We start from the raw sequence: 57,379 nt of genomic DNA on the forward strand, positions 1-57,379 counted from the left end.
GGGGACCGCGTGGCGGTACAGATCACCAAATCCCATCATGCGTTGGCGGTCTATGCGGCCTGCGTGCAGGCTGGCCTTGTCTTTCTGCCGCTCAACCCTGCCTATACGCCGGATGAGGTCGCGTATTTCGTCGACAACAGCGGCGCCGCCCTTTTGGTGTGCGAAGATGCGACCCTTGCAGTCCTTTCGCCTATTGCCCGGCAGGCGGGCACGCGGGTGCAGACGCTCAATGCCGATGGCACCGGTTCTTTGGGCCAACGGGCCGCTGCGCAGACAGACCGTTTTGCGACCGTGTCCCGGGAGGAGGGCGATCTGGCCGCGATGCTCTATACGTCGGGCACCACGGGACGGTCCAAAGGCGCGATGCTGAGCCAGAGGAACCTTTTGTCCAATGCGCAGGTGCTGGCGGAGTGTTGGCGGTTCACCGATGCGGATGTGCTGCTGCATGCGCTGCCGATCTTTCACACGCACGGGCTCTTCGTGGCGACCAATATCGCTCTCTTGACCGGGGGGGCGATGGTCCTGCTGCCAAAGCTCGACATCGACCGGATAATCGACTGGCTGCCGCGGTCGACCGCGATGATGGGGGTGCCCACATTCTATACACGGCTTTTGGCCGATGCGCGGTTTACCAGCGATCTGGTGGGGCACATGCGCCTCTTTATCTCGGGCTCCGCGCCCCTGCTGGCCGAGACGCACAAGCAGTTCGAGGCGCGCACGGGTCACCGCATCCTCGAACGCTACGGGATGACCGAAACCAATATGAACACCTCCAACCCTTATGACGGCGAGCGCCGCGCGGGCACTGTTGGGTTCCCGCTGCCGCGGGTCGAGCTCAAGGTCTGTGACCCGCATACCGGGGCGCTCTGCGGCCCTGGCGAGATCGGTGTGATCGAGGTGCGGGGCGACAACGTCTTTCAGGGCTATTGGCAGATGCCCGAGAAGACGGCGGCCGAGCTGCGCGCCGACGGGTTCTTCATCACTGGCGATCTGGGGTTCGTCGATGCGGATGGCTATGTCACCATCGTGGGGCGCAACAAGGATCTGATCATCTCGGGCGGGTACAACATCTATCCCAAGGAGGTGGAGCTGATCCTCGATGATCAACCCGGCGTGCTGGAAAGCGCGGTGATCGGCGTGCCGCATCCCGATTTTGGCGAAACGCCCGTTGCGGTTCTGGTCGCGGATGGCGATCTGGACGAGGCGGCGGTGGCCGCAGCCGTCAAGCACAGCCTTGCCGGATTCAAATGCCCGCGCGCCTATGTCGTGGTCGAGGCCTTGCCGCGCAACACCATGGGCAAGGTGCAAAAGAACGTCCTGCGCGACCGGTGCAAGGACAGGTTCGCCTGACGGGATCCTACAGTTCGGCGCGCTTTTCCGCAGCCAGCGCCTTGGCTTTGTCGAAGGCGTCCTTGCGGCGGGCGATCTCGTCGGCGCTCAGCGTGTCGGGGTTCGCGTAATCCTCACGCCAGTTCGCCGGACCGGGCCAGATAAGCGGCGAGCGATGGGTGGTGCGGGCCGCGTTCGCGTGCTCCAGCAGATCCAGCGCAAGGTGCAGCGTCTGATCCTGCGAGGCCCTGTCATTCGGGATCCCAGCGGCGTTGCCCAAGGGGAAATCGCTGAAATGATACCGAGGCACGCCGACCCGCTCCACGATATCCAGCGCGCAGCCGATTATCACGGTGGGTATGCCCGCCGCCTCGACCGTGCGGGCGGCCAGCGCGCAGGACTGATGGCAGACTGGGCAATTGGGCACCAGGATCACCGCGTCCACGCCAGCCGCGCGCAACCGGGTCACCAGATCTGGGCAATCCACATCTGTTGTCTGGCGTTGGGATCGGTTCGTCGGCAGGCCAAAGACCAAAGGCGCGGCCTCCCCAATCCGCCCCTCAGCCGCGGCGCGATGTAACGCGGCCAGCGGCAGGTAGCTGCCCGGATCCTCGCCGGTGGTGTGGTCCCGGTCGATCGCGACATGGGCGATGCGCAGATCCGGCACCGGGTCGGCGGGCAGGGCATAAACCTCATAGAATTTCGCCCGCGCATTGTAAGGCGCGCCGGGACCCTGATCTCCCTGACCTGGCAGGTAAGGGGCGGCGGTCGTGACAACCGTGACCCGGGCCTTCGCCAGCCGGGGCGCGGGCGCAAAGGGCACCTCATCGAACCGCGCCCACTCATAGGGCGCGCCGTAACCCAGCGCCCGGTAATAGGCCCGGGTCCGCGCGATGTAGCGGATCGGCGCCATTACCCCTTTGGCGGATCGACCGGCCCGCCCGCCTTGACCCAGTCGGTAAAGCCTTCGCGCAGATGTGCGGCCTCAAATCCCATATCGTTCAGCGCGGCAGTGGCCAGCGCCGACCGCCAGCCCGACGCGCAATGCAGCACATAGCGCTTGCCTGCCTGCCCGAATACATCGCGGTAATAGGGGCTGTCGGGATCGACCCAGAATTCCAGCATGCCGCGCGGCGCGTGGATCGCGCCGGGGATCGCACCGGTCTTTTGACGCTCGCGAATGTCGCGGATGTCTACGATGACGGTTTCGGGGTCTGCCACAGCCGCGATCAGATCGGCGGTTTCGACCTCCTCGATCCGTGCGCGCGCTTGTGCGACCAGGTCCGCCGCTGTCACTGTGAGCTTTGTCATGGATGATCTCTCCTTTCCGACTAGCTGGCCGCAGACCTCGGTCAAGTCAAGTCATGGTCGGACCGGCCGGGGCCGGTTTGCCAATCGAGATAAAGGTTCCGGCACAAACAGCGGGTCAGCCCAGGCTCACCCTTGGCTGCACCCCTTTTTGACAGGCCCGAGGGGTCTTCCCGGCGCATCGCCATTCCAGGAATCAGCGTCGATGACGGGGTTGGGGGACAGACGGGCCGACAGCCTGTTATCGCCCTGAGCCGCATGGATTGCGCGGCTTGAAACCCCGCTGGCGACCTGATTGTGCTAACCGAGTTCCGCGTCGGTGGTGAAAATGCGCAGGGAGAGCAAGAGCTTATCGAACCCTCGCATATCGCGCGCCTGGGATCGGGTCCGCTAGCCTCGCTCCGATGAGATCAACGGGCGTGCCGAGGGGCGCCGGGCAAATGGCCAAAGATCAGCCGGCGAAAGCGGATGACGTTTCCGTTAGGCTGAAGCGGCCAGCGTCGCGACGACCGTTTCGGGCGTGCGATACAAAAGAAGCTGGCCTGTCTCTTCCTCAACGATCAGCCTGGCGCGTTGCCCCAGCCGGGCGGCGAACTCCTCCACCGAGGCGATGCTGACGACCGGATCGTGGCGCCCGTGGATCAAGGTGACGGGAACCTGGGATTGATCGACCCGCTCAGACCAGTCGCGGACGACCTGATAGGAGTCGATCTCGAACGCCCGATGACCCTGCGCGATAGAGAACTGATATCCAGCAGCGATGATCCGCGCCGTCTCTCCGTCGGAGAGGATCTCAAGATCGGTCGGCGAGGTCTCATAGAGTGAGCGCATGAAATTCTCCTCTCCGCCGAAATCAAGCTGCCTGATCCCGGCACGCAACAGGAACGGCAGGAGTTTGGGCGTGTATTTTGCGGTATAGGCCACCAGCCGCTGGCGGGGCGACATTGTGGCAAACTGTTCGATCGAGCGGATTGGAACGCCGCCCGACACGCTGGTGATGGAGCGCACGCGCGCGCCCAGATGCGCGGCCGCTGCAAAGGCATAGACAGCGCCTGCCATATGGCCGACCAGCCCGACGGCTTCCAACCCGAGATGGTCGAGCAGGTCTTCGACATCACGCGCCACGAGGTTGGGTGCGTCTTTGACCTCGCCCTTGACGCCAGCGGCGCTGCCGAAAAACGGGCGTTCGGGGGCATGGAGGCAAACGTCGTATTCATGCAGCAGATCGACCGTCGCATCGTTCAGATCGCAGCCATCAAGCATGCCGTGGAACATTATGAACGGCCGTCCCTTTGGCGGGCCGAACCGGTGAAAGGGCACGAGCCTGTCGTCTCGTTGCCGAAACCGGAAGGTTTGTCCGCGCCGCACATGGCTTTGCGGATCTCTCAGCGATCCTGCGGCTTCGTTCAGCGACATCAACAGCCGGATCAGATCGGTCTGGGAGCTGACCCCGGTTTTTGACAGCAGCGTTTTGATCTGTGTGCGGACGGTGCTGACGGCGCTGGATCGCCGCTTTGCGATTTCGGCCACGTTGGCGCCTTCGATCAGGCATTGGGCGATCTGCACCTCGGCTGTGGAGAGACCAAAGGACGCCGACAGCATGGTGCCCACGGCCTCGTGCCAGCTTGCGATAACCTGGTTGAGGATGATCAGCGCTTCGCCGTCGCCATTCTCGACCCGCTGGGTCAGCATGAAAAGCGTCTTGTCGGCAGGTGGAGAGTGAATGCGCAGAACCGTCTGACCGCAGGTTGGGTCGGTTTCGGTCTCCAATCGGGCGATCAGCTTGGTCAATTCCTCGCGGGAGCGGTCCCAGAATGGCAGTTCATCGATCCGGCTGAGGCGGCGCAGGTCGAAATACCGGCTGGCGGCGCCGTTATACCAGACAATCTGACCGGATCTGTCGACCAGAACCGATGCGCCGGCCGATCCGTGCCCGGTGCCCGACCTTTCGCCGGATGGATCTGAGCGGCCCAGCTCTTCAAGCAGACGGAAGCCCATATCGAAATGCCGCGAGAGAGTGTCGAGCGGGACTGTTTCCTCCAGCTCGACCTCCTTTTTCAGGGCTGTGAGATCGTCCAGCGCCTTTTCGACATAGTCAGCCCATTTCTCCATAAAGTCGTCATAGGCATGGGGGCTGATCGCGACTTTGTAGATTCGCTCGATCAGTTCCGCTTCAATCCGGGCTCTGTCCGGGTCGGGTGTTGGCACCTGATCATGCATGATCATATACCTTGCAGCCTGTGTTGAACCCACGTGTCGGATACACCAAATGGGGTATCCTGGAGAGAAAGGTCCGGTTTTTTGGTCGCGTGGATTCGATGGCTTTACCCAATATGTCTCCGCTCGGTCTTTGAAGATTTTTGAAAAAGTGTTTATATTTGGATAATTATAGGCCAATCGCGGATCGGGCCTTGGTAAAATTTCTGTGTAACGCGGATATGACCCGGGCGAGGGGAAACATCACGCCGCCATTGATCGCGCAATCAGCCGGTCTTAGCCTCGCAAAGCAGCCAGCGTTAATGCCGTGAGTGGCCAAAGGTTGTAACCGTATTGGACCAAAGCATTTTTTAAGACAACCATCAGGAGGCGGGTCTATTTTGGCCCGCCACTTGCCTGATGTAGGATGACCTGCGAGGATCGCGCGCCGATGCCGATGCGGCGATCGCGCGTGAAAAAAGACCCGTGGGAACCGGTCTAGAAATCCAAACCGCGCTGCGCTTTGATCCCGGCGGCATAGGGGTGTTTGACCTCGGTCATCTCGGTCACCAGATCGGCATAGTCACAGAGCTCTGGCTTGGCATCCCGACCGGTCAGGATCACGCTGGTCCGTTCCGAGCGCGCCTTGAGACCGTCCAGCACCGCTTGGATATCCAGATATGCATAGCGCAACGCGATATTGATCTCATCCAGAACGACCAGATCGAACGCGCCGCTCTCCATCATCTCGCGCGCCTTGGCAAAGGCGGCCTCGGCCGCGGCGATATCGCGATCCTTGTCTTGGGTGTCCCAGGTAAAGCCTTCGCCCATGGTGTGCCATGTGATTTGCCCCAGCTTGTCGAAGAACTGGCGTTCTCCGGTGATCCAGTTGCCCTTGATGAACTGCACCACGCCTACGGTTTTCTTCCATCCCAGCGCACGTATGATCACCCCAAAGGCAGAAGACGATTTGCCCTTGCCATTACCGGTATGAACCAGCACCAGACCCCGCCCTGGGTCGCTTGCCTCGGCCACTTTCTTGCGGTGTTTGGCCTGCACCTTCTTCATTTCGGCTTTGTGGGTTTCGGCGTCTGACATGAGATCCTCCGGCGCTGTCTGAGCGGACCCTATAGCCTTGCCGCTTGGGGTAAAGGCCTAACCGCTTTTGGGATCGGAGACCGAGCGCGCCTTGCTGCGATCCATGCCCAGCTGCCGCTCGCGCCAGATAACCACGGCACCGCCCGCGATAACCAGGGCAGCCCCGGCCAGCATTACCAATGTCGGCAATTCGTCGAACCAGACATAGCCGATCAGCACCGCAAACAGCATCGAGGAATAGTCATAGGGCGCCAACATCGAGGCACTGCCGAACCGGTAAGATGAGGTAATGAGGATCTGTGCAATGCCGCCGATAAAGCCCGCCCCGACAAGAACCATGATCGTTCCGATATCCGGCATCACCCAGCCAAAGGGCGCGGTCAACAGCGACAGCCCGGCCGCAGTGAGCGAAAAGTAAAAGACAATTGCGGCGGTATGTTCCGTCTCGACCATTCGGCGCACATGAATTTGCACCATGGATCGCATCAATGTCGCCATGAGGACCAGAATGGCCCCCAATGTCGCCCCGTCCTGAAGCGTGCCTGTCCCCGAAAGCCGTGGCCAAAGCATGATCAGGACGCCGATCAAGCCCAGCAATACGGCCGAGACGCGGATCATGCGGATGCGTTCGCCCAGCAGGATCGCGGCCAGGATCACGGTAAAGATCGGCGTGGCAAAGCCGATCGCCGTCACTTCTGGCAGCGGCAACAGGCCAAGGCCGGTAAAGGTCAGCCCCATGGCCATTGTCCCCAACATCCCCCGCAGCACATGGTACCCGGGTTTGCGGGTGATCAACCCCTGGCGCAGCTCCTGCCGCGCGATCAGCCAGGCCAGAATGATGGGAATGGCAAAGAACGACCGAAAGAACACCGCCTGCCCGGGCGGCACCGCATCAGAGGTGGATTTGACCATACCTGCCATGACGATGAACAAAAACACCGCGGCCAGCTTCAGGCTGATCGCGAGCCCCGGTCGATGCGATGTTAAGTTTTTTGCCATGCGACAGCCATGCGCTTTTCACACGCCAAAGGCAAGGCTGCGGCATGCAAAGCCCGTATGCGACAGCGGATCAGCTGAGGTCTGCCAGGGTCGCTATGCGGTCAAGTCTGTCATAGCTGCGCGCGATGTGATCCGCGATCTGCCGTGGATCCTCTTCATGCGCGAGATGCCCCAGATCGTTCAGTCGCAGCACCGAGGCATCCGGCAGCCGCCGTGCGGCGCGTTCCGATACACTCGGCGGCACCGCCTCATCGCGGTCAGCGGCCATGAAAAGACACGGGGTCGAGATCTGCGGAAGATCGCGCAGCAGATCGGTCAGCGACCATTGCGCCATCATCAACAGCGTGGCGTCCACATGACCCGGATCGCCCACCAGCCTGCGGTAGTAGGCAAGCCCCTCTGGCGACAGCCGCGTGCCGGTGCTTTCGATTAGGCTGCGCACCCGGTCCGGGCTGTGGGCGCTGCGCGAGAAAAACGTGGCTGCCCCCGGCGTCAGCGCCAAAAGCTTGGCCATCGCCGGAAAGAGAATGCCCGCCACCCCCTCGAAATTGCCAAGGGCTGGGTTGATGCCGATCATTTGCCGAACGGATGGCAGGTGTTGCGCAAGCCGCAGCGCCACGGCACCCCCGGCGGAATGGCCGATCACCAATTCGGGGTGCCAGCGTTCCTGAGCTGCCAGACGGACGATATCCTGGGCCATTGGATCAAGGCCCGAGCGGTGGCGCGCGCCAAGCTGGGTCAGCCCTTGCCCCGGAAGATCGATCGCGACGACGCGAAACTGTTCGGCCAAGAGCGGTATCACATCGCGGAACGAATGGCTCGACCCGCCCGCGCCATGGATCAAAAGGATCGTGGGGCCGCTGCCGGTCTCCTGCACATGCCAGCGGTGCGGCTTGCAAAAGACCTGACGCGACAGCTCCTTGTTAAGCCAGTCGGAAGGGGGCGGCCAGCGCATCGATTCACACCGCGCTCAAAGCGTCGGAGACAGCCTCGCTCACCCGCTGGGCATCGGCGCGCGGCAGCGGCAGATAGGGCGCGTCCAGCACAGAGGCGAGCCCTTGCAGGGCCGGTTGCGGACGGTTCGAAGTGTCGATCATCAGCCCCTGGATGTTCTGCGCGCGTATGCTGTTGGCAAGCGTTTCGCTGTCGGCATTGGCGCGGGGCCGGTCGGCACTGCCATCCAGCGCGATGTTGGCCCGGCCATCGGTCATCACGACGACCGTAGGGGTCAGCCCCTTGGTTTTCGAGATCGCGGCCAGTTCGGCGGCCTGTTTCAGCCCGGCGGCCAGCGGCGTGCCGCCCCCTCCGGGCAGGGCGGCAAGGCGGCGCTTGGTCTGTACCAGGCTGCGCGTGGGGGGCAGCAGAACCTCGGCGCTCGTACCCCTGAACGCCACCAGGGCCACGTGATCACGGCGGGCATAGGCCTGGGCCAACAGGATCTCGACCGCGCCCTTGGCCTCGTTCAACCGGCTGATGGCCGAACTGCCCGAGGCATCGACGGTAAAGATCAACAGCCGGTCGGATTTTTCCTCGAACCGGCGCATCCGCAGGTCCGAGGCGCGGATGATCAGCCCCGGCGCATCCGGTTGCGTCTTGCGGCGCAGCGGCTGCCAGGGGGCGGCGGCGCGCAGGGTGGCCACCAGATCGATCCGCGCGCGTCCGTCCAGACGGCCAGGGCGCGGTGGCAGCGGGCGGCCCCTCCGGTTGCCCTTGCGCTTTTCGCCAGCGCCGGAACCGGTGGCGTTGCGGTTCTTCGCCTTTGCCTTGAGCCGGTCCAGCAGATCGGCGGGCAACAGCGCTTTGACCGCCTCGATCAGCATCTCGCCGCTGGGCAGGTTGTCGGATTGTTCCGTGTCGGCTCTCTGGTCCTCCGCCGGTGAGGGGTCGGGTGCGTCGGGTTCGGTCTCCTGTGGCGCTTCTGGGATCAGCGTCGCGCGGCTGGGATAGACGAGTGCCGCTGCGGCGCTGATATCCTCTGCCGAGATCCCTCTCCGCCCCTGCACGGCGGCATGCGCGCGCGCGCAGCGCAGCGCCAGCAAAGGCGCGCGCAGGCTGTCGATGCCGAACCGCGCCGCCAACACCGTCAACGCGGTCAAGGCGTCGTCTGGGACGTGGATATGCCTGGCCGTCTTCGGGCCGGGCAGGGCGGGTGCCTTCAGATCGGCAAGGCTCACCCCATCCAGGTCGATGTGAAAGGCCAACCGTTCCGGCAGGGCGGGCGCCACCTGCTCATCGGGCTCCGCGCCTTCGTCCAGCAGGATCAGGCAGGATCCGGGATCGCCATCCATATGCTGGGCCAGCCGCGCGGCCAGCCCGGATTCGGCCCGTTCGGCCATGCTCAGCACGATCACCTGTCGGTCGGCAAGAAGACCCCGGCTGCGCATCACGCGGCCCGACGACAGGGTCGCGGCGATGTCCACGCCGCCAAAGAGCTGATCGTCGCCAATCGTGGGGTGGATGCGCCGGATCGGCAGGCCGATTCGGTCCAGAGCGGCGACCAGCGCATCGCGCGCCGGACCTGGACGGGCCCGGATCACCATGCCGCCCAGACCCGCAGGATCGACGGCCAGACAAGCCAGCGCCAGATGCGCGCGGACCCAGATGTCGCGCCCTTCGCTCACCCCAGCACGCTGCCCACGATCCGCGCGACGCGGGCGCCGGACCCGGCCTCGTCGAGCGGATCGCGGCGCAAACGGTGCGAGAGCGCCAGCGGCGCCACATCGCGCAGATGTTTGCGTGTCACCCGGCCATGGCCGCGATAGGCCGCCAGCGCGCGGGCGGCGCGCAGCAATGTCAGCTCGCCGCGCAGCCCGTCCGATCCCAGCGCGATGCACAGTTCCGCGCAATCGCGCAGGATCTTGTCGGAGGCTTTGACCGTGCGCACCAGATCCCGCGCGGCGAGAATGCGGTTGCGCGTGCGCTCCTCCTCTCCCTGCCAGCGGGTCAAGAAGGCCATGCGGTCGGCGTCGAACGCATCCCGGCGGCGGATCACCTCTACCCGGTCGCCGATATCGTTGGGCGAGGCAACCTCGACCGAGAGGCCGAAGCGATCCAGAAGCTGCGGGCGCAGCTCGCCCTCCTCGGGGTTGCCCGAGCCGACCAGAACGAACCGCGCCGGATGGCGAATCGAAAGCCCCTCCCGTTCCACCACGTTCTCGCCCGACTGCGCGACATCGAGCAGCAGATCGACGATGTGATCCTCCAGCAGGTTCACCTCGTCGATGTAAAGATATCCGCGATTGGCCCGCGCCAGCAGGCCAGGCTCAAATGCCTTTTCGCCGCGTGTCAGCGCCCGTTCGATATCGAGCGCGCCGACCACGCGATCCTCTGTCGCGCCCAGCGGCAGATCCACCACCGGGGTCGGACGCTCGACAATGTCGGGTTTGGCAATCTCGGCCCAGTCCGGACAGGCCTCCAGGCTGGCGGAGTTCACCGGGCAGCCTTCGACCTGGGTGATCGGCGGCAAGAGGGCGGCCAGCGCCCGAACTGCGGTGGATTTGCCAGTGCCGCGATCGCCAAAGACCAGAACGCCGCCGATACCTGGGTCGATCGCGGTCAGGATCATCGCCTGTTTCATCGGATTTTGGCCGACAATGGCCGAGAAGGGGAAGGGATATGTCATGTCGTGGCTTCCAGGTCTAGGGGAGGCAGCTTGGCGAGGGGGCTAACCCCGCCCCAGCTGCCCATGTCGCCGGTGACGGCGAACCTTGCGTAAAGCTCTTCGCGGAACCAACCGCCCTCGCGGACGGCGGCGATGGCGCGCTGATGCGGCCCGCCCGGCGCGCGGGCGAAATGTGCCATCGCATCGGCATCGGGCCAGATCGAAAACGTAACCTGATGCAAAAGCGGCACCTCGCCGATGCCGATCTTGAAGATCACATTGGCATCCGCGCCGATCACGGAGGAGATATCGGGCACCTGTTTCCAGAATTTCGCCGCGACCGCAGGTTTCACTGTCGCCCGGGTCAGCGCGGCCAACGGTCCGGGTTCAGCCCCCTGCGAGACCTCGAAGGGCGCTTCCCCGGCCCAGTGCCCCCGGGCGGACGTCGGGGTCAGGAACACGGTCCAGTCCTCAGAGGCGCGGCTGCGATAGCGGGTCCAGATGCGCGAGTGCGCGACCTGTCGGCGCGCGGTGGCCTCATCCCTCCAGGTGGAGAGGATTGCATAAACGGCTGTGTTGGGCACGGGTGTGAACCCCTCACCCGTTCCGGACCCGCAGAGCTTCCAGAACCCGATTCCGTCGACCTTGGGCAGGGCGAATCGCGCCGCACCCATCATGCCCAGCGCCCAAAGGCGCGCCAAAGGCGTGCGGAACCTGAAAAAGCTGAGTGATACGGCTTGCATGGCTTCGATCTTGGTGGCTTCCAAGGTGTGTCAATCAAAGTTTACACAATTTCACTTGCAAGGAAAGGGGGAATGGCAGCATTGTAAACCCAGATAGACATATAGCGTGGACAGTTCATGACTCGCGTTGACAAGATCAAGACACATGTACCGGTGGTAGGCATACACCGCCCGAAACCGGCCAAACCCCATGCGGTGGTGATCGGCGCAGGGCTTGGTGGTTTGGCCGGAGCCATGCGGCTTGGGGCCAAGGGCTACCGCGTGACGGTGGTCGACCGTCTCGATGTGCCCGGCGGGCGTGGATCGTCGATGACGCAGGATGGACACCGGTTCGATCTGGGCCCCACGATTGTGACCGTGCCGCAGGTGTTCAAGGAGTTGTGGGCGGCCTGCGGGCGCGATTTCGAAGCGGATGTCGATCTGCGCCCGATGGATCCGTTTTACGAGATCCGCTGGCCCGATGGATCGACCTTTACCGCGTGCCAGGAGACCGGCCGGATGCGGGCCGAGGTGGCCCGGCTCAGCCCCGGCGATCTGGCGGGGTATGATCGGTTCCTGCGCGACGCGGAGACGCGGTATTGGTTCGGGTTCGAGGATCTGGGCCGCCGGTCGATGCATGAGCTGTGGGAGCTGATCAAGGTCTTGCCGACCTTTGCGCGGTTGCGCGCAGACAGGTCCGTCTATGCCCATGCCGCGCGGCGGGTCAAGGATGAACGGCTGCGCATGGCGCTCAGCTTTCATCCGCTGTTCATCGGCGGCGATCCGTTCCGCGTGACCTCCATGTATGCGCTGGTCAGCCATCTGGAAAAAGAGTTCGGCGTGCACTACGCCATGGGCGGTGTCGCCGCGATGGCCCGAGCCATGGCCGATGTGATTGCCGATCAGGGCAGCACGCTGCGGCTGGAGACCGAGGTCGACGAGATCCTGATCCGCGATCACCGCGCCGTCGGCATACGGCTGGTGGGCGGAGAGGAGATCGCAGCCGATATCGTGGTGTCGAACGCGGATGCGGGCCACACCTATGACCGGCTGCTCAGGCGTCGGACGAAATGGCGCTGGACGACCGACAGCCTGAAACGCAAACGGTGGTCGATGGGGCTGTTCGTGTGGTATTTCGGGACCAAGGGGACCCGCAACAAATGGGCCGATGTCGGCCACCACACGATCCTGAACGGACCGCGCTACAAGGGGCTGGTCAACGACATCTTCATCAAGGGCAAACTGGCCGAGGATATGAGCCTCTATGTCCACCGGCCCAGCGTCACCGACCCTTCGGTCGCACCTGAAGGGGATGATACGTTCTATGTCCTGAGCCCCGTGCCCCATATCGGCCATGACGATCCCGTCGATTGGGCCGAGATGGGTGAGACCTATCGCGCGCGGGTCCAAGCGGTGCTTGAAGAGCAGATGATGCCGGGTCTGGGCGATCATCTGAAAACATCGCTGGTCTTCACGCCCGAGACGTTCCGCGATCGCTATCTCAGCCCCCATGGCGCCGGGTTTTCGATCGAGCCGCGCATCCTGCAAAGCGCCTGGTTCCGCCCGCATAACGTGAGCGAGGAATTCAAGGGCCTCTATCTGGTGGGTGCGGGCACGCATCCCGGTGCCGGCCTGCCCGGTGTGGTGTCCAGCGCCGAGGTGCTGGCGCAACTGGTGCCCGATCCCGCGACGGTGACAACGTGATCGCGCCCGCCGATATGGAGGCCTGCCGCGAGGCGATCCGTCATGGATCGCTGTCGTTTTATGCCGCCTCCAAGCTTTTGCCGTCTTCGGTACGTGATCCCGCACTGGCGCTTTATGCGTTTTGCCGCCTGGCCGATGATGCGGTCGATCTGCAAAGCGCCAAGGCCGATGCGGTGCTGCGTCTGCGCGACCGGCTGGATCTGGTCTATGCCGGGCGGCCCCGAGACGCGGCTGCGGATCGTGCCTTTGCCGCTGTTGTGGAAGAGTTTCAAATGCCGCGCGCGTTGCCTGATGCGCTCCTCGAAGGGTTGGCCTGGGACGCAAGCTGGCGACAGTATCGAACGATGTCGGATCTGCACGCCTATTCGGCGCGGGTCGCCTCCGCCGTTGGCGTTATGATGGCGGTTCTGATGCGGGTCCGTGATCCGAACGCGCTGGCGCGCGCGTGCGATCTGGGTGTTGCGATGCAGCTGACCAATATCGCGCGTGATATCGGCGAGGATGCGCGTGAAGGGCGGCTCTATCTTCCGCTCGACTGGTTCGCCCAGGCTGGGCTGAACCCCAAGGCCTTTCTCGCAGACCCGCGCCCGACCAAGGCGATCCGAGGGATGGTCCGCCGGTTGGTGATGGAAGCGAACAGGCTCTACTTTCGGTCCGAGGCGGGGATCGGTGCGCTACCCCATTCCGCACGGCCCGGCATCTTTGGCGCGCGCTTTATCTATGCCGGGATCGGCCAGCGGCTGACCGCGATGGATTATGACAGCATCAGCGCGCGGGCCCGTACCGGCAAGCTTCAAAAGATCGGCTGGTTGGGCGTCTCGATGCTGCGATCTGGTGTGACCATGGTCATGCCGCGATCGGCGGTCATCTACGCGCCACCCCTGCCGGAGGTCGCCTTTCTCGTGGATGCCGCAGCCGAGACGCCCGTTCGGGCGCCCGCGCGCAGTGACGCGCTTGTCGATGTGCTGTCGCTCCTTGAGCAACGCCGACGTGCCGAAAGAGAGGGTTTGATTGGCGGGTCCGCTAGACTAGGCTAGGCCCCATGTTCTGGCTGATCTTCGGTATCTTTCTCACGGCCTGCCTCGGCGCGGGCGCCACGGGAGGTCTGTTTCCTCCGGGCCGGTGGTATCGCGATTTGCGCAAGCCCTCCTGGACGCCGCCCGACTGGGTGTTTCCGCTGACCTGGATGATCCTTTACGTGTGCATGGCACTGGCCGCGGCCAGGGTGGCTATGCTGCCGGGCAACGGCGTGGCGATGGCGCTCTGGGCGATGCAGATCGCGTTCAACGCGCTTTGGACGCCAGTCTTTTTCGGTCTCAAGAGGATCCGCATGGGGATGGCGGTGATCGGGGCCTTGTGGCTCGCGGTTTTGGGGACTCTGATCGCTTTGTGGCAGGTCGACACGGTCGCGGGGCTGCTCTTTGTCCCATACCTTGTCTGGGTCACGATCGCATCGGCGCTGAACGCAGCCGTCTGGCGCCTGAACCCGGGCGAGGCACGTGCTGCCTGAGGGCATGTGATCCAATTGAGACGCCTGCGGCGTCACCAATATTCAATTTTCGCCTCCGGCGGTCGTATTGGACTGCAAGAAGAAGAGCCAGGTCCACCCCGCAAACCGAAAGCTTCACGTTCCGGTCGCGGGGCTTCTCCTCGCACGGTCATCGGCTCGACAGCCTGTACCGCAGGGCAAGTTTGACCCGATCAGAGTTAACCCCGAGTTAAAGACAGGCGCGGTCCTGCTGTTTCTTCTCGCCAAAAATACGCAAAACAACCGTTGCCCCGGAGGAGCGCATCAACCCTCCTGGAACTGCCAATTGCGTCGCCGAGGCACGCGCAAGGCTAACATAGGCTTGATCAGGGGGTTGCGGAATCGACGCAGGTCAAGCGCTTCGTGAACGCCGACGGTTTCCACACCGTCCAGCTGCGTTCTGATTGCCGAGCGTGTATAAAAAGGCGCGTCCAGCATGGTTTTGACCTGGCGCGGGCGATATCCCGGATCGGCACGCGTTTCGCGCGACACGGCCCACAGGCTGCGCGCGAGGCGGGTTTTGGGCGGCATCGCCACCTCCCGCGCGCGCCCATCGGCGTCGAAAGAATACCCTGCCGCAAGTACACTGCCATCCATCCGCTCGGCATCGTAAAAGCAGGTCGCCCCCTCTGGCGTCGGGAACCGCCCCCAGGTCCAGTAGGTAAAATCCTGTTCCAGCGCGCGGGTTCCGAAATTGGCGTCGAAATACCCGTGACCGACCCATGTCCAGCCCGGTCTGTCGATCTCGACCTCGATCCGCGCGACCGGGGCGAACGGCCGCCAGATGTGGCTGCGCGCGGGATCCAGCGCCAGTTCGACATTTGTGATCGCGGAGGGGATAACGCGGATCTGTCCCCGGACCCGGCTGATCAGGGGCGGTGACGAAATCTCGTCAATGTCGATAGCCAGGTGGTCGCCCTCCCAGCGCATCATCGAGGGCCCCACCTCCAAACGGGCGGCTGTCTGGCGCAGAGCTGATCGGCCCCGGTCGGTCATGGTAAAGCGCCCACCTGGGCCATAGGTCGCCACATTGATGCAGACATGGTCCTGCGGCACTTTGCGGCCCGACCAGCGATACCAGGGCGAAAACACCGATCCGATAAAGCCGATCACCGAAACGGCGCGTTCCCCATCATCGCTTATTCCGTCGACATACCACCAAGCATAGCCGTTGGGTCCGACCTCGACATTGAAGTTAGGTCGCTCAAGATCGCCGCGACCGCGTGCCGGGCCGAAAGCGTCGCCATCGGCACCCCCGCCCCCGGATGGGCGCCGCCGCCCACCAGATACAGGCCCCGAACCGGCGTGCACGCCGTCGGTCTGTGAAAGGCCGCCATCATGCCGTGCGGGCTTTGTCCGTAAAGCGCTCCTTTGGTCTCGGGAAAGAGCCTGTCGAACATCCTCGGGGTCGTGATCGTGCTCGGATCTGGTGTGGGGGTGAAGATCAGATTGAAGCGCTTTGCCCTGTGAATGATCGTCTCGTGCCATAGGGGCAACTCCCTGTCTGAGGCGTCGGCCGGGTCGGCCGGGGCGTTGGTGATGATTTCAAACCGTTCCAGCGGGGGAGGCGCCTGACCTTGCCCGCGGTCTTCGGCGCAGATATAAAGCGACGGCTGGCGCGGAACGCGGCCCGCGTGCAGATCGGCGAACTCCGCTGCTGGATCACCGTCGAAAAAGACGTTGTGATGGGCCAGCTCGACACCACACGGCACGGCCGCAAAGCTGTAGACGCGTGCCGAAAAGGATCTTTCCCCGCGCAGGCTCTGGCGGGCGACGGATGTGCAGCCTGCACCCAGCGCGCCTGAGGCCAAGGCCCGGGGGTCGCCATTGAACACAACCGCATCTGCCGAAAGATGCGCACCATCCGCTAGGCCGACGCCGCGCGCTCGGCCGCCCTTTACGTCGATATGATCGACATGGGCACCCAGCCTGATGTCCACGCCCAGTGCCGCGGCAAGTTCCGCCATTGCACCGGCCAGCTTATGCATCCCGCCCTTGACCACCCACACCCCCGACGCTTCGGCCTGCCAGATCAGTGCCAGAACCGCCGGAGAGCGGTAAGGCGAGCCACCAACATAGGTGGCGTATCGGCCAAAAAGCTGCGCCAGTCGCGGATCGCTGAACTGCCGCCCTAGCATCCCGGCGAGGCTCGACAGGGGTGCCATCGGGCCGATGACCTTTGGATTTGACAGCACATGACGGATCAGCGCGCCAAGCTTTGGGTCGGGCGCGCGCATCATCGGCGCATCGAATGTGTCGAACAGCTCGGCGGTGCGCTTGGAAAAGCTCCAGAATTCCGCGGCGGCGCGTGGTCCGGCAAAGGCACGGATGGCCTCGGCGCTTTGGTCGGTATCTGCATAGAGGTCGAGCTGCGATCCATCGGGCCAGAAATGTCGCGCCAGCAGCGATTGTGGGATGAGCGTGACATGATCGTCCAGCCGCGCACCGGCATAGCGGAACAGATCGTCAAAAACGTGCCGCATGGTCAGAACGGTCGGCCCTGCATCCACGGGCCCCGCGGCGCTGGGCAAGGTGCGGATCTTGCCGCCTGCGTGTTTGTGCCGTTCCAGCAATGTCACCTCGAACCCGTGCGCGGCAAGGCGGATCGCACTGGCCAACCCTCCGACCCCTGCGCCGATCACCGCCACCCTTGGCCGGACGGAAGTGGAAGCTTTGAATTGGGGGCGAGAAAAGGTCACGCGTGGCACTCCGTATCAATGCATGATTGTTGACTCGTCGTGCGTGAGTGTCCAGTATGATTTACACTTATATGTCGCGAATGACTGACATTGAGGCCAAAAAAGGACTGAGACCATGCCGATGAAGACACGGATCGAGGCCGCGATCACGCAGGCCGTTCAAGCAGGCCAATCGCACCGCGCTCCGCTTCAGCTGGCTCAGGCGCTGCACTATGCGACCTTTCCAGGTGGCGCGCGCATACGGCCCACGATCTGTATGTCGGTTGCGCTGGCCTGCGGCGATGACCGGCCATACCTGGCGGATGCGGCGGCCGCAGCGCTGGAATTGATGCATTGCGCCAGTCTGGTTCATGACGATCTGCCCTGCTTTGACGATGCCGATTTCCGGCGTGGGAAACCGTCGGTTCACCGCGCCTTTTCCGAACCTTTGGCGGTCTTGACCGGGGACAGCCTGATCATCATGGCCTTTGAGCAGATTGCCAAGGCCGCTGTCGATGATCCGGGCCGAGGCATGCAGTTGCTGCTGACCCTGTCCAAACGATCCGGCATGCCCTTCGGCATCTGCGCGGGCCAGGGGTGGGAGAGTGAGGCAAAGATCGACCTTTCAGCCTATCACCAGGCCAAGACCGGCGCCTTGTTCATTGCCGCGACACAGATGGGTGCCCTGGCCGCCGGTCAGGAGGCCGAGCCCTGGTTCGAACTGGGTGCTCGGATCGGTGAGGCGTTTCAGGTCGCCGACGATCTGCGCGACGCGCTTTACGACGAGGAAACATTGGGCAAACCGGCCGGTCAGGACAATCTTCACGGGCGGCCCAACGCGGTGACGCAGCTGGGGGTGCAGGGCGCCGTTTCCCGGCTTAAGGATATTCTGGGAGGGGCCATCGCCTCCATCCCGTCCTGCCCGGGAGAAGCGCAGTTGGCCCAGATGGTGCGCGCCTATGCCGAGCGCCTGACGCCCGTGATGCCTGCCCGACACCCCCACTGACATGGAGGCCGAGGCGACAGGCTGGCGCGGCGGATGGCTGAACCGGCTGGTCGCGCGCCCGGGCTTTCAGCGCTGGGCCAGTACGTTCCCACTCACCCGGGGGCGCGCGCGGCGCGATGGCGCGGCGCTTTTCGACGTGGTGCAGGGCTTTGTCAAAAGCCAGGTCTTGATGGCCCTGGTCGAGCTTGATGTCTTTCGTCGCCTGCGCGCGGGTCCGCAAACTGCCGAGCAGATGGGCCGCGCGCTGGATATCCCTGCCGATCGCATGCAGGTTCTGTTGCAGGCCGGCGCCGCTCTGGGATTGCTCAAGCGCAGACGTGGTGGTCGCTATGGTCTGGCACGACAGGGGGCCGCCCTGATGGGGGTGCCGGGGTTGGAGGCGATGATCCGCCATCATCGCGCCTTTTACCGCGATCTGGAGGATCCGGTGGCCTTGCTGCGCGGGCCTGAACGGACTGAATTGTCCGAGTTCTGGCCCTATGTCTTTGGCGCGCGCGGCGATGTGGCGCCGGATGTGGCGCGCACCTATTCCGATCTGATGGCCCAAAGCCAGCAGCTGGTCGCCCAGGATACGTTGCGGGCCATAGACCTGAAGTGCGTCACGCGGCTCTTGGATATCGGCGGCGGCACCGGCGCGTTTCTGGAGGCGGTGGGAGCTGCCAATCCAGGGCTCGATATGGTGCTTTTTGATTTGCCTCAGGTTGTGCCCGACGCCACCGATCGCTTTGCCCGCGCAGGGCTGGCCGATCGGGTCCGAATCGAGGCTGGATCGTTCCGCGAGGATTCCCTGCCCGAAGGGGCCGATGCAATCTCGTTGATCCGGGTTCTTTACGATCATGCGGATGACACGGTCGAGGCGCTCTTGAGCAAAGTGTTCGACGCTCTGCCCGGCGCCGGGCGGTTGATCATATCCGAGCCGATGGCGGGCGGCGCCAAGCCCGAGATCGCGGGCGATGTCTATTTCGCCTTTTATACCATGGCGATGCAGACCGGACGCGCCCGCTCGGCCAAGGACATCGCGGCGTTCTGTCGTGCAGTCGGCTTTGAGCAGATCCGCAGCCCTGCCCCCAGCCGCGCTTTTGTCACGCGCGTTCTGACCGCTGTCAAACCAAAGTGACAACTCCCCGCAGAAAGTGTCTAAAGTAATTGACACATCAAACTGTCAGGCTAAACTGACAGTGCGACAAAAAAGACCCAGCCGAGTCTCTCTCGGGCGAGGGTCCTAACCGGTACGATCAAAGGAGGCTGACATGCAGACACAGGCGGTGCTTCTGAAGGGCCCCCAGGATCTGGGCATTGATGTCCTGTCGCTAACCGATCCGGGTGAAAACGATCTGGTCGTCGACATTCACTATTCGGGCATCTCAACCGGAACGGAAAAGCTGTTCTGGTCCGGTCAGATGCCGCCTTTCCCCGGGATGGGATACCCCCTTGTTCCTGGCTATGAGGCCGCGGGCGAGGTGGTCGAAGCCGGTGCCCTGACCGGTTTCACACCCGGGGAACGGGTTTTTGTACCGGGTGCCAATTGCTATGACGGCGCGTTCGGCCTTTTTGGCGGTGCCGCCGCGCGGGTGGTGACCGATGCCGCCCGAGTGACGCGTATCGACACCGGTCTGGGGGCCGAAGGCGCGCTGCTTGCCCTGGCCGCGACCGCACGCCATGCCATGGCCGGGATGGACAAGGCCGTGCCCGATCTGATCGTGGGCCACGGTGTTCTGGGCCGCTTGCTGGCCCGGCTGACGATTGCAGCGGGTGCGCCCGCCCCCACCGTGTGGGAGATCAACCCTGATCGCCAGACCGGAGCCGAAGGGTACGAGGTGCTGACCCCCGATGACGATCCGCGCAGGGACTACCGCGCGATCTATGACGCGTCGGGCAATGGCGCGCTGCTCAACGATCTGGTGACGCGCATCGAAAAGGGCGGCGAGATCGTTCTGGCCGGGTTTTACACCCAGCCGCTGAGCTTTGCGTTTCCGCCCGCCTTCATGAAAGAGGCGCGGTTTCGCGTTGCCGCCGAATGGCAGCGCGAGGATCTGACGGCCACCCGCGCGCTGGTGGAAAGCGGCGCGCTCAGCCTCGGGGGGCTGATCACGCATCAGGCTCAGGCGAAGGATGCCGCGGGCGCCTATCGCACCGCGTTCGAGGATCCGGCCTGCCTGAAGATGATTCTGAATTGGGAGACATGCTCGTGAAAGACGAAGTGCCAAACCTCAAGGATTTCGACCAGCGTCTGCGCGACGAGGCCCATGAAGACCCCTCGCTAGAGGTCCCTCAGGGCGAGCCCACCAAGCACACTCAGATCATCGCGATCTACGGCAAGGGCGGGATCGGCAAATCCTTCACGCTGGCCAATCTCAGCCACATGATGGCCGAACAGGGCAAACGTGTGCTGCTGATCGGGTGCGATCCGAAATCGGACACAACCAGCCTGCTCTTTGGTGGCAAGGCGTGCCCGACGATCATCGAAACCTCGACCAAAAAGAAACTGGCTGGGGAAGAGGTCAAGATCGGCGATGTCTGCTTCAAGCGCGGCGGTGTCTTCGCGATGGAACTTGGCGGCCCCGAAGTGGGGCGCGGTTGTGGCGGTCGCGGGATCATCCACGGGTTCGAGTTGCTTGAGAAACTCGGCTTCCACGACTGGGATTTCGATTATGTGTTGCTCGATTTTCTGGGCGATGTGGTCTGCGGCGGGTTCGGTCTGCCGATTGCCCGCGACATGGCGCAAAAGGTGATCCTGGTTGGCTCGAACGATCTGCAATCGCTTTATGTGGCCAACAATGTCTGCTCGGCGGTGGAGTATTTCCGCAAGCTGGGCGGCAATGTCGGGGTCGCGGGTCTGGTGATCAACAAGGATGACGGCTCGGGCGAGGCGCAGGCCTTTGCCAAGGCGGTGGACATCCCGGTGCTTGCCTCGATCCCGCAGGACGACGATTTGCGCAAGAAATCGGCCAATTACCAGATCGTCGGCACCGGTGAAAGCCAGTGGGGCGCGCTGTTCGCGGCGCTGGGTGAAAACGTCGCGGTTGCGCCTCCGATGCGGCCAACGGCCCTGAACCAGGACGAATTGCTGGAGCTGTTCGACGGATCGGAAACCGGGGCCGGGATCGAACTGGTGCCTGCCACCGATGTCGATATGCGCGGCAAGAATGCCGAGCCCAAACCCTCTCTCGAAGTGATCTACGACGAGGCGTGATCCCATGACCGAAGAGATCAGATACGATACCGCCGCCGAAGCTGACGTGATCGAGGGCGCGCCGCGCGTGGAGGCCCCCGCCGGAGCCCCACCGGTGGACGGTCTTGGATGTCACTCCGGCTCGGAGATGGAAAAGGCCGCGCGGATGTCCGGCAACTCCGAGGTTCTGGATCAATACGCCAGGGATTACCCGCAAGGGCCGCATGACAAACCGCAATCCATGTGCCCTGCCTTTGGGTCGCTGCGTGTGGGTCTGCGGATGCGCCGGGTGGCCACGGTTCTGTCGGGGTCGGCCTGCTGTGTCTATGGGTTGACTTTCGTCAGCCATTTCTACGGCGCGCGCCGGTCGGTGGGCTATGTGCCCTTCAACTCCGAGACCTTGGTGACCGGCAAGCTGTTCGAAGACATCCGCGAAAGCGTGCATGACATGGCCGACCCGGATCGCTTTGACGCGATCGTCGTGACGAACCTGTGTGTCCCGACCGCGTCGGGCGTGCCGCTGCGGCTGTTGCCGAGTGAGATTAACGGTGTCCGGATCGTCGGGATCGACGTGCCCGGATTTGGAATCCCAACCCATGCCGAGGCCAAAGACGTTCTGGCCGGGGCCATGTTGAACTATGCCCGTGCCGAGGTTGAGGCAGGGCCCGTGGCAGCCCCCGTGGGTGGGAAATCCGACAGACCGACCGTCAGTCTTCTGGGAGAGATGTTCCCGGCCGACCCGATGATGATCGGTCAGATGTTGGCACCTCTGGGCCTGGCGGCTGGCCCCGTGGTGCCCTGTCGGGAATGGCGCGAGCTTTATGCAGCGCTCGATTGCGGCGCGGTGGCGGCGATCCATCCGTTCTATACCGCCGCCATTCGCGAGTTCGAGGCGGCCGGACGGCCCATCGTGGGCTCGGCCCCCGTGGGACATGACGGCACGGCGGCCTGGCTGGACGGGATCGGTGACGCGTTCGGCCTGCCCACGGGCAAGGTGGCCGAGGCGCAGAACATGTTCCTGCCCGCGATCAAGGGCGCGCTGTCGGGTGCGCGGATCGACGGCACCATCACGCTGAGCGGGTACGAGGGCAGCGAGCTTCTCGTTGCGCGTTTGCTGATCGAAAGCGGTGCGACCGTGCCTTATGTCGGCACCGCCTGTCCCAAGACGCCCTGGTCGGCAGCGGATGCCGAGTGGCTGGAGGCCAAGGGCGCCAAGGTGAAATTCCGCGCCTCGCTGGAGGATGACTGTTCGGCAATGGAAGGGGTCAATCCCGACCTCGCCATCGGCACGACCCCGGTTGTGCAAAAGGCCAAGGAACTGGGCATTCCGGGACTTTACTTCACCAACCTGATTTCCGCGCGTCCGCTGATGGGCCCTGCCGGTGCCGGATCGCTGGCGACTGTGGTCAATGCGGCGATCTCGAACAAAGGGCGCATGGACAAGATGAAGGCGTTCTTCGAGGGCGTTGGCGAGGGCGACACCGCCGGTGTCTGGGAGGGCGATCCGAACCTGCGGCCCGAATTCCGCGCGCAGAACCTCAAGAAGCTGGAGCGCGCCGAAAAGGCCCGTGTCGCGGCGAATGGCGGTGTGAAATGCTGATCCAGGACCACGACCGCGCGGGCGGCTATTGGGGTGCGGTTTACGCGTTTTGCGCCGTCAAGGGCCTGCAGGTTGTCATTGACGGCCCGGTGGGCTGCGAAAATCTACCAGTTACCAGCGTGTTGCATTATACCGACGCGCTTCCTCCGCACGAGCTTCCGATCGTAGTCACGGGACTAGGAGAAGAAGAGCTGGGTCGGGATGGGACCGAGGGCGCTATGAAGCGAGCTTGGGGTGTGCTCGACCCAGCTTTACCGTCTGTTGTGGTCACCGGCTCGATCTCCGAAATGATCGGCGGCGGTGTGACCCCGCAAGGCACCAACATCCAGCGGTTTTTGCCCCGCACCATCGACGAGGATCAGTGGGAAGCCGCCGACCGCGCGATGACCTGGATCTTTACCGAATTCGGGATGACCAAGGGCCGTATGCCGCCCGAGAAAAAGCGCGAGGACGGCGCCAAGCCCCGCGTCAATATCCTGGGTCCGATGTATGGCACGTTCAACATGCCCTCCGATCTGGCCGAGATCCGGCGCCTGGTCGAAGGGATCGGGGCCGAGATCAACATGGTGATGCCGCTGGGCGCCCATCTGGCCGAGATGCGCAATCTGGTGAACGCGGATGTGAACATCTGCATGTATCGCGAGTTTGGCCGGGGCCTGTGCGAGTTGCTGGGCAAACCCTATCTGCAAGCGCCCATCGGGATCGAATCCACCACGAAATTCCTGCGCATGCTGGGCGAGATGACCGGGCTGGACCCCGAACCGTTCATCCAGCGCGAAAAGCATTCGACCATCAAGCCGGTCTGGGATCTGTGGCGTTCGGTCACGCAGGATTTCTTTGCCACGGCGAGCTTTGCCATCGTCGCCAATGAGACCTACGCGCGCGGTATTCGTCTTTTCCTCGAAGAGGATATGGGCCTGCCCTGCGCCTTTGCAGTGGCCCGCTCTGCTGGCTCGAAGACCAACAATGAAGAGGTCCGCGCGCTGATGGGGCAGAAACGCCCGCTGATCGTGATGGGCTCGATCAACGAAAAGATGTATCTGGCTGAGCTCAAGGGCGGGCATGGACCTAGCCCAGCGTTCATTCCGGCCTCGTTCCCCGGCGCCGCGATCCGGCGTGCGACGGGCACGCCCTTTATGGGCTATGCCGGGGCGACCTATCTGATCCAGGAGGTGTGCAACGGCCTGTTTGACGCGCTCTTCCACATCCTGCCCCTGGGCACCGATCTTGACGCAGCCGAGGCCACGCCGACAAATCTGCGTCGCGATTTCCCCTGGGATGCCGACGCGCAGGAGATGCTGGACCGGATCGTCGCCCAGCACCCGATCCTGACCCGAATTTCCGCCGCCAAGACCCTGCGCGATGCCGCCGAGCAGGCCGCTCTGGATGCGGGCGCCGAACGTGTTGTCGTCGAGACGGTGCGCGCGCTCGACCCCGGTCTGGTCGCAGCGGACACAGCTTTCAAAGAGGGAGATCTGAAATGACAGATACGACCAATCACGCCCATGTCGAAACCCGCAGCCACAAGCCGCCGCGCACGGAGTTCATGGTGTATTTCGCCATTATCTTCGTCGCCACGCTGCCTTTGGCCTGCATCACCTGGGCGCTGGCCGCGATCAAAAGTGGCAGTCTGACCGAAAAAGGCCCCGTGGCCCGTGCCTGGAGCCAGGCGCGGATCATCACGCCGATGATTTTTTCTGCCTGACGGCGGACGCGTCCATTTTGGCGCGAAGAGTTCCCTGCCTGACCGGGCGGGGATGCAAGACTGACCATCCGGCAACGGATGGGCAGAGCCCGGACGGGTTGCAAGACCCTAAAGGACCCGGCCGCGGGGTGCGCGGCGTCAGCGTTGTTTTTCGAAAGGAAAGTTAATGGCTGATAATTCCGACCTGTCCTTTACAGGTCTCACCGACGAGCAGGCGCAAGAATTGCACTCCGTCTATATGAGCGGGCTCTGGCTGTTTTCGGCCGTGGCAATTGTCGCTCATTTGGCGGTGTTCATCTGGCGCCCGTGGTTCTGAGGAAGGATTGATATATGGCAAAGTTCTATAAGATCTGGCTCGTTTTCGATCCACGCCGTGTGTTTGTCGCACAAGGTGTTTTCCTCTTCCTGCTGGCGGCGATGATTCACCTCGTCCTGCTGAGCACGGATCACTTCAACTGGTTTGAACTGGCCGCCCAAAAGGCCGCCATGTGATCACGCCCCCTCCGGGGGGCGACCAGTGACGTGAACAACAAGCAACGTTGCGGGCGGTGGCGGCACACCGGCCAGACCGCCCGCAACCATCAAGACACGATTTGAAACGACGGCTATCGGACTGAACGGGACGGGCCGCCAAACGCGGAGAGACAGAAGATGGCGTTGCTCAGCTTCGAAAGAAAGTATCGCGTCCGCGGAGGGACGCTGATCGGCGGCGATCTGTTCGACTTCTGGGTAGGGCCATTTTATGTGGGCTTCTTCGGGGTCACGACAGCCTTTTTTAGCCTTTTGGGCACAGTGTTGATTTTCTGGGGGGCCTCGCAGCAAGGCACATTCAATCCTTGGCTGATCAATATCGCCCCCCCTGACCTGAGCTATGGTTTGGGGATGGCGCCATTGCTGGAGGGCGGTTTGTGGCAGATCATCACGATCTGTGCCACCGGCGCGTTTATCAGTTGGGCCCTGCGCGAGGTGGAAATCTGCCGCAAGCTGGGAATGGGCTATCACGTGCCCATCGGGTTCAGCTTTGCGATCCTGGCCTATGTCACGCTGGTGATCTTCCGCCCCTGGTTGATGGGTGCGTGGGGGCACGGTTTTCCATACGGGATTTTCAGCCATCTCGATTGGGTGTCGAACACCGGCTATGCCTATCTGCATTTCCATTATAACCCCGCGCACATGCTGGCGGTGACGCTGTTTTTTACCACCACACTGGCGCTGGCGCTGCATGGGGCGCTGATCCTGTCGGCGGCCAACCCTGAAAAGGGTGAAGAGATGAAGACGCCCGATCACGAGGACACGTTCTTTCGCGATCTGATCGGCTATTCGATCGGCACGCTGGGCATTCACCGTCTGGGATACCTGCTGGCGATCAACGCGGTGTTTTTCAGCGCGGTCTGCATCATCATTTCCGGCCCGGTCTGGACCGCAGGCTGGCCCGAATGGTGGAACTGGTGGCTTGAGCTGCCGATCTGGGGCGAAAACCCAATGCCGGTAGGAGGGATGTAATCATGGCCATCCGCGAATATCAGAACTTCTTCACCCAGGTGCAGGTTCAGGGCAATCCTGAATGGGGCATGGATGACAACGGCCAGATGACGCGTGAGCGGATCGGCAAGCCGGGATTCAGCGCGCTGGTCGGCTGGTTCGGCAACGCACAGCTGGGGCCGATCTATCTTGGTTGGACGGGCATGATCTCGCTCGCTACCGGTCTGATCTGGTTCAACATCGTGGGTATGAACATGCTGGCGCAGGTCGGCTGGTCGATCCCTGAGTTCATCCGCCAGCTTTTCTGGCTGGCGCTGGAGCCGCCCGCACCGGAATACGGTCTGTCGATGCCGCCGCTCGATGAGGGCGGATGGTACATCATCGCGAGCTTCTTCCTGCTGGTCTCGGTGATGACCTGGTGGCTCAGGACCTACCTCTTGGCGCAGGAACACAAGATGGGCAAACACGTCGCCTGGGCGTTTTTGTCGGCCATCTTCCTCTTTCTGGTACTGGGTCTTTTCCGCCCTGTTCTGATGGGATCGTGGTCCGAGGCCGTGCCTTACGGCATCTTCCCGCATCTGGATTGGACGACCGCGTTTTCGATCCGCTATGGCAACCTTTACTACAACCCCTTCCACTGCCTCTCGATTGTGTTCCTTTATGGCTCGGTGCTGCTGTTTTGTATGCATGGCGGCACGATCCTTGCGGTCACCCGGTTCGGTGGCGACCGCGAGCTGGAACAGATCGTGGATCGTGGCACGGCCACGGAACGCGCCGCCCTCTTCTGGCGCTGGACCATGGGCTTTAACGCCACGATGGAAGGCATTCACCGCTGGGCGATCTGGTTCGCGATGCTGACCCCGATAACGGGCGGGATCGGGATCCTGCTGACCGGCACCGTCGTCGACAACTGGTTCATCTGGGCGCAGGAGCACAACTTTGCCCCGATCTATGATGGCTCGTTCGGCTACGAGGATTACGGCTCCTACGAAGCCTTCATCGGACAGGAGGACTGATCATGCTGCCCAAGTGGTTCAACGACTGGAACAAGGACAACCCGACCGATATCTTCGGCCCGGCGATCCTGGTGGGTGCGCTTGGTGGAGCGGTCTTTGTGGCGATCCTGCTGGTGACATGGGGGCAACCCTATGCCACCGCCTCGATGCAGACCGGCCCGGCGGGTACCGGAATGTCGGTGCCGGAGTTCAAGGCGGCCCTTGCGGTACCGGACCCCACAATCGACGAGTACTACACCGAAGAGCCTTATGTGCCCGAAGGCGCAGAGCCCTTGGCCAAGGACATTTACGAGAATGTTCAGGTGTTGGGCGAACTGACCGAAGACAACTTTAACCGTGTGATGAACGCCATGACGCAATGGGTCAGCCCGGAACAGGGATGCGCCTATTGCCATGGTGACGGAGATCTGGAGACCTACGGGGCGGACGACCTATACACCAAAGTCGTCTCACGCCGGATGATCCAGATGACCCAGACCATCAACGAGCAATGGGACGCCCACGTCAATGCCAACAAAGAGGTCGGTGTAAACTGCTATACCTGCCACCGGGGCGAGAACGTGCCGTCGGATATCTGGTTCAAGATAGCACCGGTGAACGAGGCATCCGGCAACTGGGCGGCGGTCCAGAACCGCGCGACATTGATCAGCCAATCGACCTCGTTGCCGTCAGACGCGCTGGAGACCTATCTGCTCGATGCCAATCAGATCGTCGTGCATGATCTGGAAAGCCGGGTCGAAGGCGGTCCTGCGGGCGATGATGCCTTGCCCTCCATTCAGGATACCGAACGCACCTATGCGCTGATGAACTATTTCAGCAACTCGCTGGGCGTGAACTGCGTGTTTTGCCACAATTCTCGGGCGTTCTATGCCGCCGCGGGCGAAGTCACCCCGCAATGGGCCACCGCGTCGCTGGGGATCCTGATGGTACAGGAGCTCAACACCGACTACCTCGTGCCGCTCAGGGATACCTATCCTGCCGAACGGCTGGGCCCGGTCTATGCCGATGCGCCAAAGGTTGCATGCAAGACCTGCCACAAAGGCTATCAGCAGCCGCTGCAAGGCATGAACGCCATTGCGGATTGGCCGGAGCTCGCCTCCTCCGAGCCACCGGAATACGAGTAAGGGTCGGGCGATGACCCCTGTATCATCGCCTCCCTTTGCCAGGCGCGGACCCGCGGCTTCCTGGGTCCGGGCACGGGGTCTCAACGCCCCGGTTCCCTTCCTGTTGGCTACAGGAAACGGGCGTCGCGTGGGTGGGAGCGCTCCCAACCCACGCGGCGCCTTCGTTCTTTTATGGAAAGGTTCTTGATCCATGTCCCACACACGCACCCCGCTTCTGGATCGTGTCGCAGGCCCGCAAGACCTCAAACCCCTGACCGATAGGGAGCTGTCACAGTTGGCCGACGAACTGCGCCAGGAGGTGATCTCCTCGGTCTCGGAGACGGGCGGTCACCTGGGGTCGTCCCTTGGCGTGGTCGAGTTGAGCGTGGCTATCCACGCTGTGTTCAATGCTCCCGCCGACAAGCTGATCTGGGATGTGGGGCACCAGTGTTATCCGCACAAGATCCTGACCGGCCGCCGCCACCGGATGAGCACCCTGCGCCAGAAAGACGGGCTGAGCGGGTTCACCAAACGCGCCGAAAGCGAATACGATCCGTTTGGGGCCGCCCATAGCTCGACCTCGATTTCCGCGGCGCTGGGCTTTACCGTGGGGCGCGATATGGGGATGCCAACGGGCGATGCGATTGCGGTGATCGGCGACGGCTCGATCAGTGCAGGCATGGCCTATGAGGCGCTCAATAACGCAGGCGCCGAGGGGCGGCGCCTGTTCGTGATCCTGAACGACAACGAGATGTCGATTGCCCCGCCCGTGGGCGCGATGTCGGAATACCTGAGCCGGATTTCCCAGGTTGGGCCGATGCCCATTCTGGATGCGATGGCCAAGGATATGGAGAGATTCCTGCCCGAACCGATGCGGCTGGGTGCCCAACGCGCGCGCGAGATGGTGACCGGTATCGAAGGTCAGGGCACGTTCTTTGAAGAGCTTGGCTTTGACTATATCGGTCCGATTGACGGGCATGACATGGGCCAGCTTCTGAGTGTGCTGCGTGCGGCGCGCACGCGGGCGACCGGACCTGTCCTGATCCATTGTTGTACGGTCAAGGGCAAGGGATATGCGCATGCCGAGGGGTCGTCCGACAAGTATCACGGCGTGGCCAAGTTCGACGTGGCCAGCGGCGTGCAGGCGAAATCCAAGGCCAATGCACCCAGCTATACCACCGTGTTCGGCGAGGCGCTGACACAGGAGGCTGCCCGTGATCCGCGTGTCGTGGCAGTGACCGCTGCGATGCCGTCCGGCACCGGTGTGAACATCATGGCGGATCGGTTCCCGGCGCGGGTCTTTGATGTGGGCATCGCCGAGCAGCATGGTGTGACCTTTGCCGCCGGGATGGCGGCGGCTGGACTCAAGCCCTTCTGCGCGATCTACTCCACATTCCTGCAACGCGGATACGATCAGGTGGTGCACGATGTGGCTTTGCAAAAGTTGCCGGTGCGGTTCGCGATAGACCGGGCCGGTCTGGTGGGGGCGGATGGGGCCACTCATGCGGGCGCTTTCGATATCGGTTACATGGGCGCTTTGCCCGGCATGGTCGTGATGGCCGCCGCGGATGAGGCCGAGCTTGCCCATATGGTGGTCACGGCGGCCGAGTATGATGAGGGACCCATCGCGTTCCGCTATCCGCGGGGCAGTGGCACCGGTGTCGAGATGCCGGATCGGGGCGAGGTGATAGAGATCGGCAAGGGCCGGATCCTGCGCGAAGGGACCGATGTGGCGCTTTTGTGTTTCGGGACGCATCTGGCGGAATGCGAGATGGCCGCCGCGATGCTGGAAGCAGAGGGCATTTCGGTGACATTGGCGGATGCCCGGTTCGCCAAGCCGCTGGATATGGATCTGATTGCGTCGCTTGCCGCCAATCACGCGGCCCTGATTACCGTCGAGCAGGGCGCGATGGGCGGCTTTGGTGCCTTTGTGCTGCAAGCGATGGCGGCAAAGGGGTTGCTTGATGGGTCGCTCAAGCTGCGCACGATGTGCCTGCCGGATCGGTTCATTGATCAAGCCAGCCCGGCAGAGATGTATCAGGATGCGGGTCTGACCGCGATGGACATCATGTCGGAGGTGTCGCGGACCGTCAAACACGACACCACGCTGGTAGGGTTCCCTGGACGCGCCTGACAGGGCGCGTGCCCGACGGCGGGCCATGTGTGTGGTGTTCGTATTTTTGGCAAGAAGAAGCTCAGGCCGGGTGCGCCTGCATGAAGTCGCGCAGATAGAGGGCGACGGCATCCGGCGCGTCCCAGTGGATCGAATGGCCCGCATTTGGGATGATGTGATGCACCACTCTGGGGAGTGCGTCGAATGCCGCGAGGGCCGGGCCGGGCGGGATCAGCACATCGTTTTGAGCATAGAGCACCTGCGCCGGGCAGGCGAGATCGGCCAACTCGGTGGTTGGGGTGTCGTCGCGCAGAGCGTCAATCTGATGGGCCATGGCCTCTCTGCTTTGTGCGTGCGGATAGGCGAGGGCGGCCACAAGGGCGGTGCGGGCGTTGGTGGGTATCTCGAAAAACGCGGGGCCGAACACCCATGGATACAGCGCCTTGAGCCAGAGCGTCTCTCCATCCGGTGTGGCGCGGATCTGGCACAGACTATCGAAGACTGCCAGTGATCGGGGCAGTTTTTGGGGCGAGGATGCCATGATCGTGAGAGAAGCGATACGGCTCTGGGCCAGCGCTGCCAGTTCGATGGCGGCGCGTCCTCCCATCGAATGGCCCGCCACATGAAACCGATCATGGCCCAGGTGGTCCATCAATCCCAGCGCGTCATGGGCCATTTGGGCAAGGCTGACCGGGGCGTTCCAAGGCGTCGTGCGCCCCGTCGTGCGATTGTCGGGACGGATGAGGGTGTGATCCTTTGAAAAGGGATCGACCAGAGGGGTCCAACTGGCGCTGTCCGACAGCATTCCCGCGAGCAGGAGCAGCGGCGGGCCATTCCCGTCAACCTCGTAATGCAGCGTGATATCGTCGAGGGGAAGGTCAGGCATTCAGGGTGCTCCAGCAGGGCAAGATATCGCCCGCTGCGGGCTGTGCGTGATAGATTGCCCGCGCGATCGCCCGCGCCAGGCACAGAGCGGCGGCATGTCCGATCGCTGTCAGGGCGCGTTCAGAGCCCTGCAGCGGCCTGTCGGAGGTTGAAAGGGCAAAGACCAGATCGCCGTCGCTGGGGCTGTGTGCCGGCACACAGGCCCGCGCGATGCCGTCATGGGCGGCGGTTGCCATGCGCTGGCACTCGGCCTTGGTCAGCGTTGCATCTGTGGCGACGATGGCGATGGTCGTGTTGGCACGGCTCTGCGGGGCGCCGAGCATGGCGGCCATCTTTCGACTGTCGAGGTCGCGGCCCAGTCCGGAGGAGGGATCGGGTCCGATGCCGCCGAACTCCCCCTCGATTTCAAAGGGGGCGGCCCAGAAGTGGCGGTCCCCGGGGGTGGTCACGCTGCCGATGGGATTGGCGGCCACAAGCGCGCCGACGGTCGTGCCGTCGGGCAGCACCAGGGAGGCGGAGCCGAGGCCACCTTTGGTCATCGCCGTCAGCGCGCCGGTTCCGGCGCCTTCGCTGCCGATCGCGAATTCTGACGCGGCGGCCTGATATGCAGCGCGGCCGAGCGCGCGGTAGGGGTTATCGGTCCAGCCCTTCTCTCCGCCGTTGAGCAGGTCGAAGATGATCGCCCCGGGAACCAGAGGGATCGTGGCGCTGCCGATACGCAGGCCCTTGCCTTCGGCGCGCAGCGCATCGACGACGCCGGAGCAGGCATCAAGCCCGTAGGCCGATCCGCCAGACAGACAGAGCGCATCGACACCGGTGACGGTTTTGTCGGGCGCCAAAAGGTCGGTTTCCCGCGTGCCCGGTGCACCGCCCATCACATTGACCGAAGCGACGAAGGGCGCATCGGCTGTCAGGACAGTCGCGCCGGACTTCAGGGTATCGTCGCGGGCATTGCCCACCCGCAATGTAGGGATGTCGGTGATCAGGTTTCGGGGTCCGGGATGCATGGGGAACCTTTGGACTATATGGTACTTCAGGCAGGAAAGGCGCGCGGATCAGGGCTGGGCTTCGGTGTGCCGGTGACTGATGTTTGGCGCGGCCAGAGGATCGATCAGCGGGATGTGCCCCGCCGTTTCAGCACGCAGGCGACGCTTTATTGCGTTCGACATGACAAAGGGCTGTGCTGCGTGCACAGGTAGGGTGGCGGAGCCTGTAACCCCCTCCTCTATGGTTTCGTTCAAGACGAGGGAGACGTCATCTTCGGTCTGATAGGGGCGATCGGCAAGGCTGCCCTGAGACCGCGCCGCGATGATATTGTCATCGCGGAGCGCACTCGACACATTTCCATTTTCCAACGGCTGGAGTTTCCGCGCAAGGCTGAGTCCGCTCAAATGCAGCGCCCCCCGTCGACTTCCATCGCGGTGCCTGTGATCATCGAGGCCGCGTCTGAACACAGGAACGCCGCGGCGTTCCCCATATCCTGAGGCGTGGAAAAGCGGCCCAGCGGGATCGTGGAGAGGAACTTGGCCCGCATCTCGGGTGTATCCTCGCCCATGAACCTTTTGAGGAGCGGTGTTTCACCTGCCACGGGACAGATCGCGTTGACGCGGATGCCTTTGGGCGCCAGCTCAACCGCCATGGTCTTGGTCGCGGTGATCATCCAGCCTTTGGAGGCGTTGTACCAGTTGAGGTTGGGGCGGGGAGAGAGGCCGGCAGTGGACGCCACATTCAGGATCGCCCCTGACCCGCGCGATTTCATATGCGGGACCAAGGTACGGGCAGTCAGATAGACGGATTTGACATTGACGTTCAGCACGCGGTCGAAATCGGCCTCGCTCACATCCTCCAGCGGGGTGGGCATATGGGTAATGCCTGCGTTATTGACCAGGATATCGACATGACCGAAGGCACCCAGAGCAGCCTCCGCCATCGCGTTGACAGAGGCGCCGTCCGACACATCCACATGCTGAGCCATGGTCTGATCGCCCAGTTCCCGGGCCGTCTCTTTCGCTGCGTCTGCGTTGATGTCGGCGATCATCACGCGGGCACCGTGCTCTGCGAACACCCGGGCAATGCCCGCGCCGAAACCGGACGCGCCGCCGGTTACAATGGCTGTTTTTCCCTCAAGCTGCATGGACACCCCTCCGTTTGGCGCGACGATGCCGCGAAGCGCCGGGTCAGGCAAGGGGGGTCAGCCATCCAAAAGCGAATAGACCGCCTGAGGTGCAGTCAGACCCTTGAGCGGCTCAGAGCCCAGTTTGCGTGTTGCGGTCCCGAGGGCGTGCGCAAAGGGTTCGGAGAAAAGGATCTCCTGCCCATATTTGGCACACAGGCCTTCCAGACGCGCGGCAAGGTTCACCGCCGGGCCAAGCACGGTGAAATCCAGACGCGCTTCGGATCCGACATTGCCGTAGAGAACGTCGCCCACATGCATGGCGATCCCGAATGCAACGCCGAGTGGCGGGTCGGCACGGGCCGTGGCTTGTGCGGTCAGCGCAGCGCTTAGCGCATTGTCCGAGGCCTGCCCCATATCCTCGCCCGGGAAAATCGCCAGAAGCCCGTCGCCCATCAGCTTGAGGATTTCGCCATCGTGGCTGGCGATTGCATCGCCCAGGATCTCAAAATACCGGTTGGCGATGCAGACGATGTCATCAGGCGCCAGCTCTGCATTCAGGGCCGTCCAGCCGCGCATGTCACTGACGAGGATCGCGGCCTGAATGGTCTCAATATGGCCACGGGTAATTTGCCCCGACAGAACCCGTTTCGCAGTGCGCGGTCCCAGATAGGCGTCCGTAATCGCGGTGGCGCTGTGGTCCAGCCGAAAGACCTCGACCACGGGCGTGATCAGCGCGGCCACGTGCCGAAGCCGTTCCAGATCGTCGGACTCAAAACCGCCCGCATGGTCGGTCACAAAGACAACAATACCCCCGGCCCCGTTCCTGAACTCCAGAGGCAGCCCATAGTAATCGGTGGCACCGCGCTCTTTCAACTCATGCAGAACGATGTGGTCTTCGGGTGCCAATGCGCGATCCAGCCTGCGGCGGAATGGTTGCCCGGTTTCCGCGATCACGGCAAGCGGGCTGGCGATATAGGCGGGACGGGATTCGAGGCCGTGCGCCGCATCGGGCGATGGTATGAGGCCGTCGTCACGCTCCCATGCCGCACTCATGGCGGTGATCAGCGGGTGCAGGGTGCGGATGGCGAGCCGCACCCGCCAGACCGGCGCGCCCACCGCGATCATCTGTTCGGCAAGACCTTTGGTCATGTCGTCCATGGTGTCGGCCAGGCGGCCCTTGGCCAGCAGCCAGTCGCGTATCGGATCAAGGGACCAGTTGGACATGAGTGGGGATATAGGGCGTTCCGGGCGTTTGGTTCATTCGGTTGTGGAAATCTCTTCGATAAACTGCCGAACATGGCGAAAAAAGAGAGAAGGCCGATCAATGCTTAACATATGCGCGGCGTCTTCGATCCGTTCAAAACGGGCATTTGGCAAGGCTTGCGCCAGCGTCTCGCCAAAGCTTTGGGGCATGATCGGGTCACGGTCGCCCGACAGAACCAGCGTCGGGCAGGTCACAGATCCCAGGGCGGCGCGGAAATCGAACCGGCCCTGTTCGCTGGCAGGGCCGTTGTAATGCATACCCACAGGGTTCTTCACGATCAGCCGCGCCATCGCGTCGGGGTCAAGCCCGCGAAGGGTATAAAGCGGCAGGCACCGTTCGAAATAGGCCTGCCGCCCCTCCGGCGTGGGCTTGGACCAATAGGACCGCGCGACCGCCCCCGTTTCGGCCCCGCCCAACCGGGCGAATGCATCATAGATCACCTCAAACTCAGTACGGGCCGTGGTCGAGGCCAGGATCAGTGCCCGCGCCTGGCCGGGGTGACGGGTGGCATAGGATTGGGCCACGACCCCGCCAAAGGACGCGCCAAAGACGATGGGCCGGTCGATACCCAGCGTCTGGCACAAGCCGTGCAGATCGTCGCCCCATTGATCCAGCGTCCAGAGGGCCGGGTCGCCATCCTCGCTGCGCCCGTTGCCGCGCTGGTCGTAATAGACGATCTGGCACAGATCGCTCAGCTTTGAAAACGCCGGTTTATAAAGCGAATGATCAGCACCCGGCCCGCCATGGACCGTGATCAGCGTCGGTTTTTCGCGCATCGCGGGGCCATCGGCGATCAGGCCGGGCCCCTCGATATCCACGAACAAGCGCACATCGTTGACGGTTATATACATCGGTCTACCCGTGATAGGCGGCGACGGTTTTCAGGGTCGAAAAGCCATAAAGCGCCTCGAACCCCTTTTCGCGCCCATGGCCGGATTTGCCGACCCCGCCAAAGGGCAGCTCAACCCCGCCGCCCGCACCGTAATTGTTGATGAACACCTGGCCCGCGCGCAGTTTTTTGGCCAGCCGCATCTGGCGCGCGCCGTCGCGGGTCCAGATGCTGGCGACAAGGCCATAATCGGTGGCGTTGGCGATGGCGGAGGCCTCTTCCTCGGTCTCGAATGGGATCAGCACCTGAACCGGGCCGAAAATCTCATCGCGGGCAAGCTGATGATCGGGCGGCACATCGGCAAAAAGCGTCGGCGTGACATAAGCCCCGGTGTCGGGCGCGGATGCCACCACGTGGCCCTGGCCTGCGATTGTCAGATCCGCACCTTTGGCCAGAAACGCGTCGACGATATCTTTCTGACGGGTAGAGATCAGGGGCCCCAGGCGCAAATCGTCGGCCGCTGGTCCGACGCTCAGATCGCGATAGGCGGCAGCCATCGCGTCACGCACCGCCTCATAAACACCACGTTGAACGAGAACGCGGGACGATGCCGAGCAGGTCTGGCCCGCATTCTGGATGCCTGCATTGACAAGAAAGGGCAGGGCCGCGTTCAGATCGGCATCGTCAAAGACCAGCTGCGGGGATTTGCCGCCAAGCTCCAGCGTGACCGGCACCACGTTTTGCGCCGCCGCCGCCTGCACCAATGCTCCCGTCGCCACCGACCCGGTAAAGGAGATGTGGTGGATGCCGGGATGGGCCGAAAGTGCAGCCCCTGCTTCGGCCCCCAGACCGGGAATGACGTTCAGCGCACCCGGGGGCAGGCCCGCTTCCTGCGCCAGATGGGCAAAGGCCAGCGCGGTCAGACAGGCCTCTTCTGCCGGTTTCAGAACGCAGGCATTGCCCATTGCAAGCGCGGCACCCACCGAACGGCCGATGATCTGCATCGGGTAGTTCCACGGCACGATGTGGCCCGTCACGCCATGCGGTTCGCGCAGCGTATAAACCGTGTAGCCGTCCAGATAGGGGATCGTCTCGCCCATGACCTTATCCGCCGCCCCGCCATAGAACTCGCAATACCGCGCCAGGGCGACGGCATCGGCGCGCGCCTGGGTCAGGGGTTTGCCGACATCGGCGGCCTCGATCGCGGCCAGATCGTCGACACGGTCAAGAACGATCTGCCCCAGCCGGGTCAGGATCCGCCCCCGCTCCACCGCGGTCATCGCGCCCCAGTCGCCTTGCAGGGCGTCTTGGGCCGCTGACACTGCGCGGTCGACATCCGGGGCCGTTCCCCGCGCGATCCGCGCCAGATTGGACCCGTCCGACGGGTTGATCAGCGCCAGCGTTTCGCCGTTCGCGGCTGGTACCCAGCTCCCGCCTACCAGGCAAAGCGATGGATCGAACCAGAGGGCATGGGTCATTCGCGATGGTCCTCTATCAGGGGATGGGTCACGAAGGTGTAGCTGTAAGACTGCGCCGGGTAAAAGGGTGTATCTTTGACAAGCGCGTTAAGCCAGTCCGCATCGCGCAGCGTGGCCTCCCAAAATGCGCGCGCGTTGCCCCGCCGCGCGACGCCCAGAACCCAAGCCCCCGGTTTGGAACACAAGATGGCGCGGGCGGCCTTGCGGCCAAGCCCTGCGCCGCGATGTGTCGGCTCAAGGAAGATTTCGGCCAGTTCCCACACCTGCCCTTTGGTCCTGCGGATCATCGCGAAACCGATGCGATGACCGTTTTTGAGAATGGCAAGCGGGTGGCGGTCATCATCTGACCAGTACCGGTCGTAATGGGTGATGTCTGGAGGCGGCAGTTCTGGCGCGAGTTCGGCGAAATTGGCAACCGCATGGCGGTTGAGCCACGCGCGTTCGGTCCAGGCAAGAGGGCGGATGCCCAGGCTGTCTGTCACGCCGCACCCTCGGTCACATCCGGCATAACCGGAGCCGCCGCGATCAGGTCGCGCGTATAGGGGTGCCGGGGATTGGCGAACACATCTGGCGTGGCACCTTGTTCGACGATCTCGCCTGATTTCATCACCAGGACACGGTCGGTGACGGATCGCACAACAGTCAGGTCGTGGCTGATGAACAGATAGGTCAGATCGTATTGCCGGCAGAGATCGGCCAGAAGATCCAGGATCTGCGCACGCACCGATACGTCCAGGGCGCTGACCGCCTCGTCGAACAGGATCAGTTCGGGGCGGATGATCAGGGCGCGGGCGATGGCGATGCGCTGCCGCTGCCCGCCTGAAAACTCGTGGATGTATTTGCGGGCATCGCCCGGGGTCAGGCCCACGGCGGTCAGCGCCTCGGCGATGGCGGCGTCGCGGGCAGTGCCTGTAGGCGGGTCGGGCAGCAGGTGAAACGGCTCGGTGATCAGCCGGTCAACCCGGTGGCGGGGATTGAAGCTGCCGAAGGGGTCCTGGAACACCACCTGCATCTTGCGCCGCACCGCAAGGTTAGGTTTGTGACCGGTGAACACCGGCTCGCCGCCCAGCAGGATCTGACCGGCCTGCACCTCTTCGAGGCCCAGAATGGCGCGGGTCAGCGTGGATTTCCCGCAACCGGATTCTCCCACCAGGCCCAGCCGCTCGCCCCGGTCGATGGTAAAGCTGACATCGCTCACCGCGCGGTACATGCCCGGCGGAGTGAAGAGTGCGGTGCGCGGCAGGCGGTAATCGCGGCTGACATTGCGCACCTCCAGCAGCGGGGCGGGTGCGGGTCTTTCGGGCAGATCCACCTGATGTTTCGACGCCGCAAAGAGCATCTTGGTGTAATCATGTCGCATGCCTGCCAGCAGCTGCCCGGTGGGCGCGCTTTCCACAACCTCGCCCCGGCGCATCACGGTGATATGGTGGGCCATGTCGGCGACCACGGCCAGATCGTGGGTGATCATCAGCATGCCCATGCCTTCCTCGGCCACGAGCCCCTTGAGCAGGTCGAGGATCTGCGCCTGGGTGGTCACATCCAGCGCCGTTGTCGGTTCATCCGCGATCAGGAGCTTCGGGCGCAGCGCGATAGCCATGGCGATCACCACGCGCTGGCGCTGCCCGCCGCTCAGCTCATGCGGATAGCGCGAGAGGGGGAAGCGGTTCTCTGGCAGGCCGACGCGGGTGAGAACCTCGCGCGCGCGGGCCTTGGCTGCGGCCGGGGGCATGGCCTTGTGGATCAGGATCGTTTCAGCGACCTGATCGCCGATGGTCTTGACCGGGTTGAGGGCTGTCATAGGCTCCTGAAAAACCATGCCCGCATCACTGCCGCGAATCGAGCACATCTGTGCCTCGGTCACCGACAGGATGTCGGTGCCATCCAATGTGACGGTGCCGGTGGCCTTTGCCCCGTTGGGCAAAAGCTGCATCACGGCAAAGGCGGTCATGGATTTGCCCGAGCCGCTTTCGCCGGTCACCGCGTGGATTTCACCCGGCGCGATGGACAGCGAGACATCCTTGAGGATCGGTGCACCGTGGATGGTGAGGGAGAGGTCTTTTATGGCCAGAAGCGTCATGCGAGTGGCCTTTGCGATGATCGCCAGACAAACGGACCGCCCGGCGGTACCGCCGGGCAGCGCCCGATCCGCCCCCACGGGGCGGGCGCTTTCGCACCCACCCTTCGGACCGGGCGCCGCCCTCCGATTCGCTGAACGCACCTCATGTCCTGGCCACCCTGAGCCGGGGGTCGAGATAATCGCGCAGCCCGTCGCCCATCAGGTTCAGCCCCAGCACCGTCAGGATGATCGCCACGCCGGGCACCAGCGCCAGATGCGGCGCCAGGCTGACCATCGTCTGCGCATCGGCCAGCATCCGGCCCCAGCTGGGCGTGGGCGGCTGCGCGCCAAGGCCGACATAGCTGAGCGCCGCCTCGGCCAGAATACCCAGTGAGAACTGAATGGTCCCCTGCACGATCAGCAGATTCGCGACATTGGGCAGGATATGCTCCACACTGATGCGGGGGCCCGACTTGCCCGACACGCGCGCGGCCATGATGAACTCCCGCTCCCACAGCGACAGGGCGGCCCCCCGGGTTATGCGCGCAAAGACGGGGATGTTGAAGATCCCGATAGCGATGATCGCGTTTACGGCACTTGCCCCGAATACGGCGGTGATGAGGATCGCGATCACCAGTGACGGAAAGGCAAAGATCAGATCGTTGCCGCGCATGATCAGCTCATCCAGCCACGACCCCTTGCGCGCCGCCGCCGCCAGCCCCAGGGGCACCCCCAGGGACATCCCGATGCCAACCGCCACCAGCGCTACGGCAATCGAGGTGCGCGCGCCCACCATCACCATCGACAGGATGTCGCGTCCGAAATGATCGGTGCCCAGCCAATGCACCCCGTTGGGCGTTTGCAACCGTTCGGGAATGTTCATCTGCGCATGATCGAACGGCGTCCAGACAAAAGACAAAAGGGCCGCCACCACAACGATCGACGACAGCGCGGCACCCACGATCAGATTGCGCCTCATGTGCGCGACCTCAGCCGGGGATCAACGGCGGCATAGGCCAGATCAACCAGGAAATTGACCACGATCACGGCAAAGACCAGCAGCATCACGACGCTTTCCACCACGATCAGATCGCGCGAGCTGATCGACTGAAATATCAGCCGCCCCAGCCCCGGCAGATAAAACACCTGTTCGATGATGATGCCGCCCGCGATCAGGAAGGCAAATTGCAGCCCGATGATCGTCAGCACGGGGATCAGCGCATTGCGCACCCCGTGCCGCCAGAGCGCTTGGCGGCGGCTCAGCCCCTTGGCGCGTGCAGTGCGCATGAAATCCTCGCCCAGTATGTCCAGGAGCGACGACCGCATGACCCGCGCCAGGATCGCCGCCTGCGGCAGCGCCAGCGCAATCGCGGGCAGGGTCAGCGAGTGGATGCCGGTCCAGAATCCCTCATCCCATCCGGCAAATCCACCCGCGCTGAACCAGCGCAGGTTGATCGCAAAGATCAGCACCAGCATCATCGCGAACCAGAAATTCGGGATCGCCACGCCCAGCTGCGTGGCCCCCATCACCGCGACATCGCCGGGATGACCGTGCCGGGCGGCGGCATAGATCCCCGCCGGAAAGGCGATCAGCGTCGACAGGGTCAGGGCATAAAGCGCCAGCGGCAACGACACCCAAAGCCGGTCCGCAATCATTTCGGCCACCGGGGTGCGATAGGTATAGGAGGTGCCGAAATCGCCCGCCAGCATGCCGCCGACCCAATTCAGGTAGCGCTCCCATTTCGGGACATCCAGCCCCAGCTCGGCCCGCAGCGCCGCGACCGTATCGGGTTGTGCATTGAGCCCCAGCATGAATTGCGCCGGGTCGCCCGGGGCGACCTCGATCACAAAGAAAATCACCAGGCTCGCGATGGCCAAGCTGATGATCAGCGACACAAGGCGTTTGAGCGTATAGCGCAGCATGCGCGCGACGTTAGGCTTGTCCCGCGTCGGGGTCCAGACGTTGTGTGGCCCTGTGTGATGCCTCGCATGGTGGTTTTTCCACGGGCGGTTTCAGGCTATCTGACTGGGTATGACACCGCGTTTCATCGGCTCAGAGATCTATCGCCATTCCAGCTATGGCGGCTGGCATCCGTTGCGTGTGCCGCGTGTATCGACCGTGATGGACCTTGCGCGGGCGCTGGGCTGGCTGCCCGCGGCGCAGTTCATCACTTCGCCCCGTGCCAAACCGGCGGCTCTGGTGAACTGGCATGGGCCCGACTATGTCGCAGCACTGCAACGCGCCGAGGCGCGCCAAAGCGTGAGCGCCGAGGAGAGGGCGCAATTTCACATCGGAACCGTTTCCAACCCGGTCTTCCCCGAGGTCTTCCGGCGCCCCTCGACTGCTGCGGGCGGGTCCATCCTGGCCGGGGAGCTTTTGGCCAAACCCGGCATCGTCTATAATCCGGCGGGTGGCACCCATCACGGCATGCCGGATCGGGCCAACGGGTTTTGCTATCTCAACGATCCAGTGCTGGCGATGCTGAGCCTGCGGGCGCGGGGCGTGCGGCGCATCGCCTATGTGGATATCGACGCGCATCATCCCGACGGGGTCGAGGTCGGTTTTGGCGGCGATCCGGATCTTCTGATGATTTCGGTCCATGAAGAGGGGCTCTGGCCGCGCACCGGCTTGCTGGAGGATGACGCGGGTGGCAATGCGCTGAACCTGCCGGTCCCGCGCGGGCTGAATGACGATGAGATGGCACTGATCCGCGAGGCACTGATCCTGCCAAGCGTCGCGAACTTCCGGCCTCAGGCGGTGGTTCTGCAATGTGGCGCCGACGCGGTGGAGGAGGACCCGCTCGCGCATCTGTCGCTCTCCAACAACGCCCATTGGCGCATCGTGCACGGATTGATGGGGATCGCGCCGCGATTTCTGGTCCTGGGTGGGGGTGGCTACAACCCCTGGACGGTCGGTCGGCTCTGGACAGGCGTGTGGGGCATACTGAACAGGTACGATATCCCCGATCACCTGCCGAGATCGGCGGAAGCGGTCTTGCGCGGCCTGAGGTTTGAGGGCAACCGTCGCGGCAGGACGCCGCCCGAAACCTGGTTCACCACGCTCAGGGACGCGCCGCGCAACGGTCCGATCCGGGACGAGGTTCGTGCGCGTGTGCGGCGGCTGGCACGTCGCGGGCCGGCCTGGACGTAACGGCGGCCTGCGACGGTTTTGGTCCGCTCCAACCTTGCCGTCAAAGAGCCACATCCTCGCTATATCCGCGGCCTATGGCCGGACCCTTTCCAGCGCCAGTCGGCACCGGTGCGGATCCAGCGCGCAATGATCCTTGTCGCGGACAGTCCAATCCGGCGCGAGCAAAGCCAGCCAGATATGGCTGAAGACGGTCGGCCGGTTTTCCCAGACCTGAGTGTCCTGCCGTTGGTGAGGCCGATGACCCTCATTGCGCTCAATACCACTGCAAACACCGTGTGCTATCGGGGCAGGGGGCAGCAAGGCAAAGAGAGTTGTCAGATAACGCAGCTTCGCCGCAGCGACCTCTGTTCGGTTGCACTTCGGCGACGGCACCTGTGATGATCAAGGCGGCGCCGACAGATGGTGTTGCGGCCCCGATCACGATGGTGGGTACGATCCCTCCGCCAAGAAAGGGCGCCGACCGAGATCGCGCCGACATCCGCCAGAACGATCATCAGGATCGATTGGGGATCATTGCGCCAATGGCGGCGATTGCAGCGGCGAACGCCGTCGGCACCTCGACCGGGCTGACGGGGACTACCGTTCCGTTCATCCCGCTCCAGAGCGCCAGAAGCCCCTGATTGGCCTGCTCGCCACACAGTGATTGGGGGTCGTCTTTTCGATTGCCCACCGCCCGCCGCACAGGTCTTTCAATGTCGGGATGGGCGCGTGATCGATGTCATCACCAAGCGGCATGCCCAGGAGATCAATCGTGCACAGCTTGAATACTTTTCGCGCCGATGCAGGTTACGCAAACGGCGCGGTAGCGACACTGTTGGAGATTGCCGGTGATACGCAATGCCGCCGGAACGCGACCGTGTTCCCCATTATATCTGGCGTGCCATCCCTCTTTGTGTCTGATTTCATCTTGATCTGGCGCCGCCCCTCAGATCCGGGTGGCGCAGCGGCGCAGGATCGGCACCATATCATCCAGATCGGCACACGGGATCGCGCCAGCCGATCTGATCTCGTCCGAGACATCGACGGGCAGGCCAGAATTCGACTCCTCAGGGATTTCGTTCAGCTTGCCGCCGATCATTACGGGCAAATCCGCGCCGTGGGCCTTGAGCGCACCGATCACCTCGCGCCCATAGCGCAGGCCGACGCCGTTATAGGTGCTGACCGCGATGGCATCCGCCTGTGCTTCCAGCGCGGATGCGACCAGATCGTCGGCATCGACCGAACTGCCCATGTCGATGACCTGAACGTTCAACTGCCGCAGGACGCGGGCGACCAGAAAGGCGCCATGTTCATGCACATCCGTGGTGCCCAGCGCGATTGTCACACCGCTGAGATCGGCAGGCAGATCGGTTTGCCGGGCAAGCCAGCCCTGGGCCATCTCCTCCAGCTCTTCGGCCCAGTCGGCGGGGATCAGGGGGCGGCGCGCCTCGACCTCTTCCGTGCCCAAACCCCACAGCGCCTCCATTCCGCGCGCACCGATTCGGCGGATCGCCAGCATCAATGCCGCAGGATCGGCTGTATCGACGCCCCGCTCGGCCAGCCCTGCCAGCACACGGCGCGCAAACTTCCGACCCCCCTCGATCAGCCGGTCGGCCAGCGCGTCGATCAGCCTTGTGTCTTGCAGATCGCGGTGGCCCGGTGCGTGCTGGACCAGCCGCGCGGCAAAACGCTGGGCCTCCAGGATCTCATCCACATCCGGGATGCGCAGGTTTTCCGTCACCGGCACGGGGTTGATCGCGTGGCCCGTCGGCGCGCGGCCTAACGCGGCGATATCGGCCAGAAGGTAGCTGGCGAGGCTGGCGTAATTCGCGGCCGCATGGCCCTGATAGGATACGGTATTGCCAAAGATCATCGTGCCGGGCGTGTCGGTCGCCCGTGCCAGCGCGGCATGAAACGCAGCCCGCGTTAGCGGCGCCGAAAAGTGGTGCCCGAAACAGAACGAGGCCTGCGCGCCGATCAGATCCTCGACGATGTGTTTCTCGACCAGCATCATGCCAAAGGCCGATGTCATATCGACGAACAACCCCGCAAACCCGTCATCGAGGTTGGAGTGAACCAGAATATCGGCCTTTTGTGCCGCGATCAGGCCCAGCGCGGTCACCGTCGCTTCGGTCGTGGCCACGTCGTCATCCCAATGCGGCAGGCGAAAGGTGAAGTACTGGCCCATATTGCCAATCGCCGTGGCGCCTGCCGCCAGCGCGGCACGGGTGTTGTCGAGCGCACCGGGCAGGCCCAGCATGAAGTCTCCGAAATGGGCCGCAGCGGGGCTGGCATGGGTGATGCGCGCGAAATCCTCGGGCCCATTCAGCACGATGCCGGTGCCCCGGACCCCGTCCTTGCGCCGGTCCAGCGGATAGCCCATCGACCAATCCAGCGTGATGCCGAACCGGTCGATCCGCACGCCCTCTGCCAAGGCGCTTTCATGCAGCTCGGCCATGGCGCCGATTGTCCGCTCGACACTGCGAAAGCCGATATGGGCGTGCTGCATGATCCGGCCTTCGGCGCTGCACCGGCGCTTGTAAGCCGCTTCGGAGGCGACATCTTCGGTCGTCAGAAAGAGGTTGCGGCCCAGCGTCCAGTCCGTGGCCATGCGGCGCCCGGCCTCCAACAGTTGGTCGCCAGGTGTCATCTCAGGGGCGATCAGGGGGCGAGGCGGTCTGGTCATGGTCTCTCGAAGGTGCTGGGGCGACGGGCGCTTGCGTGGCGCAGGGGTTCGGTCAGGGTTGACCGGGATGCAGGGCAAGGTAGACCGGGGCGGCGGCAGGGGCAACGCGGGGGCGGAACATGCGGATCGGGATCATCGGTGTCGGACATCTGGCGGCTTCGCTGTTGCGGGGATGTCTGCGGGCGGGCTGGGCGGCGCAGGATATCCTGCTGTCGCCGCGCGGGCAGGGGCCGGATCTGGCCGAACGGCATGGATTTGCGCTGGCAAACGACAGCGCCGAGATCGTGCAACGGTGCAAGGTCGTCCTGCTCGCCGTGCGCCCGGGCGATGCTGCCTACGCGGTGGCGGGGCTGCCCTGGGGTGTGGATCAGACGCTGATCAGCGCCTGTGCAGGCGTGCCGATCAAAACCCTGAGCGCTGTCGCGGATCCGGTGAAGATCGTACGTATCATGCCGCTCACCGCGTCCGAACTGGGGGCCAGCCCGACGCTCGTTTACCCGCATGTCCCGGCGGTGGATCCGTTGCTGGCAGCCATCGGAACGACCTTGCCGTTGCAAACCGAAGACCAGTTCGAGGCTGGCACCGTGAGCGCCGCGATCTATGGCTGGGCGCAGGCGCTGATCCGCGACGGGGTGATCTGGTCCGAGGAGGCGGGGCTGGATCCGGACACCGCCCGCGCGCTGGTGTCGCGCACCTTTGTCGCCGCCGGGCGCATGATGGCCGAAACCGACGCGCCGATGGTCGATATCCTGACCGGTCTCACCACCCCCGGCGGTATTACAGAGGCCGGGCTGATCCATCTGGAGGGGGCACAGGTCCCTGAGGCCTGGCGCGGGGCCTGTGAGGTGGTGCTGCACCGTCTGCGCGGGGGCACCTAAAGCGTTTCGAGTAAGACTTGATCCCCTTTGTCGCTGCCTCTCCCTTCGGTCGAACGCCAAAAGTGATGATAGATGCCTCAAGTTAAACTCAAAAAACTGTAGGCCCGCCGCGCTCTCAGTTCTCATGGCCGATGGAGAAGTTGTTGCCCGCCCGGTCCTGCCCGCTGACCAGATAGAGCGGTCGCACGCCATAGCCCTGCGCGGGATGTTTCTTGCCGATCTCGGCCCCCAGCGCGTGATCGTAAAGCGAGTTCGCGGGCATCATCCGAACGATAAAGGCCGCGCGGCGTTTGTCGGTGCGGTTCGCGTCCGAGCCATGGATCATATAGACATCGTGAAACGACACCTGGCCTGCGCGGATGATCAGCGGCTCGGCCAGGCTTTCGTCGAACTGATCTTTATCGGTAACCAGACCGATGGTGCGCCCCTCGTCACCCTTCCAGGAATGGCTGAAGAGTTTATGGGCCTTATGCGATCCGGGAATGAATTTCATCGGTCCGTTTTCCGGGGTCACATCGTCCAGCGGGATCCACATGGTCAGCGTCTCCAGTGGGCGGATGGGGTAGTATTCTCCGTCCTGATGCCAGGGCGTCTCCTTGCCGTTATGGGCGGGTTTGCCGAAGAGCGTCGTGCCCCAAAGGATGATGTCGTCGCCAATGAGCTGGCGCGCGATCTCGATCAGCTCGGGCTGAGTGGCAAAGTCCAGCCAAGCCTCGGACCCGATCACCCCCATCGAGCCGCCATTGGTTTGGTGCGGCGCCAGAATGATGTCGGACTCCAGTTGCGGGTTCCGCTCCAGCAGCTCGTCATATTCGACACGCATCCGCGCGATCAGGTCCTGCGGGATCTCCCATTTCGGAACGATCCATCCCGTGTCGCGATAGGCGGCAATCTCGGCCTCGGTCAGGCGGGCCTCGGCGGTCCGGGTGTCATCCATTGTGGCCATGGCGATCCCTGCTTGCAAATTGTCGACAGAATTGCCGACAGAATTGACGGCGCTGGCGGGGTGAGTCAAGATCGCGGTATCACACAAAGGGGGGTCGACATGGCAAAATCCAGGGAAAACACGGTCGATCTGGCCTATGCCCATCTGCGGGCGCAGTTGGTGGCGTTCGAGGTTAAGCCGGGCAACCGGCTCAATGAAAGCGAGATTGCGTCGGGCCTGTCGATGAGCCGTGCTCCGGTGCGCGAGGCGCTCAACCGCCTGATCGCCGACGGGTTCGTCAGCTTCGTGCCGGGGCGGGGGTTCTTTTCGCGGCGGTTCAGCGTGAGCGAAATGGCCGATCTTTATGCCGTCCGCCGCGATCTGGAGCTGGGTGCGCTGTCCGATGCGATGGCCGGGGCGAGCGATGATGCGATTGCGGGCTTTGTCGCCACGTGGTCGGAAGAGGCGCCAATTGCCGCCGATCTCGATGCGCTGGTGGACCGAGACGAACAGTTTCATCAGGCCCTCGCGGCCCTTTCGGGCAATGCGGCACGCCTGCACTATCTCACCAATATCAACGATCGCATCCGGTTCGTGCGCCGCATCAATCTGGAAGGCGCGGCAAGGCGGCAGGGTGCGCTGGCCGAACATGACGCATTGATCGAAGCGGTATCGCGCCGGGACGGCGCGGGCGCCAAAGCGGTCCTGCGCGCTCATCTGGACCGGTCCACCGACGAGGTGCGCGTGCAGGTGCAAAACGCGCTGGCGCAGATCTTTGCCGATGAGGTCGCCTGAGCCTCAGGCGGTGGCGCGCAGCCCCGCCTCGCAATAGCGGACCAGGTGATCGAGCTGGATGTCAGCCTCCAGCGTATCGCTGCCCAAGGCCTCCACCCGCCATTGGGTTGTCACCAAAGCCAGCATGGATGAGACGGCAAAGATGAACCCTGCCGCCAGAACCGGGCGTGGTGTGTCCGGCAGCAGCGTGGAAATCTCGTCGAGAAACACCTCCGCGGTGGGGTCGAAACATTCCGCACAGATCCCGCGCCAGCGCGGATCGACGGAAACATAGGCCACCAGCCGCGCGTAGTTCAGCCAATGGGTGCCGGTGCGGGCCAGCCTCAGATAAGGCGCGAGAAACGCGGTCAGGACCGCGCGCAGATCCAGCGGGCCTGCCGCCTTGGCTGCCGCCAGCGCCTCCCGCCGGGCGTGTGACAGCGCCTCGGCCCGCCGGGCGACGGTCTTGTGAAAAAGTTCCGCCTTGCCGCCGCCATGGTGGTGGACAAGCCCCACCTGGACACCCGCCTCCGCCGCGATATCGCGCAGCGATGCGCCGTCAAAACCGCCACGGGCAAACACCGTCTCGGACGCGTCCAGAATGCGCGCGACCGTCTCAAGAGACCGTTTGGAGGGGGCGCGTTGCCGGGTAAGGGGAACAGTGGTCATGAAAAACATCTTGCCTTATTTTGAACGATTGTTCAACCTAAGTCAGCCGAGCTTTGGGAGGAGACATGGCAGACACATCCAAGACGTTCGCCCTGATCGGTGCAGGACCGATGGGACTGGCCGCGGCCAAACTCTTGTCCGAGAACGACATTCCGTTTCAGGGGTTCGAGCTGCACTCCGATGTGGGCGGGCTGTGGGACATCGAGGCGCCGCGCTCGACCATGTATCAAAGCGCGCATCTGATCTCCTCCAAACGGATGACGGAATTTGCCGATTTCCCGATGGGGGAGGAGGTGGCCGAGTACCCGTCGCACCGGGAGTTGCGGCAGTATTTTCGGGACTTCGCCCGGAATTTCGACCTCTATCGCCGCTATATGTTCGGGACAGAGGTTATGTCCTGCACCCCACTTGGCGGCGATGGTGAAGGCTGGCAGCTGCGCTGGCGCAATGCCGATGGCGAAGGCGAGGGCACCTTTGCTGGGGTCATGATCGCCAATGGCACGCTGAGCGAGCCGAACATGCCCGATTTCCCCGGCCAGTTCGATGGCGAGCTGATCCATGCAAGCGCCTATAAGGATCCGCGCCAGTTCGACGGCAAGCGGGTTCTGGTGGTCGGGGCCGGCAATTCCGGCTGCGATATCGCAGTGGATGCCATCCATCACGGGCAAAGCTGCGATCTGTCGATGCGGCGCGGCTATCACTTCGTGCCCAAATACGTCTTTGGCAAACCCGCCGACACGCTGGGCGGGATGATCAAGCTGCCGATGTCGATCAAGCGCAAGATCGACGGCATGATCCTGAAATGGTTCGTGGGCAATCCGCAGAAATACGGGTTTCCTAACCCCGATCACCGGCTTTACGAGAGCCATCCCATCGTGAACTCGCTGGTGCTCTATCACGCAGGTCATGGCGATCTGCGCATCCGCCCCGATATCGCGCGGATTGACGGGCATTCGGTGGAATTCACCGATGGCAGTCGGTCGGAATATGACATGATTCTGGCCGCGACCGGCTACAAGCTGCACTATCCGTTCATCGACCAGAGCCTGCTCAACTGGCAAGGCTCCGCACCGCATCTCTTTCTCAATGCGATGCACCCTGAGCGCGACGATCTCTTTGTCCTGGGCATGATCGAGGCGAGCGGGCTCGGCTGGCAGGGCCGCCATGAGCAGGCCGAAATGGTCGTGCGTTACATCAAAGGGTTGCGGGCTGGCACTCGGGCAGCCAAAGCGCTGCACCACGAAAAGGCGGGGGGCTATGCGCGGGCCACCGGCGGGGTCAAATACCTCGACCTGCCGCGCATGGCCTATTACGTCGACAAGGCGACCTATCGCGGAACGGTCGGCAAGTGGATCGACGCTCTGAAAGGCGCGGAGGGATGATCGATGAGGTTGTGCTGAACTTCAGCCCCGCCTCCTTGATGCTTTTGAACGGTATTCTGGCGATTGTGATGTTTTCCATCGCGATTGACCTCAAACCGCGGGATTTCCGTGCCTTGATGCGCGCGCCCCGGGCCCTGTTGGTGGGGCTGTTCAGTCAGTTCCTGCTGTTGCCAGCGTTGACATTCGCGATGATCCTGGTGCTGGAGCCGCAAGCCTCGATCGCTTTGGGTCTGATCTTGGTGGCGGCCTGTCCGGGGGGCAATATCTCGAACTTCATCACCCATCGGGCGGGCGGGAACGCAGCACTTTCGGTGTCGATGACGGCCTTTGCGACCGTGGGGGCGATTCTGCTGACGCCGCTCAACATCGCCTTTTGGGGTGGGATGTATCCGCCGACACAGGCGATCTTGCAGGCCACGCAGATCGACCCGGTTTCAGTCGCGATCACGGTGACCTTCATGCTGGTGTTGCCGCTGATCCTGGGGATCACGCTGAACGTGCGGCGCCCGTCGCTGGCGTTTCGGATCCGGATGCCGCTGCAATGGCTGTCGATGGGGATCTTCGTGGCGTTTATCCTGCTGGCGTTGGCGGCCAACTGGGCGTTTTTCCTGTCCTTCGCAGGGATCGTGGCGGGCTATGTGGTGATCCACAACGCGCTGGCGCTGGGCGGCGGATACCTTTCGGCGACCCTTGCGCGCCTCTCCCCCTTTGACCGGCGTGCGATCACCATCGAGACGGGCATCCAGAACTCCGGTCTGGGTCTGGTGCTTATCTTCGGTTTCTTCGGCGGTTTGGGCGGCATGGCCGTGGTGGCCGCATTCTGGGGTATCTGGCATGCGATTTCGGGTATCGCGCTGGCCCGTGTGATGTCGCGGACCGAGGCCGCGCGATGAGCCGCGTTCTGGTAACCGGTGCCGCCGGGATGGTCGGGCGCGCGCTTCTGGCGGAACTGCCGCAGGCCGTGGCCACGGATCTGGCGCGGGCCGATCTGCCCGAGGAAATCCCGTTTCACCGCATGGACGTGACCGGCACCGATCCAGACCGTGTGATCGGCAAGGTCAGGCCCGAGGTGGTTGTGCATCTGGCCTCCATCGTGACACCGCCGCCTGGGATGGGGCGGGAGGCGGCCTATGCCGTGGATGTGACAGGCACCCGCAACGTGCTGGAGGCCTGTCTCGCGCATGGCGTCCGGCGGTTGGTGGTCACCAGCTCTGGCGCGGCTTATGGCTATCACCCCGACAATCCGGTGCCCTTGCGCGAAACCGATCCATGCCGGGGAAACCCTGAGTTTCCATATGCCGATCACAAACGCCGGGTCGAAGAGATGCTGGCCAAGGCGCGTGCCACACATCCGCAGCTTGAACAGGTGATCTTGCGTGTGGGCACCGTACTGGGGGCCGGAACCCGGAACCAGATCACCGCGCTTTTTCTCAAGAAGCGCCTTTTGGCGATTGCGGGCAGTGACAGCCCCTTTGTCTTTATCTGGACGCAGGACCTGGCACGTATCCTGCACCGCGCGGCGACAGACGGACCTGCCGGTATCTTCAACGTGGCCGGTGATGGCGCGCTCTGCGTCGATGATCTGGCGCGCGCGCTGGGTAAACCTGTGCTGCGACTGCCCGGCTGGGCACTGAAATCCGCGTTGGCGGTGGCGCGCCCATTCGGTCTGTCGCGCTATGGGCCCGAGCAGGTGCGGTTTCTGCAGTACCGCCCGGTTCTGGCCAATGATGCGCTCAAGGAGGTGTTTGGTTATGTGCCACAGATGACCTCTGCCCAGGTTTTCGATCACTGGCGCAAGGCGGCGGGCCTATGAAGAGCGCGCTGATCACGGGCGGCAATGGCGGGTTGGGACGGGCGCTGGCCCGGCGCTTGCATGGGCAGGGCTGGCACACCGTCTTGATGGATATCGACATTGCCGGGCTGGCCGCCGACGACCGGCAGACACCGATAAAGGTCGACCTGACGGATGCCACGGCCTTGGCACATGCTGCGAAAACGGCGATTGCCGCGCGCCCGTCCATCGATCTGGTGATCTACAACGCGGGCATCACCCATATCGGCGGTTTTGCTGACACCGACGATCCCACCCATCGCCGGGTGTTCGAGGTCAACTATTTCGCCGCCGTCAACCTGGCGCGCGAGATGGTCGCCCCGATCCGCGCGAGCCGGGGCACGCATCTGGCGATCAGCTCGGTTGCGGGCTTTGCACCGCTTTACCACCGCACCGCCTATGCCGCCTCTAAACACGCGATGGAGGGGTTCTTTGCCTCGCTGAGATCCGAAGAGGCTGTACACGGGGTCCGCACCCTGATTGCCGCCCCCAGTTTCGTGGCCACCAATCCCGGCAATCCCCAGCGTCAGCCCAACGGGATCGCCCGGCCCGGATCGGCATCGGACGGTGTCGACGAGATGTCGCCCCAGGAGGCCGCAAAGGCTATCCTGAGAGGGTTGGAGAAGGCGCGCGCCTTCATCCCTGTCGGGCGCGTGGCCCGGTTGGCCTGGTGGATCAACAGCCTTTCGCCCCGCCTTTATCAGCGCCTGATGGAGCGGAACATACGCGGTCGTTGATCCTGCGCCCCCGGCGCACGGACGCGTCGGGCGGGTCTTTCCGGGCTTGGCGGCAGTGCCAGAAAACATGCATTCTCACACATATTTCGTGTCAGAACCGGTCCACCCCATGTAGAATGCTTTACCTAACGTCCGGCCTTTGCCTAAGCTGAGACCCTAAAAAACCGAACGGGAGGTTCACATGAAGACGCTATTGGCTGCAAGCGTGGTTGCCGGTTTGCTGGCACCCGCCGCCATCGCAGAGGATATCAAATTGGGGATCATCTATGGCTTTACCGGCCCGATCGAATCCCTGACGTTGCCCATGGCCGCCGGCGCTGAAATGGCGATGCAGGAGGTCACCGCATCGGGTCTGCTGCTGGAAGGGGCGAGCGTGACTTCTGTGCGCGGCGATTCCACCTGTATCGATTCCGCCGCGGCCACCGCTGCCGCTGAACGTCTGGTCACGGCGGATCGGGTGAACGCGATCGTAGGCGCGGATTGTTCCGGTGTGACCGGGGCGATCCTGCAAAACGTGGCGGTTGCCAATGGCATCGTGATGATCTCTCCCTCGGCCACCTCTCCGGGCCTGTCGATGGCCGAAGACAATGGCCTTTTCTTCCGCACCGCCCCGTCGGATGCCCGCGAAGGTCAGGTGATGACCGATATCCTGAAGGAGGAAGGCATCCAGTCGGTCGCGCTGACCTATACCAATAACGATTACGGCAAGGGGCTGGCCGATGCGTTCCGCACCGCGTTCGAGGCGGCAGGAGGCGAGGTTACCGCCTTTATCAGTCACGAGGATGGCAAGGCCGACTATTCCGCCGAGGTGGCTACGCTGGCCTCTGCGGGCGGCGATATCCTGGTGGTTGCGGGTTATCTCGACCAGGGCGGGCGCGGCATTATCGAGGCGTCGCTTGACACCGGTGCCTGGGATCGGTTCGTGTTGCCCGGCGGTATGATCGGCGACAACATCCTGACCATCGGCGAGGCGCTCAACGGCTCGTTCGGGCAAGTCGCGGGCACCGACAGCCCCGGCACCAATATCTTTGCCGATCTGGCCGAAGCGGCGGGTTTTGACGGTACCTCTCCGTTCACACCCGAAAGCTATGATGCCGCGGCCCTCATCCTGCTTGCGATGCAGGCCGCTGGGTCTTCCCAGAGCGGTGCGCTCAAGGATCATGTATTCGAGGTGGCCAACGCGCCGGGTGAACGGATCTATCCCGGAGAACTGGCCAAGGCGCTGCAAATCCTCAAGGACGGGGGCGAGATCGACTATGTCGGCGCGTCCTCGGTCGAGCTGATCGGTCCGGGTGAATCCGCAGGCAACTATCGCCAGGTTATCGTCAGGGACGGCAAGTTCGAGACGGTGCGCTTTCGCTAGTCCTGTTCGGTCAGGAGAGAGCGGTGTCCCCGGTCTTGCCCGGGGGCATCTTTTTGTATGATTGACCGTGTCTTTGAAACCGACTGTTGCTTTCGGCGCGCTGCAAGGGGGCTGCGCAGAGCTTAGTTTGGCCGTTTGGCTTTGCCCATCTGGGCTGAGGAGATGGCGCGAGATCCATTCCCTGGATGGGCGGGCGGCGCGGTGACAAGACCAGGATACATCGTGATCTGGTGCATGGGGTCCCTCGCCTCGAAGAAGATCAACGCATAGGCGACGCGCAAAAAGATGAGGGACTTGATCCCGGAGGGCACAATCTGGACCCCGGGGTGCGGATCTCATCAAGGCTTGGCTGACAAAATCGACTTCCTGAACAGCGGATACATGTATACAAGCCGACCCGTCACCTCCATCATCCTGGCAAGACGATGACGGACCATACATTTCTGCGATCATCTCTTTCAGAGTGACCATTTCCTTCGTCTGTCCGGCCAGCGTTTCTTCAGCGTTGCATTTACGGCTTCCGGCATCTTCGGCCTCTTGGTGTCGACCAAGGCCAATTCGACGAGGCCATGCTCAACTGCAGTTCCAAAAGGCCAAACCCCGCTACTGCTGGCGCTGGCACGCCCCGGCAAGCGTATCACAATGCTGCAATCAATGACCGCCTGAGTGCTGCGCGACAGCCCTCTGTGCGCGGCCTCAAACCACTTGGAAAACTCCTTCAAAGCATTGATCTGTAGCGGTATTCCACGCCATTTGTTCCGCGTCGACGGCAAGGCCATGGCGGAGCAACAATGGCCATGCTCCATCAAGAATACGCCATGGGCATATCAAAAACGTTATGTCTGTTACTGACTTCCCCTACCTTCCCCACGTCCCGCGCATCGCTATCCTTGAGCGTATCGGAGCATGAGGGGCAGCGGGTATGGGTAACGTGCAGGGGCCGGTTAAACGCACAGCGCGCAAGGGCGGCCGCAACCGAAGCGCGCATAAGGCCGCGTCCGCGCCGGAACCCTCCGTCAGGCAGATCCGCAATCCCTACGACCCCATCGATGTGATGACGCAAGAGCAGGAAGCGCATGTCCATGCCATGTCGCGGCGCCTCCCGAGCGAGGTCGGGCTGCGCTTCCTCTCGCCTGAGACTTGGCCGATCCTCGAACGCAAAGGCTGCCGGGTGGACCGGGACACGGGCCAGGTCCGGTTTCCGCCCGAGGTGGTCGAGGCGTTTCTGGCCCACGCGCCGGAGAGGTTCACCCTGCATGCACCCGACCCCAGGAACGACCTGAGTATAGGCGATGGGCACATCCATTTCGGCTCGGCCTCCTCGGCCCCCAATGTCATCGATATGGACCGAGGGCGCCGCCCGGGCACCAACGCCGATTTCAAGGATCTCGTTCGGCTGCACCAGATGCTGGCGGCCTGCGCGTTCCATTCCGGGCACGCGGTGGAGCCAATCGACACGCCGGTCAATACGCGCCACCTGAGCATCGCCCTGTCGTGGTACATCTTGTCGGACAAGCTCGTTCTGATCTATGCGATCGGTCGGACGCGAGTCGAGGACAGCCTCGACATGGCCGCGCTGGCGCGGGGCATCTCACGCGAAGACCTGCGCCTGACCCTCTGCCTGCACGCCTCGATCAACGTGAATTCGCCTCTCGTCGTGGACGCACCGCTGATCGAGGGCGCAATGGCACTGGCGCTGAACGGGCAGGTCAACGTCGTCTCGCCTGTCGCCTTTTCGGGTGCGATGTCTCCGATCAGCCTGTCGGGTTCAATCATCCAGTGCAACGCCGAGGCCATCGGTGTCATCGCTTTTCTGCAGATGGTCGCGCCCGGTGCGCGCTGCCTATATGGCGTTCTGTCGACGCCCATCGACATGAAGTCGGGCGCGCCTGCGATGGGCGTGCCGGAAACGGTCACCGGTGCCCTCGCCGCCGGGCAGATGGCGCGCCGCTATCGCTTGCCACAGCGCTCGATGCTGGGATCCACCTCGAATGCGCCGGACGCGCAATCCGCCTGGGAGACGATGTTCTCGCTCTGGGCGGTGATGCTGTCGGGCGCGCATATGGTCTATCATTCGGTCGGCTGGATGGAAGGCGGGCTCACGACGGGGTTCGAAAAGTCCATCCTCGATGCCGAAATGATCGGCATGATGGGGGCCCTGCGCGGCGGGATCGATTTCAGCGATACCGAAGAAGCGGTGGCCACGATTGCCGAGGTTGGCCCGGGCGGCCATTTCCTGGGCTGCGACCACACGATGAGCCGCTATCGCAACGCGATGCACCTGCCGATGATCGCCGACTGGCGGGCCTATGAGTTCTGGCAGAAAGACGGCGCGCCCGACGCCGCGGCCCGCGTCAACGCCAAGTGGAAAGAGCTGCTTGAGGGCTACACCCCACCCGCCCTGCCCGAGGACCGGCGCGAGGCGATGGAAGCTCATATCGCACGACGCAGCCATGAGATCGGCGACGCCGAAATCTGAGACACGACGAAGTTGAAAGAACGGACCATGCAAGCCCTGATCGTCTATGCCCATCCCGAACCACACTCCTTCAACGCCGCAATGAAGCACGTCGCGGTCGAAACGCTGACAGCCCAGGGCTGGCGTGTCGAGGTCTCGGATCTTTATGCGCAGGATTTCAAGGCGGCGGCCGATGGCCGCGACTTCGTGCAGCGTGCGGATGCCGATTATCTGAAATACGCCGCCGAACAAACCAACGCGGCGGGCCTCGATCACGGCTTCGCCCCTGATCTTGCTGCCGAGATTGCCAAGCTCGAAGCGGTCGATCTGTTGATCCTGCAATTCCCGATGTGGTGGTTCGGCTTTCCGGCGATCCTGAAGGGCTGGGTCGACCGGGTCTTTGCGGTCGGCCGGATCTATGGCGGGGAGATCGGCATGTTCAGCAAGGGCCGGTTCAGGGGGCGTCGCGCCATGTTGGCCTTCACGACCGGCGGCGCGCCGGAAACCTATGGGCCTGCGGGGCTTTATGGCGATGCCGACGTTATCCTCTGGCCGCTTCAGAACGGCATCCTGAATTGCGTCGGTTTCGACGTGTTGCCGCCGTTCATGGCTGCGGCACCCAGCAAGGTCGGCGACGCCGGGCGTGTGGGCATCCTCGACGCATGGGCCACGCGGTTGCGGTCCCTGGACGGCGCCGAGCCGCTGTTCTTTCACCCTCTGGACGATTTCGACAGCGATGCCGCATGGACGCTCAGACAGGGCGTTGCCGGGCGTACGATAGGCCAGTCGGCGCGTAGAGAGAGCGACGGATGACCGCCCAGCGCGTTCCCTATTGGTGGAGCGCTGCCGGAGCGCCGACCTCACCACCCCAGACGCCGTTGCCCGTCGAGGTGGATGTCGTCGTCATCGGTGCGGGGCTCACCGGTTTGTCGGCCGCGCTGACACTGGCGGGGCGGGGCAAGTCGGTCCTGACCCTCGACGCGCGGGCCCCCGGTGAAGGCGCGTCCAGCCGTAATGGCGGCATGATCGGCGGCGGGCACCGCCTTTCGGTCGATGCCATGGAGGCCCAGTTCGGACACGCCACCGCAACGCGGCTGCTGCGCGAGGCGCATGTGCAATCGCGCCGCTATGCGCTGGACCTGATGGAGCGCGAGGGGATCGACTGCGACTATGCAGAGACGGGCCGGTTTCGCGGGCTCTGGACGTCCAAGGAGTATGACAGCGCCGCCCGTGGTCTTGAGCGCCTGCAAGCCCTGATCGAGATCGACGCATGGATGGTGCCGAGGCGCGCGCAGTTCGCCGAAGCGGGCACCGATCTTTACGCCGGAGGCACGGTCTACGCGACCCATGGCGGCCTTGATCCGGCCAAGTGGGTTGCCGGGCTGAGGGCGGCGGCGATACGGGCCGGGGCGGTCGCGCAGGGCCATACGCCGGTCACATCGCTGGCACGATCCGGCAGGGGCCATGTGGTGACCACGCCGCGCGGGGGTGTTCGGTGTGGCACTGTTCTGGCCGCCACCAACGGTTATACGGACGCCGCCCTGGCCTGGGCCCGGCG

At 63.5% G+C, this 57,379-nt stretch carries 54 protein-coding genes (2 of these 54 running past the window's edge); 29 read left to right on the forward strand and 25 right to left on the reverse strand.

From position 1 onward, the window contains the following. Positions 1–1,350, forward strand: partial view of a malonyl-CoA synthase gene (locus tag HEP69_RS11780; protein WP_290558729.1) — the 3' portion only. It extends 156 nt beyond the left edge of the window; only the last 1,350 of its 1,506 coding nucleotides appear in the window; its start codon lies beyond the left edge, outside the window; the stop codon is at positions 1,348–1,350. Positions 1,351–1,357: 7 nt separating this feature from the next. Here HEP69_RS11780 and HEP69_RS11785 read toward each other — a convergent pair whose 3' ends face one another. From HEP69_RS11785 to crtA, 9 genes are all read right to left on the reverse strand, one after another. After that, complete coding sequence (locus HEP69_RS11785) at positions 1,358–2,242, reverse strand: glycine reductase (RefSeq protein WP_290558730.1); 885 nt, start codon at positions 2,240–2,242, stop codon at positions 1,358–1,360. After that, positions 2,242–2,640: a rhodanese-like domain-containing protein gene (locus tag HEP69_RS11790; protein ID WP_290558731.1), complete on the reverse strand. Its 399-nt coding sequence runs from the start codon at positions 2,638–2,640 to the stop codon at positions 2,242–2,244. The genes HEP69_RS11785 and HEP69_RS11790 overlap by 1 nt, the downstream gene beginning before the upstream one ends. Before the next feature lie 477 nt (positions 2,641–3,117). After that, positions 3,118–4,857, reverse strand: a complete 1,740-nt coding sequence (locus HEP69_RS11795) for an alpha/beta fold hydrolase (protein ID WP_290558732.1) — start codon at positions 4,855–4,857, stop codon at positions 3,118–3,120. A gap of 474 nt (positions 4,858–5,331) precedes the next feature. Beyond that, positions 5,332–5,931 (reverse strand): cob(I)yrinic acid a,c-diamide adenosyltransferase, encoded by a 600-nt coding sequence (gene cobO / locus HEP69_RS11800; RefSeq protein WP_290558733.1) that lies wholly within the window; start codon positions 5,929–5,931, stop codon positions 5,332–5,334. Positions 5,932–5,988: 57 nt separating this feature from the next. After that, positions 5,989–6,930: a DMT family transporter gene (locus HEP69_RS11805; RefSeq protein WP_290558734.1), complete on the reverse strand. Its 942-nt coding sequence runs from the start codon at positions 6,928–6,930 to the stop codon at positions 5,989–5,991. A gap of 70 nt (positions 6,931–7,000) precedes the next feature. Further along, the gene (bchO, locus tag HEP69_RS11810; RefSeq protein ID WP_290558735.1) at positions 7,001–7,885 is read right to left on the reverse strand and encodes an alpha/beta fold hydrolase BchO; all 885 of its coding nucleotides are present in this window, start codon (positions 7,883–7,885) and stop codon (positions 7,001–7,003) included. Positions 7,886–7,889: 4 nt separating this feature from the next. Then, positions 7,890–9,551, reverse strand: coding sequence for a magnesium chelatase subunit D (locus HEP69_RS11815; protein ID WP_290558736.1), 1,662 nt, complete (start codon positions 9,549–9,551; stop codon positions 7,890–7,892). Continuing rightward, positions 9,548–10,552, reverse strand: a complete 1,005-nt coding sequence (gene bchI / locus HEP69_RS11820; RefSeq protein WP_290558737.1) for a magnesium chelatase ATPase subunit I — start codon at positions 10,550–10,552, stop codon at positions 9,548–9,550. The genes HEP69_RS11815 and bchI overlap by 4 nt, the downstream gene beginning before the upstream one ends. After that, entirely contained in the window at positions 10,549–11,274 is a 726-nt protein-coding gene (crtA, locus tag HEP69_RS11825; protein WP_290558738.1) for a spheroidene monooxygenase, read from the reverse strand. Before crtA ends, bchI begins: the two co-directional genes overlap by 4 nt. A gap of 117 nt (positions 11,275–11,391) precedes the next feature. On the opposite strand from crtA, the gene HEP69_RS11830 reads away from it, so the two are divergent. From HEP69_RS11830 to HEP69_RS11840, 3 genes are read left to right on the forward strand one after another with little or no spacing between them, the layout of a single operon-like run. After that, positions 11,392–12,957, forward strand: a complete 1,566-nt coding sequence (locus HEP69_RS11830) for a phytoene desaturase (protein ID WP_290558739.1) — start codon at positions 11,392–11,394, stop codon at positions 12,955–12,957. Next, complete coding sequence (gene crtB / locus HEP69_RS11835) at positions 12,954–13,994, forward strand: 15-cis-phytoene synthase (protein ID WP_290558740.1); 1,041 nt, start codon at positions 12,954–12,956, stop codon at positions 13,992–13,994. The genes HEP69_RS11830 and crtB overlap by 4 nt, the downstream gene beginning before the upstream one ends. 5 nt (positions 13,995–13,999) lie before the next feature. Continuing rightward, complete coding sequence (locus HEP69_RS11840) at positions 14,000–14,467, forward strand: TspO/MBR family protein (protein WP_290558741.1); 468 nt, start codon at positions 14,000–14,002, stop codon at positions 14,465–14,467. A gap of 282 nt (positions 14,468–14,749) precedes the next feature. Here HEP69_RS11840 and crtC read toward each other — a convergent pair whose 3' ends face one another. Together crtC and crtD are read right to left on the reverse strand one after the other, a co-directional pair. Continuing rightward, complete coding sequence (crtC, locus tag HEP69_RS11845; RefSeq protein ID WP_290558784.1) at positions 14,750–15,628, reverse strand: carotenoid 1,2-hydratase; 879 nt, start codon at positions 15,626–15,628, stop codon at positions 14,750–14,752. Further along, positions 15,625–17,184, reverse strand: a complete 1,560-nt coding sequence (gene crtD / locus HEP69_RS11850; RefSeq protein WP_290558742.1) for a 1-hydroxycarotenoid 3,4-desaturase CrtD — start codon at positions 17,182–17,184, stop codon at positions 15,625–15,627. Before crtD ends, crtC begins: the two co-directional genes overlap by 4 nt. 115 nt (positions 17,185–17,299) lie before the next feature. On the opposite strand from crtD, the gene HEP69_RS11855 reads away from it, so the two are divergent. From HEP69_RS11855 to dxs, 13 genes are all read left to right on the forward strand, one after another. Further along, positions 17,300–18,169, forward strand: a complete 870-nt coding sequence (locus tag HEP69_RS11855; protein ID WP_290558743.1) for a polyprenyl synthetase family protein — start codon at positions 17,300–17,302, stop codon at positions 18,167–18,169. A gap of 1 nt (position 18,170) precedes the next feature. Continuing rightward, positions 18,171–19,286 (forward strand): methyltransferase, encoded by a 1,116-nt coding sequence (locus HEP69_RS11860; RefSeq protein ID WP_290558744.1) that lies wholly within the window; start codon positions 18,171–18,173, stop codon positions 19,284–19,286. Between the two features lie 133 nt (positions 19,287–19,419). Further along, a complete protein-coding gene (gene bchC / locus HEP69_RS11865) occupies positions 19,420–20,361 on the forward strand; it encodes a chlorophyll synthesis pathway protein BchC (RefSeq protein WP_290558745.1) in 942 nt (313 codons plus the stop codon). After that, entirely contained in the window at positions 20,358–21,362 is a 1,005-nt protein-coding gene (locus tag HEP69_RS11870) for a chlorophyllide a reductase iron protein subunit X (RefSeq protein WP_290558785.1), read from the forward strand. The genes bchC and HEP69_RS11870 overlap by 4 nt, the downstream gene beginning before the upstream one ends. 4 nt (positions 21,363–21,366) lie before the next feature. After that, the gene (gene bchY / locus HEP69_RS11875; RefSeq protein ID WP_290558746.1) at positions 21,367–22,941 is read left to right on the forward strand and encodes a chlorophyllide a reductase subunit Y; all 1,575 of its coding nucleotides are present in this window, start codon (positions 21,367–21,369) and stop codon (positions 22,939–22,941) included. Next, positions 22,935–24,425: a chlorophyllide a reductase subunit Z gene (bchZ, locus tag HEP69_RS11880; protein WP_290558747.1), complete on the forward strand. Its 1,491-nt coding sequence runs from the start codon at positions 22,935–22,937 to the stop codon at positions 24,423–24,425. Before bchY ends, bchZ begins: the two co-directional genes overlap by 7 nt. Then, a complete protein-coding gene (gene pufQ / locus HEP69_RS11885; protein ID WP_290558748.1) occupies positions 24,422–24,646 on the forward strand; it encodes a cytochrome PufQ in 225 nt (74 codons plus the stop codon). Before bchZ ends, pufQ begins: the two co-directional genes overlap by 4 nt. Positions 24,647–24,812: 166 nt before the next feature. Then, a complete protein-coding gene (gene pufB / locus HEP69_RS11890; protein ID WP_290558749.1) occupies positions 24,813–24,962 on the forward strand; it encodes a light-harvesting antenna LH1, beta subunit in 150 nt (49 codons plus the stop codon). Positions 24,963–24,976: 14 nt separating this feature from the next. Further along, entirely contained in the window at positions 24,977–25,138 is a 162-nt protein-coding gene (pufA, locus tag HEP69_RS11895; RefSeq protein ID WP_290558750.1) for a light-harvesting antenna LH1, alpha subunit, read from the forward strand. Positions 25,139–25,297: 159 nt separating this feature from the next. Beyond that, positions 25,298–26,149: a photosynthetic reaction center subunit L gene (pufL, locus tag HEP69_RS11900; RefSeq protein WP_290558751.1), complete on the forward strand. Its 852-nt coding sequence runs from the start codon at positions 25,298–25,300 to the stop codon at positions 26,147–26,149. Between the two features lie 2 nt (positions 26,150–26,151). Continuing rightward, complete coding sequence (gene pufM / locus HEP69_RS11905; RefSeq protein WP_290558752.1) at positions 26,152–27,144, forward strand: photosynthetic reaction center subunit M; 993 nt, start codon at positions 26,152–26,154, stop codon at positions 27,142–27,144. 2 nt (positions 27,145–27,146) lie between these two features. Further along, on the forward strand, positions 27,147–28,268 hold the full coding sequence (gene pufC, locus HEP69_RS11910) for a photosynthetic reaction center cytochrome PufC (RefSeq protein ID WP_290558753.1): 1,122 nt from the start codon (positions 27,147–27,149) through the stop codon (positions 28,266–28,268). 190 nt (positions 28,269–28,458) lie between these two features. Continuing rightward, positions 28,459–30,381: a 1-deoxy-D-xylulose-5-phosphate synthase gene (gene dxs / locus HEP69_RS11915; RefSeq protein ID WP_290558754.1), complete on the forward strand. Its 1,923-nt coding sequence runs from the start codon at positions 28,459–28,461 to the stop codon at positions 30,379–30,381. A 61-nt stretch (positions 30,382–30,442) separates the two neighbouring features. Here dxs and HEP69_RS11920 read toward each other — a convergent pair whose 3' ends face one another. The 11 genes from HEP69_RS11920 to HEP69_RS11970 all read right to left on the reverse strand — a co-directional run bounded on the left by HEP69_RS11920 (position 30,443) and on the right by HEP69_RS11970 (position 40,911). Beyond that, positions 30,443–31,246, reverse strand: coding sequence for an alpha/beta fold hydrolase (locus tag HEP69_RS11920; protein ID WP_290558755.1), 804 nt, complete (start codon positions 31,244–31,246; stop codon positions 30,443–30,445). Then, positions 31,239–32,252, reverse strand: coding sequence for a P1 family peptidase (locus HEP69_RS11925; RefSeq protein WP_290558756.1), 1,014 nt, complete (start codon positions 32,250–32,252; stop codon positions 31,239–31,241). The genes HEP69_RS11920 and HEP69_RS11925 overlap by 8 nt, the downstream gene beginning before the upstream one ends. A gap of 48 nt (positions 32,253–32,300) precedes the next feature. Beyond that, positions 32,301–32,585: a hypothetical protein gene (locus HEP69_RS11930; RefSeq protein ID WP_290558757.1), complete on the reverse strand. Its 285-nt coding sequence runs from the start codon at positions 32,583–32,585 to the stop codon at positions 32,301–32,303. A 47-nt stretch (positions 32,586–32,632) separates the two neighbouring features. Continuing rightward, on the reverse strand, positions 32,633–33,379 hold the full coding sequence (locus HEP69_RS11935) for an SDR family oxidoreductase (RefSeq protein ID WP_290558758.1): 747 nt from the start codon (positions 33,377–33,379) through the stop codon (positions 32,633–32,635). A gap of 57 nt (positions 33,380–33,436) precedes the next feature. After that, positions 33,437–34,585, reverse strand: a complete 1,149-nt coding sequence (locus tag HEP69_RS11940) for an adenylate/guanylate cyclase domain-containing protein (protein ID WP_290558759.1) — start codon at positions 34,583–34,585, stop codon at positions 33,437–33,439. A gap of 33 nt (positions 34,586–34,618) precedes the next feature. Further along, positions 34,619–35,476: an alpha/beta hydrolase gene (locus HEP69_RS11945; RefSeq protein WP_290558760.1), complete on the reverse strand. Its 858-nt coding sequence runs from the start codon at positions 35,474–35,476 to the stop codon at positions 34,619–34,621. Positions 35,477–35,480: 4 nt separating this feature from the next. Next, positions 35,481–36,932, reverse strand: coding sequence for an aldehyde dehydrogenase family protein (locus tag HEP69_RS11950; RefSeq protein WP_290558761.1), 1,452 nt, complete (start codon positions 36,930–36,932; stop codon positions 35,481–35,483). Continuing rightward, complete coding sequence (locus tag HEP69_RS11955) at positions 36,929–37,414, reverse strand: GNAT family N-acetyltransferase (RefSeq protein WP_290558762.1); 486 nt, start codon at positions 37,412–37,414, stop codon at positions 36,929–36,931. Before HEP69_RS11955 ends, HEP69_RS11950 begins: the two co-directional genes overlap by 4 nt. Next, positions 37,411–39,009, reverse strand: a complete 1,599-nt coding sequence (locus tag HEP69_RS11960) for a dipeptide ABC transporter ATP-binding protein (RefSeq protein WP_290558763.1) — start codon at positions 39,007–39,009, stop codon at positions 37,411–37,413. The genes HEP69_RS11955 and HEP69_RS11960 overlap by 4 nt, the downstream gene beginning before the upstream one ends. 142 nt (positions 39,010–39,151) lie before the next feature. Next, positions 39,152–39,967 carry an ABC transporter permease gene (locus HEP69_RS11965; RefSeq protein WP_290558764.1) on the reverse strand — a complete coding sequence of 272 codons (816 nt, stop codon included), beginning with the start codon at positions 39,965–39,967 and terminating at the stop codon, positions 39,152–39,154. Further along, positions 39,964–40,911 carry an ABC transporter permease gene (locus HEP69_RS11970; protein WP_290558765.1) on the reverse strand — a complete coding sequence of 316 codons (948 nt, stop codon included), beginning with the start codon at positions 40,909–40,911 and terminating at the stop codon, positions 39,964–39,966. Before HEP69_RS11970 ends, HEP69_RS11965 begins: the two co-directional genes overlap by 4 nt. 109 nt (positions 40,912–41,020) lie before the next feature. On the opposite strand from HEP69_RS11970, the gene HEP69_RS11975 reads away from it, so the two are divergent. Both HEP69_RS11975 and HEP69_RS11980 read left to right on the forward strand, forming a co-directional pair. Beyond that, entirely contained in the window at positions 41,021–42,139 is a 1,119-nt protein-coding gene (locus tag HEP69_RS11975) for an acetoin utilization protein AcuC (protein WP_290558766.1), read from the forward strand. A gap of 377 nt (positions 42,140–42,516) precedes the next feature. Beyond that, entirely contained in the window at positions 42,517–42,759 is a 243-nt protein-coding gene (locus tag HEP69_RS11980) for a hypothetical protein (RefSeq protein ID WP_290558767.1), read from the forward strand. Positions 42,760–43,064: 305 nt separating this feature from the next. On the opposite strand, the gene HEP69_RS11985 is transcribed toward HEP69_RS11980, so the two are convergent. Continuing rightward, positions 43,065–44,804: a cobalamin-dependent protein gene (locus HEP69_RS11985; RefSeq protein WP_290558768.1), complete on the reverse strand. Its 1,740-nt coding sequence runs from the start codon at positions 44,802–44,804 to the stop codon at positions 43,065–43,067. Positions 44,805–44,923: 119 nt separating this feature from the next. Here HEP69_RS11985 and HEP69_RS11990 point away from each other — a divergent pair, with 119 nt between their 5' ends. After that, complete coding sequence (locus HEP69_RS11990; RefSeq protein WP_290558769.1) at positions 44,924–45,682, forward strand: pyrroline-5-carboxylate reductase dimerization domain-containing protein; 759 nt, start codon at positions 44,924–44,926, stop codon at positions 45,680–45,682. Positions 45,683–45,797: 115 nt separating this feature from the next. Here the strand turns inward: HEP69_RS11990 and HEP69_RS11995 are convergent, their stop codons facing one another. After that, positions 45,798–46,628, reverse strand: coding sequence for a phytanoyl-CoA dioxygenase family protein (locus HEP69_RS11995; RefSeq protein ID WP_290558770.1), 831 nt, complete (start codon positions 46,626–46,628; stop codon positions 45,798–45,800). A 99-nt stretch (positions 46,629–46,727) separates the two neighbouring features. Here HEP69_RS11995 and HEP69_RS12000 point away from each other — a divergent pair, with 99 nt between their 5' ends. After that, the gene (locus HEP69_RS12000; protein WP_290558771.1) at positions 46,728–47,402 is read left to right on the forward strand and encodes a GntR family transcriptional regulator; all 675 of its coding nucleotides are present in this window, start codon (positions 46,728–46,730) and stop codon (positions 47,400–47,402) included. Between the two features lie 3 nt (positions 47,403–47,405). On the opposite strand, the gene HEP69_RS12005 is transcribed toward HEP69_RS12000, so the two are convergent. Next, entirely contained in the window at positions 47,406–48,050 is a 645-nt protein-coding gene (locus HEP69_RS12005) for a TetR/AcrR family transcriptional regulator (protein ID WP_290558772.1), read from the reverse strand. A gap of 65 nt (positions 48,051–48,115) precedes the next feature. Between HEP69_RS12005 and HEP69_RS12010 the strand changes: the two genes are divergently transcribed. From HEP69_RS12010 to HEP69_RS12045, 8 genes are all read left to right on the forward strand, one after another. Next, positions 48,116–49,432 (forward strand): NAD(P)-binding domain-containing protein, encoded by a 1,317-nt coding sequence (locus tag HEP69_RS12010; RefSeq protein WP_290558773.1) that lies wholly within the window; start codon positions 48,116–48,118, stop codon positions 49,430–49,432. Then, positions 49,429–50,325: a bile acid:sodium symporter family protein gene (locus HEP69_RS12015; protein WP_290558774.1), complete on the forward strand. Its 897-nt coding sequence runs from the start codon at positions 49,429–49,431 to the stop codon at positions 50,323–50,325. The genes HEP69_RS12010 and HEP69_RS12015 overlap by 4 nt, the downstream gene beginning before the upstream one ends. Beyond that, positions 50,322–51,245, forward strand: a complete 924-nt coding sequence (locus tag HEP69_RS12020) for an SDR family oxidoreductase (RefSeq protein WP_290558775.1) — start codon at positions 50,322–50,324, stop codon at positions 51,243–51,245. The genes HEP69_RS12015 and HEP69_RS12020 overlap by 4 nt, the downstream gene beginning before the upstream one ends. Further along, positions 51,242–52,000, forward strand: coding sequence for an SDR family NAD(P)-dependent oxidoreductase (locus HEP69_RS12025; protein ID WP_290558776.1), 759 nt, complete (start codon positions 51,242–51,244; stop codon positions 51,998–52,000). The genes HEP69_RS12020 and HEP69_RS12025 overlap by 4 nt, the downstream gene beginning before the upstream one ends. 181 nt (positions 52,001–52,181) lie before the next feature. Continuing rightward, on the forward strand, positions 52,182–53,363 hold the full coding sequence (locus HEP69_RS12030) for an ABC transporter substrate-binding protein (protein WP_290558777.1): 1,182 nt from the start codon (positions 52,182–52,184) through the stop codon (positions 53,361–53,363). 922 nt (positions 53,364–54,285) lie between these two features. Then, positions 54,286–55,842: a trimethylamine methyltransferase family protein gene (locus tag HEP69_RS12035; protein ID WP_290558778.1), complete on the forward strand. Its 1,557-nt coding sequence runs from the start codon at positions 54,286–54,288 to the stop codon at positions 55,840–55,842. Positions 55,843–55,869: 27 nt separating this feature from the next. Further along, a complete protein-coding gene (locus HEP69_RS12040) occupies positions 55,870–56,634 on the forward strand; it encodes an NAD(P)H-dependent oxidoreductase (RefSeq protein WP_290558779.1) in 765 nt (254 codons plus the stop codon). Next, positions 56,631–57,379: the 5' portion of an FAD-binding oxidoreductase gene (locus HEP69_RS12045; protein ID WP_290558780.1), read on the forward strand. Its footprint extends 550 nt past the window's final position; 749 of the gene's 1,299 nt are visible here — the first part of the coding sequence; it begins with the start codon at positions 56,631–56,633; the stop codon falls past the right edge of the window. Before HEP69_RS12040 ends, HEP69_RS12045 begins: the two co-directional genes overlap by 4 nt.

The sequence above is a fragment of the Aestuariivita sp. genome (genome assembly GCF_021404545.1).
Taxonomy (GTDB): domain Bacteria; phylum Pseudomonadota; class Alphaproteobacteria; order Rhodobacterales; family Rhodobacteraceae; genus Aestuariivita.

Coding starts and splice junctions, on each gene's coding strand:
- HEP69_RS11785 (WP_290558730.1), bottom strand. CDS start 2,242: ATGGCGCCGATCCGCTACATCGCGCGGACCCGGGCCTATTACCGGGCG.
- HEP69_RS11790 (WP_290558731.1), bottom strand. CDS start 2,640: ATGACAAAGCTCACAGTGACAGCGGCGGACCTGGTCGCACAAGCGCGC.
- HEP69_RS11795 (WP_290558732.1), bottom strand. CDS start 4,857: ATGCATGATCAGGTGCCAACACCCGACCCGGACAGAGCCCGGATTGAA.
- cobO (WP_290558733.1), bottom strand. CDS start 5,931: ATGTCAGACGCCGAAACCCACAAAGCCGAAATGAAGAAGGTGCAGGCC.
- HEP69_RS11805 (WP_290558734.1), bottom strand. CDS start 6,930: ATGGCAAAAAACTTAACATCGCATCGACCGGGGCTCGCGATCAGCCTG.
- bchO (WP_290558735.1), bottom strand. CDS start 7,885: ATGCGCTGGCCGCCCCCTTCCGACTGGCTTAACAAGGAGCTGTCGCGT.
- bchI (WP_290558737.1), bottom strand. CDS start 10,552: ATGACATATCCCTTCCCCTTCTCGGCCATTGTCGGCCAAAATCCGATG.
- crtA (WP_290558738.1), bottom strand. CDS start 11,274: ATGCAAGCCGTATCACTCAGCTTTTTCAGGTTCCGCACGCCTTTGGCG.
- HEP69_RS11830 (WP_290558739.1), top strand. CDS start 11,392: ATGACTCGCGTTGACAAGATCAAGACACATGTACCGGTGGTAGGCATA.
- HEP69_RS11840 (WP_290558741.1), top strand. CDS start 14,000: ATGTTCTGGCTGATCTTCGGTATCTTTCTCACGGCCTGCCTCGGCGCG.
- HEP69_RS11855 (WP_290558743.1), top strand. CDS start 17,300: ATGCCGATGAAGACACGGATCGAGGCCGCGATCACGCAGGCCGTTCAA.
- HEP69_RS11860 (WP_290558744.1), top strand. CDS start 18,171: ATGGAGGCCGAGGCGACAGGCTGGCGCGGCGGATGGCTGAACCGGCTG.
- bchC (WP_290558745.1), top strand. CDS start 19,420: ATGCAGACACAGGCGGTGCTTCTGAAGGGCCCCCAGGATCTGGGCATT.
- bchY (WP_290558746.1), top strand. CDS start 21,367: ATGACCGAAGAGATCAGATACGATACCGCCGCCGAAGCTGACGTGATC.
- bchZ (WP_290558747.1), top strand. CDS start 22,935: ATGCTGATCCAGGACCACGACCGCGCGGGCGGCTATTGGGGTGCGGTT.
- pufQ (WP_290558748.1), top strand. CDS start 24,422: ATGACAGATACGACCAATCACGCCCATGTCGAAACCCGCAGCCACAAG.
- pufB (WP_290558749.1), top strand. CDS start 24,813: ATGGCTGATAATTCCGACCTGTCCTTTACAGGTCTCACCGACGAGCAG.
- pufA (WP_290558750.1), top strand. CDS start 24,977: ATGGCAAAGTTCTATAAGATCTGGCTCGTTTTCGATCCACGCCGTGTG.
- pufL (WP_290558751.1), top strand. CDS start 25,298: ATGGCGTTGCTCAGCTTCGAAAGAAAGTATCGCGTCCGCGGAGGGACG.
- pufM (WP_290558752.1), top strand. CDS start 26,152: ATGGCCATCCGCGAATATCAGAACTTCTTCACCCAGGTGCAGGTTCAG.
- pufC (WP_290558753.1), top strand. CDS start 27,147: ATGCTGCCCAAGTGGTTCAACGACTGGAACAAGGACAACCCGACCGAT.
- dxs (WP_290558754.1), top strand. CDS start 28,459: ATGTCCCACACACGCACCCCGCTTCTGGATCGTGTCGCAGGCCCGCAA.
- HEP69_RS11920 (WP_290558755.1), bottom strand. CDS start 31,246: ATGCCTGACCTTCCCCTCGACGATATCACGCTGCATTACGAGGTTGAC.
- HEP69_RS11925 (WP_290558756.1), bottom strand. CDS start 32,252: ATGCATCCCGGACCCCGAAACCTGATCACCGACATCCCTACATTGCGG.
- HEP69_RS11935 (WP_290558758.1), bottom strand. CDS start 33,379: ATGCAGCTTGAGGGAAAAACAGCCATTGTAACCGGCGGCGCGTCCGGT.
- HEP69_RS11940 (WP_290558759.1), bottom strand. CDS start 34,585: ATGTCCAACTGGTCCCTTGATCCGATACGCGACTGGCTGCTGGCCAAG.
- HEP69_RS11945 (WP_290558760.1), bottom strand. CDS start 35,476: ATGTATATAACCGTCAACGATGTGCGCTTGTTCGTGGATATCGAGGGG.
- HEP69_RS11950 (WP_290558761.1), bottom strand. CDS start 36,932: ATGACCCATGCCCTCTGGTTCGATCCATCGCTTTGCCTGGTAGGCGGG.
- HEP69_RS11960 (WP_290558763.1), bottom strand. CDS start 39,009: ATGACGCTTCTGGCCATAAAAGACCTCTCCCTCACCATCCACGGTGCA.
- HEP69_RS11965 (WP_290558764.1), bottom strand. CDS start 39,967: ATGAGGCGCAATCTGATCGTGGGTGCCGCGCTGTCGTCGATCGTTGTG.
- HEP69_RS11970 (WP_290558765.1), bottom strand. CDS start 40,911: ATGCTGCGCTATACGCTCAAACGCCTTGTGTCGCTGATCATCAGCTTG.
- HEP69_RS11975 (WP_290558766.1), top strand. CDS start 41,021: ATGACACCGCGTTTCATCGGCTCAGAGATCTATCGCCATTCCAGCTAT.
- HEP69_RS11980 (WP_290558767.1), top strand. CDS start 42,517: ATGATCAAGGCGGCGCCGACAGATGGTGTTGCGGCCCCGATCACGATG.
- HEP69_RS11985 (WP_290558768.1), bottom strand. CDS start 44,804: ATGACCAGACCGCCTCGCCCCCTGATCGCCCCTGAGATGACACCTGGC.
- HEP69_RS11990 (WP_290558769.1), top strand. CDS start 44,924: ATGCGGATCGGGATCATCGGTGTCGGACATCTGGCGGCTTCGCTGTTG.
- HEP69_RS11995 (WP_290558770.1), bottom strand. CDS start 46,628: ATGGCCACAATGGATGACACCCGGACCGCCGAGGCCCGCCTGACCGAG.
- HEP69_RS12000 (WP_290558771.1), top strand. CDS start 46,728: ATGGCAAAATCCAGGGAAAACACGGTCGATCTGGCCTATGCCCATCTG.
- HEP69_RS12005 (WP_290558772.1), bottom strand. CDS start 48,050: ATGACCACTGTTCCCCTTACCCGGCAACGCGCCCCCTCCAAACGGTCT.
- HEP69_RS12010 (WP_290558773.1), top strand. CDS start 48,116: ATGGCAGACACATCCAAGACGTTCGCCCTGATCGGTGCAGGACCGATG.
- HEP69_RS12015 (WP_290558774.1), top strand. CDS start 49,429: ATGATCGATGAGGTTGTGCTGAACTTCAGCCCCGCCTCCTTGATGCTT.
- HEP69_RS12020 (WP_290558775.1), top strand. CDS start 50,322: ATGAGCCGCGTTCTGGTAACCGGTGCCGCCGGGATGGTCGGGCGCGCG.
- HEP69_RS12025 (WP_290558776.1), top strand. CDS start 51,242: ATGAAGAGCGCGCTGATCACGGGCGGCAATGGCGGGTTGGGACGGGCG.
- HEP69_RS12030 (WP_290558777.1), top strand. CDS start 52,182: ATGAAGACGCTATTGGCTGCAAGCGTGGTTGCCGGTTTGCTGGCACCC.
- HEP69_RS12035 (WP_290558778.1), top strand. CDS start 54,286: ATGGGTAACGTGCAGGGGCCGGTTAAACGCACAGCGCGCAAGGGCGGC.
- HEP69_RS12040 (WP_290558779.1), top strand. CDS start 55,870: ATGCAAGCCCTGATCGTCTATGCCCATCCCGAACCACACTCCTTCAAC.